The sequence below is a fragment of the Pseudomonas sp. LAMO17WK12:I10 genome, assembly GCF_900215185.1.
Taxonomy (GTDB): Bacteria; Pseudomonadota; Gammaproteobacteria; order Pseudomonadales; family Pseudomonadaceae; genus Aquipseudomonas; species Aquipseudomonas chlororaphis.
In genome coordinates this window covers 1-57,671 of record NZ_OBDX01000036.1, presented here as the reverse complement: position 1 = coordinate 57,671, position 57,671 = coordinate 1, and the positions used below count along the sequence as shown (strand labels likewise).

Genomic DNA, 57,671 nt, shown 5'->3' with positions numbered 1-57,671 from the left:
CCCCTACTGGCCGGCGAATCCGCCGCCGCGGACCTCGCGGGACTGAGCCTGATGTGCAAGGATGGCGCGCGGCGTACCGTCGCGCACCTCGACGCCCACTCGGGCGTCCTGCTTATCAACACCGAAGGCGCCACGTCGCCGGCGGTGTATCAACAACTGGTCGGTGAAACGGCAGACTCGGTCCTCCAGCGGCAGCAGCAATGGCGCCAAGCGTCCATTGCCTGACAGGCGCCCGGGGTGACCGCCAAGGATTTTTATGACAGCCCTCAACACCCACACCTCAGAGCAACAGATCAGCCCCGGCCGCCTGGAACAGATGGCCACGCGCATTGCCTTTTTCATCGCCGGTTTCGGCATCGCCGCCTGGGCGCCGCTGGTGCCCTACGCCAAGGCCCGGGCCGGGCTCGATGAAGGCACCCTGGGCCTGTTGCTGCTGTGCCTGGGCGTGGGTTCGATCCTGGCGATGCCGATCGCCGGAATCCTGGCCGGGCGCTTCGGCTGCCGGCGGGTGATGGCCGCCGGCAGCCTGCTGATCTGCCTGGCCCTGCCGTTGCTGGCTACGGTGAGCACGGTGCCGCTGCTGATCGCTGGGCTGTTCCTGTTCGGCGCCGGGCTGGGCACGGTGGACTCCACGGTGAACCTGCAGGCGGTGATCGTCGAACGGGCCAGTGGCCGCCCGATGATGTCGGGCTTCCATGGCCTGTTCAGCCTCGGCGGCATTGTCGGCGCGGCCGGGGTCAGCGCCATGCTTGGCCTCGGCCTGTCGCCGCTGGGCGCGACCCTGGTGGTGGTGGCCTTGCTGGTCGTCGCCCTGCTCAAGGCGGCGCCGCACATGTTGCCGTACGGCAGCCGGAGTTCGGGCCCGGCCTTTGCCGTGCCCCACGGCGTGGTGCTGTTCATTGGCTGCCTGTGCTTCGTGGTGTTCCTCGCCGAAGGCGCGGTGCTGGACTGGAGCGCGGTGTTCCTCAGCGCCGAACGCCAGGTGGATGCCGCCTATGCCGGCCTGGGTTACGCGGCCTTCGCCCTGACCATGACCGTCGGCCGACTGACCGGCGATGCCATCGTGCACAAGCTGGGGGCCACGCGGGTGATCGTCATGGGCGGCTCGGTGGCCGCCGCCGGCCTGCTGCTGGCGACCCTGGCACCGGCCTGGGAAGCCGCGCTGGTGGGTTACGCGCTGGTAGGCGTCGGCTGCTCGAACATCGTGCCGGTGCTGTACACCGCGGTGGGCAAACAGACCGTCATGCCCGAAGCCATCGCCGTGCCGGCCATCACCACCCTGGGTTACGCCGGCATCCTCGCCGGCCCGGCGCTGATCGGCTTTATCGCCCACGGCAGCAGCCTGAGCATCGCCTTCGGCCTGATCGCGGTGATGCTGATCGGCGTGGCGGCCAGCGGCAAAGTGTTGAAGGTTTGAGCCCTTTCGCGGGCCATCGTTTTCGAGATCCCAGGAAGGCCCTGCGGGCCTTTGCGCAGCCTGCGGCAGCGGCTACACAAGCATCGGGGCTGACCGGAATATCGAGGACGTCACCGCTCCCTGTAGCCGCTGCCGAGCCCGCGAGGCTGCGATAGACCCGCAGGGTCTCCAGCGCCCGCAAGATCCCCACGAGCGTGCCGCTCGATCGCAGCCTGCGGCAGCGGCTACAGGGGTTTGCGCCGGGCATAAAACGCGGGTAAGCCTCGCTTCTGTAGGAGCGAGGCTTACCCGCGATGGGCGCGACGCGGTCGGTCAGAAGCCGACGCTGGCCTGGACGAAGAAGGTCCGTGGCGCGCCGACATAGAGGCCGGAGTTGTTGTCGCTGGAGCGGGTGAAGTACTGCTTGTCGAAGAGGTTCTTCACCCCGGCGCCGAGCTTGAGGTTCGACAGCTGGGAACCGAAGTCATAACCGCCACGCACGTTCCAGGTGACGTAGCCCGGCATATCGCCGTATTGGCCGTCGGCGCTGCCTTCGGTGATGTAGTTGTCGTTGAAGCTGCCGTCGGCGTTGACCATGCTGCCCGGCGAGCGCTGCTTGGACTGGGCGAAGGCATCGATGTTGTAGGTCCAGCGGTTGATGTCGTAACGCAGGCCGAGCGTCGCCACCTGGCGCGAGTAGAACGGCAGGTCGCGATCCTTGAACGCCGAGCTGCCGCCTTCATAGGTCGCACGGGTGTAGGTGAAACCGGCATTGGCGGTCAGGCCGTCGAGGCGCCGGTCCAGCGCGGCCAGGTCGTAGTGCACCGACGCCTCGATCCCCTGGTGCTTGGTGGCGCCGAGGTTGGTCCAGCCGACATCGTTGCTGATGTATTGCAGCTCGTCCGAGAAGTCGATGTAGAACGCCGTCAGCTCACCGCCCCACACCTCATCGTTGTAGCGCGTACCGATCTCGTAGGTCTTGGCCTTCTCCGGGTTCAGGCCGTTGGCGGTCTGGTCGCCCACCCCGCCCTGGCCCAGCTGGAAGTACTGCAGGCTGCCGAACGACGTCTCGTAGTTGGCGAACAGCTTCCACGCATCGGAGAGGTGGTACATCACGCTCAGCGCCGGCAGCGGCTCGTTGCTGTTGATCTCGCGGCGCTTCTCCTGCACCGGCACGCCATTGGTGCCGGCCACCGGGCGGTCGTGCCATTCGGTGCGGATGTTCTCGAAGCGGATCCCCGGGGTGATGGTCCAGTTGCCGACGTCGATCTTGTCGTCGATGTAGAAGGCCGTGGCCTCGGTGCCGCCGGTGCGGTCCTGGTACACATGGCCGTCGGAGCCCGGGCGCACCACCGGCTGGTTGTTGACCAGGGCCAGGCGGCTGGCCTCTTCGTGCATGCCTTCTTTCAGGTAGCGCATGCCGACGCTGGCTTCCTGGGTGGTCGGGCCGAGGTCGAACACATGGGACACCCGCGGCTCGATGCCGAAGGTGTAGTAGGTGCGCGGATAGGACACCAGGGTCTTCTGGTCGCGGGCGGCGATGGTGCTGCCACGGAAGCTGTCGGAGTAGTAGGTCAGCACTTCGAACTGGGTGCGGTCGTCGATCTGGCGCAGGTACTTGAACGACACATCCTTGCGGCGGCCGCTGAAGTTGTCCCAGTCGCGGTCCGACTGGTACGGGTCGGCGTCGTACTGCTTCTGCGTCAGGCCGCCGGGCATGTCCGCCTTGGCGTCGTAGTAGTGGAAGTTGAGGCTGAAATCGTCCTGGTCGGTGGGCGCCCAATGGGTCTTGAGGATCACGTCGTCGATGTCGTTGCCGTTGTTGCTGGCGCGATAACCGTTGCCGTTGACCCCGGAGTACAGCAGCGCGGCGCCGATGCCGTTGTCCGCAGTGCCGCCGAGAAAGGCCGTGTCGATGTGCTTCCAGCCGCCGCGCTGGGAGGTTTCCAGGGTGCTGCCGATTTCCCCGGTGGCTTTTTCCGGGATGGCCCGGGTCACGAAGTTGATCACCCCGCCGACGTTCTGCGGCCCATAACGCACGGAACCGGCACCGCGCACCACGTCGATGCTGTCGAGGTTGCCCGAGGAGATCGGCGCCATCGACAACTGGGGCTGGCCATAAGGCGCGAAGGCCGCCGGCACGCCGTCGATCAACACCGTGGAGCGCGGCGACAGGCGCGACGTCAGGCCGCGCACGCCGACGTTGAGGGAAATATCGCTGCCGCCGGTGCCGTTGGCATCCTGCACCTGCACGCCGGGGACCCGACGCAGCACATCGCCGACGTTCATCGCGCCCTGCTCGACCATGGCTTCACGTCGGATCACCGTCCGCGCGCCGGGGTGGTTCTGCACCACCGCCGCGTTGGCGTCGCCCAGCCAGTCACCCACCACGCTGATGCTGGTGGCGCCCAGTTCCAGAGGGCCGTCACCCGCCGCCGACGGCGCCGGGCTGAGGGTCACCGAGCCGCCGTCGATCTGGTATTGCAGGCCGCTGCCCTGCAGCAACTGACGCAGCGCCTGCTCCGGCGACAGCTTGCCGTCCACCGCCGGGGCCTGCTTGCCGGCCACCAGCTCAGGGCTGAAAAACACCTGCAGCGAGGTTTGCAGCCCCAACTGGCTCAGGGCCTGGCCCAACGGCTGGGCCTGGATGTGGATAGCGCTCGACGCCTGTTCGGCATGGGCCTGGGGCAGCGCGGCACTGACCGCCAGGGCCAGGGCCAGCGGCAGCCAGCGGGTGGAAGGCGAGCAAGGATTGTTGTTATTCAGGTCGAGGCGTTTCAAGTTCGAGCAGTCCTGTTGATCGCAAGAAGATGCGTCTGTTAATACAAACCAGTTGCAGTTGGACAAGAAGACGAAGAACTCGAAAAAAACCTGAATCTATCGCGCAATTATTTCCTGGCTACCGTCGGCGTGGGTCTTCACCGCCACCGGGAGGATGCTCGGCAAGGCCTTGAGCAGCGCGTCGGTGTCGTCGGCCTTGAACACGCTGGTCAGGCGCAACCTGCCCACCGCCTCGCTGCCGACCCGCAGCGGCTGCTCGCGATAACGCGACACCTCGGCGGCCACCTCGTTGAGGCTGGCGTTGTTGAACACCAGCTTGCCACTGCGCCAGGCGGTCAGCGCCTGGGGATCCACCGCGTAGGCCGCGGCCACTTGACCCCGGGCATCGACCGCGGTGCCCAGGCCCGCGGTCAGGTTGACGAAGTCGCTGTCGGCGGCGTCGCGCCCCTGCACCCGCCCCTGCACTCGCACCGTGCCCTGCTCCACCGCGACCCGGGTCTGGGCAGCATCGCGGCGCACATCGAAGCGCGTGCCGGTGACCGTGACCTTGCCGGGCCCGGCCGCCACCACAAAGGGCCGGCTGCTGTCGTGCTCGACACTGAACATTGCCTCGCCTTCGCTCAACTCGACGCTGCGCAGGCCTTGTTCATAACGCACCCGCAAGCGGCTGCGGCTGTTCAGGTCGACCTGGGAACCATCGGGCAAGGCCACATGGCGGCGCTCGCCCGGGGCCGTGGCGAACTCGGCGCTGTACCCGGCAGGCTGGTTCAGGCCGCTGAACAACCCCAGGCCCACGGCCACCGCCAGCACACTGGCCGCCACTGCATATCGCAGCAGCGGCCGGCGCTTGACGGTCAGGTTCGGGGTTGCGCATAGCGCCTGCAAACGCGCCTTGGGCACCCGATCGGTGGCCGCCCATAGGCTTTGCAGCAGCTGGAATTCATCCCGATGCGCCTCGTGCTGCGCCAGCCAGGCGTCGAAACGCTGCCGCTCCTCGGCGCTGACCGCCGGTTCTTGCAGGCGCACAAACCACAGCGCCGCCTCATCGCGAACCGTCGCCTGCCCGCACGCGCACTCACCAATCTGCGTCATGGAACATCCTGTTGGGCTGGGGGTGAAAAAGGCATGGCATTCATCAGCGCGGCCCGTCCACGCGCTCGCGCAGATGCCGCAGGGTGCGGATCATATACTTTTCCACCATGTTTTTTGACAGCCCCAGGCGCTCGGCAATCTCGGCCTGGGTCAGGCCTTCGAGCTTCTGCCAGACGAACACCTTGCGGCAGTTCAACGGCAACTCGCCAAGGGCCCGTTCGATGGAGTCAGCCAGCTGGATCGCATGCATGAAATGCTCCGGGTCGCCGCCGGGCGACGCAACTGGATACACCGCCTCCATGGCGCCGCGCCGGTCCTCGCGGCGATAGGCATCCACCGCGATATTGCGCGCCGTCTGGTGCAGATACGCCCGCGGCTGCTGCACCGCCGCCGCATCCGACTCCAGCACCCGGACAAAGGTGTCATGAGCCAGGTCTTCCGCCTGCGAACGGTTCTTCAGCCGACGCGTCCAGGTGCCGATCAACTCTTCGTAGTGCTCGAAAAAGCCTGGTCGGCGTGACGGCTTGGGGGTCATTGCAGTGTGCTGAGGGTGGGGAAGCGTGAATAGTAATGCTTCTTATTAAAGGCGGCAATTGATTCAGCAGACCACCCATCCCTGGGGTCGGCATGGAAGACGATAAGGTCAATCAACGCCTGGAGTGCGTGGGCGGCAGGGATAATCCAGCCACGGGGCTGAACACCAGATTGATCGACGAAGCCCGATAGGGAAATGGGAGGGATCAGGGGGCATAAAAAAGCCGCTCCCGAACGAGAGCGGCAAAAGCCCGCGACAAGCATCACGGGCCCTGTTACCGGTCAAGCTTGCGCGGTCATGTCCAGTTGGCCGCCAGCACAGGTTGCAAGGCCTGTTGCTCGGCCGCGCCGAAGGTCATGGTCGCCGGTGCTGCCGGCGCGAACGCCGCCATGGCCTGGACCAGGTTTTCCACATCGTTGCCCAGCAACCGGTGACGGTCGCCGGTCATGATGTCCCGTGGACGCTCGGGGGTCGCGGCGTACCAGTTGTGCAGCGTGACCTCCTGCTGGCTGCCGATCACCGAGATCTGCAGGTCCTGCCCTTCGTGCTGGAACCACAGGCGCTCGGGGCTGATGTCCTGGCCGAACACCAGCTGGCCCATGCTGCCGCTGAACTCGAGGTCGTTGACCCCGTGCCCGACTTCCACGGTGGGCATGCTGCCGCTGACCAGCACCTTGTTGTTGCCATCGCCCAGCTTCACCGTGGCGAAGGAGCCGCTGTCGGTGATGCTGTTGTTGCCATGGCCGACCGTGAGCTTGTTGATGTCGCCGGCGATCACGTTGTTGCCGTTGCCCAGGGTGATCTCGGCGCGGCTGCCCGTCACGTTGACCTTGTTATCACCGTTGCCGGCCACCAGCTTGGCGCTCGACGCCTCGACGTTGATGGTCTTGCTTTCGTCGCCCAGGCTGACGTTGGCGAAGAAGCCCTTGACCGTCATGGTGTTGGGATCGCTGGCCACGGGCGCGGGATCGACGCTCGGCAACGGGCTCAGCGTGAGCGGGTCGCGCGACGAGCTGGTCACCGGGTCCACGGTGGTGGGCGTTGGACGCGAACGGATTCTGTCGCGGATCGAAGCGTACGAGAAATCCTCGGTGTCAGTCACCGATGGCAGCGGATCATCGAACTTGAACCGCGGGTCCGACGCCGTCGGGAAATCGGGCACAGTAACCCGCGGACGACTCACAATATCCAGGTCGCGATGGCTGGTATCGACCACCGGGATATCGGGAATCACGATCGGCCGCGGGCTCGGCACATCCACCGGCGTGCGTCCCCCTTGATCGCGTCCGACCGGGCCGATATCCGGCAGCTTTGAAGGCTGCAGCGAACCGATGCCGCGCTCGGCGAGAATCTGCTCGATGGTCTTGTGCTCGGGAACCGTCGGCCCCTGGTTGCCGCCACGCTCGGCCAGGATCTGCTCGACAGTCTTGTGTTCCGGCACTTTCGGGTTCAGGTCGATACCCCGTTCGGCGAGGATCTGCTCGATCGTCTTGTGCTCCGGCAGGGTGATGTCCGGGATCGTCACCGAAGGTTGCAGCACCGGATCGACCACTGGAACGCTGACGGTCGGATGCAGATCGACAGGCGGCAGCGGCGGCACCACGACAGGCTTGTCGACACCAGGACGCTCGACAATCGGCGTCAGCGTACCCGGTACAGTCACCGTCGGCTGTTCCACCGGAGCCACCACCGGGCCGACTGGCGTCACCACGTCCGGTGCATGCTCGGCGAAGATGAAGTCCGAGGCGCTGACCTGCGCCACATCCAGCGCATCCAGGTACAGCAGGTTGACGTTCGAGTCGGCGCCCTGGGCGCCGGTACGCGTCACATATACCCCGTGAATCTGCGTCAGGCCGTTGAGGGTCGCGCGATTCTTGTGCTCGAGGGTCAACTGGCTGAAATCGGTCACCCCGGTCTGGCGCAGGTCGATCTTGTCGATGCCATGGCGGAAGCCGCGCAAGGCGTTGTTGTAGTCCTTGACGCCCGACTGGGCCGCCACCACGAACACATCCGAAGTCGCGCTGTCATGGCTGTAGATAGTGCCGCTCAACGAAGCGACCATCTTGCCCTGGGCGTCGCTGCTGTACATCACGCCCTTGCCGCCGCCGTTGAGCAGCACGGTGCCCAGGCCTTCCTGCGGCTGGACCGCCGAGGCGTCGCTGTTGACGTAGGCCGTCGGGGCGACAAAGGTGTCCTGGAACTTGAAGTTCGCCGCGCCGATCCCGGCCAGCGACTGGTTCTTCAGGACAATGCTCTGGCCCTTGGCCAGGTCGATCTTGACGTCCGCACCTTGCTGGCTGAGCACCAGGTCGGTGAACTTCTTCCCGGCAAAACCCACCAGGTCGATGATCTCGCCACGGGCAGCCTCGAAGTGGTTGATGACATCACTACCGCCATCGCGGCGATGGACCACAAAGAAGTCCTTGCCCGCGCCCCCCGTCAGGCTGTTGTTGCCACGGCCGCCGTCGAGCAAGGCATCGGCATTGCCAGCCACCAGCACATCGTTGCCGTCGCCGGTGACGATGTTCTGAATGCTCGGCGGATTTTTCACCGTCAACGCCGCGCCGCCGAGGCTGGCGACACCGGTCAGCAGGTTGATCGAGCTATCCCCCGACACCGCCGCCGCGTTGAGGGTATTGCGCCCGCCCGCGACACCGTTGACCGCGTCGTCCAGGACGCCACGGTTGGCATGCCCGACCACCGACTTGAGGTATTCGTCGGTGTAGAAATAGGTGTCGTCCGGGGCGCTCTTGCTGCCGTACAAGCGCAGCGACCAGGCATTGAGCGTGACCGGCAGGCCGGAAGCCGAATCGCTCACCTGCAAGGTCCAGTTGCCCGCCGAGCGCTCGCCGAAGTCATGGGTCGTCATAAAGGTGTATTTGAACGATCCCGACTGCGTGCTGCCAAGGTCCGTGGCGCTCGCCCCCGGCATGCCGTCCGGCACCTTGCCCTGGCGGTTGAGCAGGACGCTCTGGGTACCGTCGGGCGAGATCAGCTTGAGCGTCAGGTCGCCAAGGCGGCCCACCTGGGCGTCGAAATCGATCTCGACGTGTTCCACATTGAGGCCGGCATTCATGGCGATGGACGAGCTCAGCGTGCCGCCCGCCGCCAGGTTCTTGCCCAGGGCGCCGCTGGAGGCGCTGTAGACATACTCGTTGGCGCCGGTGCTCTGGGTCATCCAGGCTTCGGCCAAGCGCACCGCGGCCCGCGCGTCGACTTCGCCGAAGCCGTAGTCGTTGCTGGTGTGCATGCCGCCGCCGTTCCAGTGGTGGGCGGCGTTGTCGCTCCACTGTGTGGACGGGTCGTTGATCTGGCGCGCCGAGAGCGCAAGGATCTGCTGCACGTCGCGGTAGCCCAGGTTCGGGTTGGCCTCGAGCATCAGCGCGACGATGCCGGAGACGATCGGCGCGGCAAAGCTGGTGCCCTGCATGCTGGTGTAGTCGTTGCCGAAGGTCGAGCCACGGTCGGTTTCCAGCATATGGCTGGTGGACACCACGTTGCTGCCCGGCGCCGACACCAGCAGGCTGGCGCCCGGGTTGGAGAACGGCGAGGAACCGATCTGCAGGGTCGACAAGTCGCCCTGGGCGTTGATCGCGCCGACTTCCACCGAGAAGCGGTTGTTGTTGGTCAAGGAGCCCTGGGCATTGCCACCGGTCGCGCGGCTGTTGCCGCCGGCCGCGACAATGATCGTGCCCAGGCCGCCACGACCGTTACTCGCGGCGTACTGGGCATTCATGCTCAGCGCCGTGGCGGTGTTGACGAAGCCGTCCTGGAAGCTGCTGAGGGCGAAATCATTGGTGAAGCCCCAGCTGTTGTTGGCAATGTCGAAGCTGACCATGTGCCCTAGCCCGGCGAGGTCGGCGCCGCTGTTGGCCAGGTAGTAGCCGCCCAGCGTCGCGCCGTAGGCCACCCCGACCCCGCCCGTGCCATTCTTGGCCGCGACCATCACCCCCGCCACCATGGTCGCGTGGTTGGACACCAGGCCCGGTAAGCTGCCGTTGCTCTGCTGGGTCTGCAGCCAGGCCTGATCGACGTTGGCGGCCAGGTCCGGGTGGGCGATGTCGAAGATCTCGGGCGCGGTGGCGAACTGGCCGCCCGGCTCGAACTGGCCAATGCGCACGCCCTTGCCGGTGTAGTCCTGCCAGACCGGCAGCACGTTGGTATCGCTGAGGTACCACTCCTGGGCCGCCAAGGGGTCCAGCGGCACTTCCGGGGTCAGCAAGGTCACCCCGGCGCGCATCGGCGCGGTCTGCCCGCTGCTCAGGTCCACCACCGAAGCCGACAGGTTGCCGGCGGCATCGACCACGCCGTACTTGAAGCTGAGCAGGCCGGTGTAGTGGGCATCCGGAGTGAAGAGCACGTCGCCCTGGGCCGTGAGGCTGACAGAGCCGCCAACCGCGTCGCCGACGTTAGCGATGCGCAGCGCGCCCTGGCTGTTGAGGTGTTGATCGTTGGCCAGCAGGCTCTGCGCGGCAATCAGGTGAGGCTGGGTCCGGTTGAAGGCCTTGCCGTCCTGGTCGAGGCTCAGCACATCGGCCACCGGCATGGCGTTGGGCGTTTGCAGATCGACCGCCGAGATATCCGAGAAATTCAGCTTCTGGATGTTTTTCAGGGTCACCGTACCGTCGCGCCCGGCGACCTTGTCGGCCACCTCATAGCCGCTGGCGGTGCGGGTGATGCGGTAGTCGCCATGGTTGCCGTGCAGGGTCACCAGGTTGATCCCGCCGTCGCCGTCGATGGTCGCGTTGCCGTGGCCGACTTCGATCACGTCATTGCCCGCGCCGCCGAAAATCCGGTCGGCGCCGCCACCGGCGTGAATGATGCTGCCGCCTTCGGCGGCGTAGATCACGTCGCCCTGGGGCCCGGCGTAGATCACCGCCTTGCCGCTGCCGCCGATGATGGTGTTATGGCCGCTGCCGCCGACCAGCACGTCGCTGCCCGCCCCGCCCACCAGGGTCGAATTACCGGAACCGCCCTTGATGAAGGCGCTGCCGCTGCCGCCGCTGATCAGCGTGTCGTCGCCGCTGCCGCCCTGGGCAATGGTCAGGCCGGCCTGGGCCATGTTCAGCACCACGCCCTTGTCGCCGACGACGATCGCCGTGTCGTGGCCGCCGTTGCCGTGGAGGTTCTTCATGTCGTCCGAGGCGCTGACCACAAACACGTCGTCACCCTTGCCGCCGACATAGGTGTTGCTGCCGCCGCCACCCACCAGCCAGCCACCGGCCGGCGCGGCGATCAGTGTGTCGTTGCCGCTGCCGCCGTACAGGTTGCCCACGCCCAGTTGCGCGGCGTCCAGGGTTTCACCGGTGGTGCTCTGGCTGGCATAGGCAGTGGTGGTGATGCCGTTGCTGGTCGAGGTCACCTTGGTGCCCGCGCCCTGGGCGCTCAGGGTGTTGCTAACCGGGTCACCGAGGAAATCCACCGCCAGCGCTTCCTGGCTCTTGCCATTGATGGTGAACGAACCGGTGGCGAGCACCCGGTTGCCGTCCCGCACTTCGGTTTGAGTGGACGCCGCGGCCCGCACGTTGATCTGGGTGATGCCCAGCTCGGCCAGGGTCTTGAGTTCGCCGCCATCGACTTTCGCGTCATGGGTGCCATCGACCCAGACCCGCAGCTTGCTCCAGATCGGATCGCGCTGATCGATCACACCGTCCTTGTTCGCGTCCTCGCTGGCCAGGGCGGCAAAACCGTCCTTGAACTTCGCCTCGCCCGCCGCGCCGTTCACGCCGGCCTTGCCGCCGTAGTACTCGGAGAACATCTGGCTGACGTCCTTGATCTGGCCGCTGCCATCGTCGATCACCAGCATGCCGGTGCTGCGATCGGCCCAGCCGCTGCGCTTGAGCGTGCCGCTGTGGTCGGTGTCGAACAGCACGCCGTCGCGGATGTCGGTCATGTGCACGCCGTTGCCGGTCAGGTCCAGCAGCAGCGGGTCGACGTAGGTGTTGAAGGTGGTCATGGCCGACAGGCCGTTCAGGGTCACGGCATTGCGCAGGCTGAAGTCCGGCTTGGTGCTGTCCGGGGCCTGGTAGAAATTCGACAGGTAGGTGTTGGGCCGGGCATTGGGGTCGAGCTGCATCTCACCGGGACGAATACCGCCCGAGGCCAGGCTGGACATCTGGGTCGAGGTGAAGTCGGTTTTGTTGAGAATGCCGCCGACGGCAAAAATGCTGTTTGTCGCCGAGTTTTGAATGAAGCCGTTGGCGACGTCCTGCTGGGCTTTGCTTTCGCCCTGGATGTGTTGTTGGGGTTGGGGGGAAGGGTTGATGTCGATGTTGATCAGGCTGGAGGTCTGAGGAGCGGTAACGACATCACCCACACCAAGCCACAAACATTGCTGGCCGTCTTTCGCTTCATAATATTCACCGTGACGGGTCAAGTCGTCACGAATGATCTGGGCGCCATACGTATGCAGAAGATTGTTGACCGGCTTTATGTTATCCGCCGGAAAAAGAGCGCCCTCGAAACCTTCACCATTAAAACCAATGGACTTCAGCGAGGCATATACGAAATCCACGCAGCTATTGGTTAGAAGCCTATAACGCGTGTTATCAAATCCGCCGGACGCGGGATTCTCCGAGAAAGCCAGCAAACTTTTATATTGAGCCTCGGTCAATGCCACGCTAACTTCATAGACCGTTTCCTTGTAGCCCGCATTGTCATGCCGGCCTACTTGCCCTGGCCCGCGCATCTCATCGAACTTTGATTCAAAGCCATAGCTGGCGCTTTCGCCTACCCCATCGCTCAAGGCATACCACATATGCCCCCCTGTCGATGAGTGGCTATCGCCTGCCTTGTGATCCGCTTTATCCTGCTGATAGACGTATTCCGCGCCTGCCTTTGCGACTTTATAAGTCACACTGTACTTCTTCTCCAACTTCCAGCTCCTTAAAAAAGCTCACCACAATGCTTCAATGCTTTGGATCGTAATAAGAAAACTCTACAAACCCCTCGATACCCCGGAACGCTTCCAGGTCACCGAGTGTACTGACTTCAACCGAGTAACTCCCAGGTGAAAGTTCCAACGTCTTGATCAGCCTTACCGCGGTATTCAAACGCCTCCCCTCATAGTCAAACGTCTGCCCCCATTGGACACCTACTGTTATCAAGCTTTTTTCAAAGAATACCTGGCCGTCTTTCAAGACCCGAAGATGGATGGGGATAGCCACTCCATCAACGCCATAGTTCCCCCAGACTTCAATCTGTTTGAGTATCTCGGGCAGAGTGTCTTTTTTGGTAAACAGCAAGGCGAATCTGTAGTCACCGGTCTTCCTGACCAAAAACTCCGCACTGGCGGACTGTTCCGCCCGAGAGATATCCAGGGGCTTTACTATCGATACAGGCGCAGAACAGGCGGTCAGCAAAAAACATACAGCACCTAAAACTCCGTTACGCAAAACACTGATCAGTCCATGCATGACCTACTCTCCCCGAAAGTTCTAATAAACTTGCCCACCCTTGTTCCCAACAAATTCAACTACCACTTGAACCTTCCCGTCATCCCATTTCCAGCAAGTACCTGGAGAGGCAAGCACAAGAACAATGCAATAACAAAAGCCCACAACCAGGGCCAGTGCACTACAACTCCGAAGCAGCTGCCATATACCAAGGCAGATCACCAGCAAATATGGCTTAAGAACAAGAGGCATCTTTTCCTGGAAGGCGATACACCGGGAACTTCACTTCAACCGTCCTAGCGCTCGCGCAGGCTCTCATCCACATGCTGTTGCAAGGGACTCAGGAAGTAGTCGATCACCCGGCGCTGATCGGTCTTCACTTCCGCGGTGATCGACATGCCCGGCGACAGCGCCACGCGTTGGCCATTGACCATCAGGTGATCGGACTTCAGGCGAATGCGGCTGCTGTAGATCGGCCCGCGCTTCTCATCTTCGATGGCGTCGTTCGAGACATTCAGCACCTCGCCGTCGACGGTGCCGTATTTGGTGAAGGTGAAGGTTTCCACTTTCACCGTGACCGGCTGGCCGGCGCGGACGAAGCCCACGTCTTTGTTTTCCAGCATCGCTTCGACTTCGACCGGTTGGTCGGCGGGCACTATGACCATCAGCGGCTGGGCCGGGGTGACCACGCCACCGACGGTGTGGATCGCCAGTTGTTGCACGGTGCCGTCCACCGGGGCCTTGAGGCTGGTCAGGGTTTCCTGGTAACGGGCCTTGGCCAGTTCCTGGACCAGGCTCGCGGCTTTCTGATTGGCTTCCTGTTGCAGGTCGAGCATGGCCCGGCGGTTCTGCGCCACCACGCCTTCGCGCCGGCGCCGCGCCTCGGCCTGGGCGGCGCTGGACTGCAAGACACTGGCCTGCTGCACGCTCAGCTGGCGCAGCAGGTCGAGGCGCGCCTGCTCCTTTTCCAGGTACTCGTGGCGTGCCACGTACTGTTGCTCCAGCAGCCGCCGGTAGTCCTCGGCCAATTGCGTGGCGATCGGCACGGTTTGCCGCAGGCTGGCCACCTGGGCCTGGGACGACTGGATTTCGGCGCTGCGCTGGAGGATTTCCGCGTCCACCAGCTCCAGGTTGCTGCGGTACTCCTGGTACTGCCCCTGCAACCAGCGCTGGGCGCTCTGCACCTGCTCCGGGTTGGCGTTGGCGCCGGCGTTGGCAAGCGGGCCGAGCAGCGACGCCGGCGGCTGTTGCTGGTTGATCGCATCGAGCATGGCCGCGCCACGGGCGCTGTCGACGCGGGCCGCCAGCAGCTCGCTCTGGATCCGCCTGACGTCGGCATCCGCCGCCGTCGGGTCGAGCTCCACCAGCAGTTCGCCGACTTTCACCGCCTGGCCGTCACTGACGTGGATCGCCCTGACCACCGCCGTTTCGCTGGACTGAATCAGCTTGGTCTTGCCATTGGGCACGATCTTGCCCGGCGCCACCGCCACCACTTCGATCTTGCCGATAAAGGCCCACAGCAGGGCCAGCACGGCAAAACCGAGGATGCTCCAGATAAAGATCCGCGGCGCCGGGTGCACGGGGGTGTCCTGCAACTCCAGGGCGGCGGGCAAAAACTGCGCCTCATGGGGCAGGCGCTGCACGCTGTCCATGCTTTTGCGCTGGCGCCAGGCGTGCTGCCAGGCGTCGCGGTAGCGCTGCAATAACGAAGGAGTGGCGCTCATGGGCAATCGGTCCTTGAATCCGGATGGCATCCAGCCCCGCCCCTGCGGCGAGGGCGGCGGCCGAACAAATAACCTGTGAATCGGGCGCTGTTCAGCCCTGCTGCATGCGGTGCAGGCGCGAATAGTGGCCGGCCTGGTGCGCCAGCAGTTCGGCATGGTTGCCCTGCTCGACGATCTGCCCGCGGTCGACCACCAGGATGCGATTGGCGTCGCGGACCGCCGACAACCGGTGAGCGATGATGATCACCGTGCGCCCGGCGCAGATGCTTTGCATGTTCTGCTGGATGATCCGTTCGGACTCGTAGTCCAGCGCGCTGGTGGCCTCGTCGAAAATCAGGATCCGCGGGTTGCCGATCAAGGCCCGGGCGATGGCGATGCGTTGCCGCTGGCCGCCGGACAGCGAGGTGCCATGCTCCCCGACCATGGTGTCGTAACCTTCGGGCAACTCCAGGATGAACTCGTGGGCCCCGGCCATGCTGGCGGCATGCATCACCGTTTCCAGCGGCGCGCCCGGATCGCTCAGGGCGATGTTTTCGCGGATGCTGCGGTTGAACAGCATGTTGTCCTGCAACACCACGCCGATCTGCCGGCGCAGCGAGGACACGTCCGCCAGCGCCAGGTCCATGCCATCCACCAGCACCCGTCCACGCTCGGGCACGTACAGGCGCTGGAGCAGGCGCGTCAGCGTGCTTTTGCCCGAGCCGGAACGCCCCACCACGCCAATCACCTCGCCGGCGGCGATCTGCAGGTTGATCCCGCGCAGGATCTCCGAGCCGTCGGCGCGATAACGGAAATGCACCTGGTCGAATTCGATCTGCCCCCTGAGGGGCGGCAAGGCGCTGCGGGTCGCCTGGGAAAGCTCGGTGCGGGTATTGAGGATATCGCCCAGGCGCTGCACCGAAACACCGGTCTGCTGGAAGCTGGTCCACAACTGCGCCAAGCGCATGATCGGGCCGCTGACCCGGCCGGCCAGCATGTTGAAGGCGATCAGTTCGCCCACCGAAAGCTGCCCGTCGATCACCAGCCGCGCGCCCAGCCAGAGGGTCGCCACAGTAACCAGCTTGCCGATCAGCGACACGCTCTCGTTGGCGATGGTGGACAAAGTCTGGGTCTTGAACCCGGCCGCGACATAAGCCGCCATCTGGTTGTCCCACTTGCGAATCGCCTGGGGCTCGACGGCCATGGATTTTACCGTGTCGATGCCGTTCACCGTCTCCACCAGGAACGCCTGGTTCTCCGCGCCGCGAGTGAAACTGTCCTGCAAGCGGGCGCGCAGCAACGGCGTGACAAACAGCGAGACCAGCACGTACAGCGGCAGCGACAACAGCACCACCAGGGTCAGCCAGCCGCTGTAGTAGAACATCACCAGGATGAACACCAGCGAGAACAGCACATCCAGCAACAAGGTAATGGCGTTGCCGGTCAGGAAGCTGCGGATGTTCTCCAGCTCACGCACCCTGGCCACCGAATCGCCGACCCGGCGCGCCTGGAAATACGCCAGCGGCAGGTTGATCAGATGGCGGAACAAGCGCGAGCCCAGCTCCACATCGATACGGCTGGCGGTATGGGCGAACACGTAGCTGCGCAAGCCGCTCAAGGCCGACTCGAACAGCATGATGCCGAGCAACCCGGCGGCGATGACATCCAGGGTGGTCAGCCCGTGGTGCACCAGCACCTTGTCCATCACCACCTGGAAAAACAACGGCGTCACCAGGGCAAACAGCTGCAGGGCAAAGGACACCAGCAGCACCTCGCCCAGCAGCTTGCGGTATTTGACGATGGCGGGAATGAACCAGGTGAAATCGAACCGCGAGGTTTCCCCCGGCAACCCGGCTTCGGAACGCAGCAGCACTAGCTCGCCGGTCCAGCGCGCGGCCAGGGCCTCGAAAGAGATGACCTCAGGCCGATCCGCACGCGGGTCCTGGATCAGCGCCTGGCCCTGGTCCAGCTTGGCAATGATGAAAAACCTGCCGTCGCCATCGGCCGCGATCGCCGGCAATGGCGTGCGCTCCAGGCGCGCGATGGAGGTGCTGACCGACTTGGCCCTGAGCCCCAGCTTGCGGGCGGCGAGCAGCAGTTCGCGCTGGGTGAACGGCTGGTTCTCTGGAGCGAATTCATGGGCCAGTTGCTCGGCGGACGCCGCCACCGAATGAAACCGGGCCAGCATCACCAGACAGACCAGGCCGGTGTCTGGCGTGGGCGACTCGGCGCCCCTTCCTTGTTCGCTCATAAGCTTCCATGCATGCCGCGTTGCGGCCGTAAAGTCCTAATATTTCAAGATGTTATATCAAACATGAAACAATTAGTATCAATACGACATCATTGATTGAGATTTATTTCATTCAGCTGTATGAGTCGCCCGTCAGAGCGCCTTGCGCTCCTGCGGTGGCAGGAAATCCCGATCAGCGTCGTAGTCTTTCGTCAGGTACATCGCCAGATCGCTCAGGTCCTTCGGGCTCAGGGTGCCCGCCGCCTGCTTGAGCTTGAGGGTGTCGATGATGTAGTCGTAGCGCGCGTTGTTGTACTCACGCACCGCGTTGTACAGCTGACGCTGGGCATTGAGCACATCCGCGGTGTTGCGCGAGCCCAGGTCCCGCCCTACCTGGTTGGCCTTGACCGAGGCCTGGCCGGAACGAATCGTCTGCCGCCGGGCAATGACCTGCTCGATATCGGAATTCACCGCGCGATAGAAATTGCGCGTGTTCTGCACCACTTCACGGCGACGGTCCTCGCGCTCGTCTTCACTCTGGGCCAGCCGCTCGGTCGCCTCGCGCACCTGCGAGCGGGTCATGCCGCCGGAGTACAACGGAATATTCAGCTCCAGGCCGATGCTGCTTTGCGTGACATTGCCCCGATAGCCATCGCGCCCGAAATCGGTGGGGTTGCTGTAGCCGAAGCTGTCGTTTTCACCTTTGCGCCAGGACGCCACCGCATCGACGGTCGGCGCATAACCGGCCTTGCGTTGGCGGTTGGTTTGTTCGGCGGCAATCACCGCGTAACTGCTGGCCTGCAACGCCAGGTTCTGGCGCACCGCGCGGCTGACCCATTCGTTGGCATCGTTGGGCACCGGCAGCTCCACCGGCAGCTGATGCTGAATGCCCTCGATCGTCGAATAGTCCTGGCGGGTCAGGCGGGACAAGGCCTCGAAGGCATCGTCGACCTTGCGCTCGGCGAGTTTGCGATTGGCCCCGGCGTTGTCATGGGCGGCCTGGGCGTCGAGCACATCGGTGATGCTCGAGGCACCATTTTCCAGGCGGGCCTGGGCCTGTTGCTGCTGGCGCTTGAGCGCCGCTTCCTCGGCCTTGGAGGCGGCGAGCAGGTCCAGGGCGCGCAAGGTTTCGAAATAGGCCTGGGCCGTGATCAGCACCAGCCCCTGCTCCTTCGCGCCCAATTCAAGCTCGGCCTGGGCGGTGCTGGCATGGGCGGCTTCCAGTTGAAACCAGCGATCGGCACGAAACAGCGGCTGGTTGAGATTGGCCTGGAATACCCTGGTGCTGCGCGTGCGGGTCAGGCCAGGCTCATCGCGCTCCAGACGCACCGACTCCACGGTGCTGCCGGCATTGAGTGTGGGGAGCAAACCGGCCCGGGCCTGGGGGATGCTTTCACGCTGGGCCTGGTACTCGTGGCGGGCCGCGGACAGCTGGGCGTCATGCTCGACGGCCTGGCGGTAAACCTGCAGCAGCTCGGCGCGCTGGGCACCGGGATCGGCGAAAGCCGGCATCGTCGCCATTGCCAGGATGAGCAACGGCGAGAAAAAACGGGGGGAGTGAGTCATAACAATCCATGTCGCATTCGGGTAAAACGGTTCAGCCAGGCTGATCAGGGCGCGCATCCTACGCCGTGACCTGGGCTGTCACAAGCAACAATTATGGCTACTAGCCATCATTTTCTCAGGAATCTGCTCAGATAAAACCGAATTACTCCCTGGCTTAGGCCTACAAAAAACCAGAATCGTCTTATTTATCGACCCACCATAAACCCCGCATGCTTCGCCCCCGCCAATCTGCACAGCACCTGAGCGCCACCTGCTTGTCCAGTCTCTGACAAAGCCCGTTGCCGGCTCAAACCTGCCCTGACCGCTGTCGCGCATGTCGCGCGCCACGCCACTCACCCACAGGACCCCAGCTGCCATGACTTTTACCCTCAACGGCCGCCACCTTTTATTGGATCAGTTGCCGCCGAACACCCCATTGCTGTATGCCCTGCGCAACGACTTCGGCCTCAATGGCCCCAAGTACGGCTGCGGCCTGGGCCAATGCGGCGCCTGCACGGTGCTGGTGGACGGCATCGCCGCCCGCTCCTGCACCCTGCCGCTGTCCAGCGTGCAAGGCAAACACGTCACCACCCTGGAAGGCCTGGCGCAGGAAGATCGCCCGCACCCGGTGCAACAGGCGTTCATCGATGAGCAGGCCGCGCAATGCGGCTACTGCAGCAACGGCATGATCATGACCCTGGTGGCGCTGTTCGAGCGCGAACCCGAGGCCGACGAGCAACGAATCAAGAACGAGCTGGCCTACAACCTCTGCCGCTGCGGCGCGCACTTCGAGATCCTGCAGGCCGCGGCACGAGCCCGCCAGCTGCTGGCAGAGCGGGGGCGCCCATGAACGACCTGCCGTTGACCCGTCGCCGCCTGCTCCAGGCCGGCGGCCTGATCATGATCAGCACCCTGCTGCCCAAACCCTTGCTGGCCACAGCCGAGATTCTTAACGCGGGCGCATTGCCAGCGGACCCGACGCCGGACCACGTCGACAGTTTTATCGCCCTGGACGCCGACGGCCACGTCACCGCGTTCTGCGGTCATGTCGATCTCGGCACCGGGGTACGCACCGCGCTGGCACAGATCGTCGCCGACGAACTGGATGTCGATTTCGAACAGGTGCGGATGATTCTCGGCGACACCGCCAGAACCCCGGACCAGGGCCCGACCATCGCCAGCGCGACCCTCCAGGTCAGCGCCCTGCCCCTGCGCCAGGCCGCCGCCCAGTTGCGCCAGTGGCTGCTGGAAGGCGCGGCGGAAATCCTCGACCAGCCGATTGCCGGGTTGCGGGTCGAGCGCGGACAGATCTACGTCAGCGCTCGCCCTACACGACACCTGAGCTACGCCGAACTGGCCCGCGGGCAGGACCTGCACCTGCCCCTGGACCCACGCGTCGAACTCAAGGCGGTCGGCGCCGGTCGTTATGTCGGCCAGTCCACCCCGCGTGTGGACATCCCGGCCAAGGTCACCGGCCAGCTGACCTATGTCCACGACCTGCGCCTGGACGGCATGCTCCACGGCCGCGTGGTACGCCCGCCCTACCCCGGCGCCGACGCCAGCGCGCCATTGGGCCACGCGCTGATCGCGGTGGACGCGGCGTCCATCGCGCACTTGCCGGGCATCGTCAAACTGGTGGTGATCGGTGACTTTGTCGGCATCGTCACCGAGCGCGAGGAGCAGGCCATCGACGCCATGCGCCAGCTCAAGGTCCAGTGGAAACCCTGGGACGCGCTGCCCGACCTGCGGCCGGACATCCTGCGTGAAACGCTCCTGGCCCACCCCAAGCAGGACCGCGTGCTGCGTGACGATCCCGGCATCGACAGCAGCCTGGGCAAGCTCAATAGCCCGCTCAATGTCGACTATGTCTGGCCCTATCACCTGCATGCCTCCATCGGCCCGTCCTGCGCGGTGGCGATGGTTGACGCCGAGCGCGCCGAGGTCTGGACCGGCAGCCAGAACCCCCATGACCTGCGCAAGGACATCGCCCTGTTGCTGGGACGCGCGCCGCAACAGGTACAGATCAACCGCATGGAGGCCTCGGGTTGCTACGGACGCAACTGCGCCGACGACGTGGCCGCCGATGCCGCCCTGCTCTCCCAGGCGGTCGGGCGCCCGGTGCGGGTGCAACTGATGCGCGAACAGGAAGCCGGCTGGGAACCCAAGGGCACCGCGCAACTGATGCAGGTCCGCGGTGGCCTCGACGGCAAACGCGAAGTGGCCGCCTACGAATTGAAAACCTGCTACCCCTCGAACAACGCCCGCACCCTGGCGCTGTTGCTCACCGGCACCGTCGCCAACCGTCCCGACATCCAGCAGATGGGCGACCGCACGGCGATCCCGCAATACCGCTTCCCACAGATGCGCATCGTCTGCCAGGACGCCGCGCCGATCGTCCGCGCCTCGTGGATGCGCGGGGTCTCCGCGCTGCCCAATGTCTTCGCTCATGAATCCTGGATCGACGAGCTGGCCTACATTGCCCAGGAGGACCCGATCGCCTTCCGCCTGCGCTACCTGGACGACCCGCGCGCCTTGGCGCTGATCGCGGCGCTGAAAAAACAGGCCGGCTGGCAGGACGGCAGCGCCCACCGCCACCCCGCGCCGGCCTCGCAGGAATGGGTCAAGGGCCGGGGTTTTGCCTATGCCCGTTATTTCCACAGCAAGTTCCCCGGCTTCGGCGCCGCCTGGGCCGCGTGGGTCTGCGACCTGAGCGTCAACCGGCGCACCGGGCAGATTCGCCTGGACAAGATCTTCGTCAGCCACGACTGCGGGCGCATGGTCAACCCGGCCGGCGTGCGTCACCAGGTGCACGGCAATATCGTCCAGTCGTGCAGCCGAGTGCTCAAGGAATACGTCAGCTTCGACCGCTCCGGCAGCACCTCCCTGGAATGGGGCGGCTATCCGATCCTGCGCTTCGACGAATTGCCCGAGGTGGATGTGCAACTGCTGGACCGCCCGGAAGAACCGTCCATGGGCGCCGGCGAATCGGCCTCGGTACCCAGCGCGGCGGCCATCGCCAACGCGATTTTCGACGCGGTCGGCGTGCGCCTGCGGCAAGTGCCCTTTACCCCGGAGCGGGTGTTGCAAGCCTTGCAGCGAGCCCCCGGCACTGACCGCCCTGGCCAGGAGGCCCGCCCATGAGCAAACTCAAGAGCATCGCCGGCTGGAGCCTGATCACCCTGAGCCTGGCCGCCACCGCGGGCGCCTTTCTCAGCTGGCAGCCGGCCATCGCGCCGCTGGACAATCACGACACCCAGTACTTCAGCCATGAGCAAGTCGCCAGGGGCGAGCAACTGGCGGCCGTGGGCGATTGCGCGGTCTGCCATACCGCGCCGGGCGGGGCACGCAACGCGGGCGGCCTGGCCATGCGCATCCCGTTCGGCACCCTGTACAGCACCAATATCACCCCCGATCCCGAGACGGGGATCGGCAGCTGGTCCTATCCGGCCTTCGAGCGCGCCATGCGCCACGGCATCGACCGCAGCGGGCGTTACCTGTACCCGGCGTTCCCCTACACCGCCTTCACCAAGACCCGCGACGAAGACCTCAAGGCGCTCTACGCCTACCTGATGAGCCAGCCGCCGGTCCGCCACCAGCCACCGCAGACCGACCTGCGTTTCCCCTTCAATATCCGCCCGGGCATCCTCGCCTGGAACTGGCTCTACCTCAGGCCCGGCGCCATGGCCGACGATCCCGGGCGCAGCGCCCAGTGGAACCGTGGCGCCTACCTGAGCGAGGGCCTGGGGCATTGCAGCGCCTGCCACTCGCCCCGCGACCCGCTGTTTGGCGAACGCGGCGGCCAGCGCCACCTGAGCGGCGGCGTTGCCGAAGACTGGAGCGCCCATGCCCTGGTCGGCGGCAATGCCCCGCTGGCCTGGACCGAACAGGACCTGCTGGACTTCCTGCGCCACGGCTACAGCCCGCGCCATGGCGTCGCCGCCGGCCCGATGGCGCCGGTGATCCACGAAGGCCTGGCGCAACTGCCGGAAACCGACCTGCGGGCCATCGCCCATTACCTGTCCAGCCTCCAGCCGGCCAGCACCCCGCAAGCCAGCGCCGCCACCCTGAACCACCAGGCCGAGCAACGCACCGAGCCCCTAGGCTCCCCCGGTGCCCGGCTGTTCTCGGGGGCCTGCATGGCCTGCCACGCCCAGGAAAAAGGCCCGACCCTGACCGGCGTGCGCCCTTCCCTGGCCCTCAACAGCAACCTCTACGCCGACAGCCCCGACAACGCGATCCGCGTGATCCTCGAAGGCATCGCCCAACCGGCCAACCCGGAACTGGGCTACATGCCCGCCTTCCGCCACAGCCTCGACGACCAGCAGATCGCCGACCTGCTGCGCTTCCTGCGCCAGGACCTGGCGGGCCAGGCGCCCTGGAAAGACGTGAAACAACGCGTCAGCCACATACGCGCCAGCCTGCCTCCGGGCTGACCCGCTCCCGGCCATGAAAAAGCCCCGCATGAGCGGGGCTTTTTTATCGTTTCTGTTTGGTGCTCAACCAGGTAAGTCATCCCGTCTTGAAGCCCGGCAAACCATGCGCCGCACGCCATGCTTTTACCTCGTTCAACACTGCCTCAGGACTGTCCTCGATGCCGTTTTGATCCGGGTAGTAAATGAGTCCATAACCCGCCGGATGCCCTGTGACCGTCTCAAAATGACTGGCCAGCGTACTCAAATACTTTTCGAGCTGAGCCCCTTCAAGGTCGTTGGTTTCACTGAAGAACTCATTGATCAACTGCAGGAACTCACTTTCGGTAAAGTCCTCAATTCGCTGCTTGTCCAAAAACATGGCAGTAACCGCCTATTTTCTTGAGTGAAGTTTGATGTGATTTCTGGGGGTGTTGACTCGAAGGTTGTCCGAATCATAAAGGCTGCCACCGTCAGTGAGCCGTTCAAGATGATGTATTTCAAACACCTTTCTTCCGCCAACAGCCTCGTCCGGCATGACAAATGGCGATGCCCCTCTCTTTAACGCCCGTCTGTTTGCCTTACTGAATTGACCCAATAGTTCAGGGTCTTTTCCAACAGCTGTCCAGAAAGCTTTTCTGAAGGAATCGAAACTCTTGAACTCCTGGCCTTTCAGGTGCTCTGCAATCCGAGTCGGAATCGGCACCCCTACCCCCGAATTCGCACCGATCAACCAAACACCCTGTATGTCCTCACCCTCACCGGAAGCGGTTCCGGAAGTCTTCCGGACATTCATCACAATATAGAGCGGCTGTACCCCTGAACCTGGCGGGAACACCAGAATGAAGTCCTGGTACTCCGGCGGATAGAGCGGACTGACGATGATAGTATCCGCCTGCTCGGTGGGGGGATAAATCCAGATAGGGGGCGCTTGCGGTGCAGCCTCTAACGGTGGGATACCCGAGGTGCTGGAAGGATCGACCGCCGGTGTCCAGATCAGGGTGACGCCATCGCCGAGGTCGGCCACCTGCTGCTGGTCCCGGATCTGAAACCGAACCACGGGGATCATTTCCCAATCGCGGCGTTTCTCGGTGTTGTAGCCATAGCCCTTGAGCGTGCCGTCGGCTTGCTCTTCGATATGCAGTCGAACCCGGGTCCGACCTGCATTGAGCGATTTGAGCTGTTCCTCCGTATACAGGGCGCTGTCGCCCAGGCTCGACGGTGCGAGCATGGCGATAACACCGAGCAGGCTTCCCGCGACCACGCCAGAAGTAACAGCACCGCCTCCAACAGCAGAGCGGCAAAGACCGCCACACGATACTCCAGCAGACGCCAGTGCATTTGCACCGAGCATGAAGCTGCCTGATGCCGCCGGGATGTTCCCGCTGATCTTCCTCAGACTGAGGTTTCCCGCCGCATCGGTTTCACGCCCACCCAACAACGCAAACTCGCCGTACTCCTTGACGGCCTCAGTGGGGATGAAGGAGCTGGCGTAGTTGATAACCCCGTCAGCCAGCTTGCAGGGTTTGGTAAAGGAGCATCCTGCAGTCGGCGGTTGGGTTTCTGCTTTCGCCGGCAGATCCTTGTACTCCGCCCAGCGCTGGGCCCCCAGATCGACCGGTTCGATCCCCTTGTTGCGATGGCCCTTCGGGCTATTGGCGACGTAGCCACTCATCCATGTTGCTCCCCATTCCCCAAGAAAACCTCACACCGGCTATGCCTGGTGCGAGGCCTCCTAACTTGGCGAATCGGGTGGCTCCTGGAAACTTGGAGAACTCTGAGATTGACGTTGACCGGTCTGAATGACCTGTAGTCCGGATTCCAGTCAGGGCCTGCGAACCAGCAGCAGTGATGGCGCCCGCTGCCTGTCGGCAAGCAGGCGTCCCTCCCCCGTTACTTGTGAAACGTCTGCCCCAACGCCTCCAACCGGATCGCGATCGGTGGCAGGCGCTGGCTGCTCAGGGCCAGGTTGCCCATGTCGTCGGCGGTGTTCTGGGCGATGGCCTGGACCGAGTGCAGGCGGCCGACGATGTCGAGGCTGGCGCTGGATTGTTCGCGGGTGGTGCTGACGATGCGGCCGTTGAGTTGGTCGATATGCGAAATATCGGCGCCGACGGCCTGGAACATCGCGGAGGCCTGGCGGCTGTCTTCGACGCAGCGCTGGGCGCCTTCGTGGCTGTCGTGCATGGCTTCGGCGGCCTCGCGGCTGCCCTGTTGCAGGGCTTCGATGATGGTCTTGATTTCCTGGGTGGACAGCGCGGTGCGCTGGGCCAGGTTGCGCACCTCATCGGCGACCACGGCAAAACCACGGCCCTGCTCGCCTGCGCGGGCGGCCTCGATGGCGGCGTTGAGGGCCAGCAGGTTGGTCTGGGCGGCGATGCTGCCGATCACCTCCAGCACGTTGCCGATCTGCTGCGCCTGCCCCGCCAGGCGTTGCACGGTTTCGTTGGTGCCGTTGATGCGTGACGCCAACTGGGTGATTTCCGCCTGGGCGCGATCGACGCTTTGCTGGCCGCGGCTGATTTGCGCGCTGGCCTGGCCGGCGCGCTCGACCGCCTGCTCGACATGCACGGCGATGTCGCCCATGGCATCGCCCATACGCTGCATGGAGCCGGTCATCTGGGTGATTTCCGTCAACTGGTGCTGGGCGCCCTGCTCCAGGGTCTGGCTGGTTTTCGCCAGGTCCTGGCCCAGTTCGCGCAGGCCATGGGTGTCGCGCACCACGCCATCCACCAGGGCGGTGATCTGCTGCATGAAGTGGTCGAAACGCTGGGCCAGCGACACATGCGCCTTGGCGCTTTCGCCCTGATGAACCTCGACGGTCAGCTGGGACGTGGCGGCGAGCATCTTGTCCAGCATGTCCTGGCTCTCCACCGCGTCGGCATGGCTGTGCACCGCCAGGTACAGCAGGATCACCGTCTCCACCACCACATAGAAGGCGTGCACCGCCACCATGCCGAAACCGCCGTGATGGGCCATGACGTAGACAGGAAAGCCCTGGTGCTGCAGCACATGGAACAGCACGTGATGCAGGGCGATGGTCACCGCCGCCAGCAGAATCGGCAGCCAGTCGCGATAGAAGGTCAGCACCGCCAACAGCACAAAAATGCCGAAGTGCGCTTCGATCAAACCCTTGGCCTGGTTGATGTGCAGCGCCGCCATGAACATGAAGCCGATGGCGATGCAGCAGCGTATCAGGCGCGTGCCGCTGATGGCGCGGTACAGCAGGCTCAGGACCAGGGTGGTGCCACCGCCCACCAGCAGCGCCTGGGTGAAGGTGTCGTGCCAGAACGCCAGGCCCAGCGCATAGGCGAACATCAGCCAGATCAGGCCCATCATGATGCGGTCGGCTTTGCGGTAATGCTCGAGAAAACGTGGGGGGAAAGCCATGCACTCTTACTCCATGTACGGGGCGGGAAGAAAAACGGCAGAGGGCAAAACAGGATGACCGCCTTCGGCGAGCGGTTCAGTCAGCAACGATAGTGGCAAATAGCCCAATTCGCCTTTCAACTATCGACCGGGCCAAGGCTTTCTTGACGCCGGGCCGCGGGGAGTCGGGCCGCGGGAGGGCAAAGTCGGGAGATTGGCGGGAATGCCATGAAGAATGAAATGGACGGAGGAAGAGCGACAGCGGTGAGACGGATCCCGCCGACGCGCCACCCCGCAGGGCGACGCGCAGCGGTCCGGTGGTGGTCAGAAGGTCACGCTGGCGCTCAGGCGCGCGGTGCGTGGCTCGCCGACGTTGACCTGCAGCTGGCTGCCGGTGGACGACGGGTAGTACTGCTTGTCGAACAGGTTGTCGACGTTGAACTGCAAACTGGTCTTGTAGCCGAACAGCGGCGACTCCCAGCGCACGAAGGCATCGGCCACGGTGTAGCTGCTGAGCCAGAAATCGTTGGCGTTGTTGGCCGCGCGCTCGCCGACATAACGGGCGCCGCCGCCCGCGTGCCAGGCGCCAAATTCTGCGGGCACGTTGAGGTGATGGCTCAGGTACAGGCTGGCGGTGTGCTTGGGGGCGTTGGCCAGGCGGTGACCTTCATTGCTCGGGTCGTCGAGGATCTCGGTGTGGTTATAGGCGTAGGTGCCGATCAGGTCCCAACGCTCGGCGATGCGCCCGGTGACGTCCAGCTCCACGCCCTGGGAGCCGACCTTGCCGGCGGCTTCCGAAAGGCTCACGCCATTGACCGTGGTGGTGGTCACCACGTTCTTCTTCTCGATGTCGTACAGCGCCAGGTTGATGTTCAGGCCCGGCAGCGGATCGTACTTGGCCCCCACCTCGTAGCTGCGGCCCTCTTCCGGATCGAAGGTCTTACCAGCGTCGTCAACATCGGTGTTGGGCTTGAACGAACGGCTGTAGTTGCCGTACAGCGACAGGCTGTCGGTGGCCTTGAACACCAGGCCGAGGAACGGCACGAAGGTGTCGCCGTTACTGTCGCGGTTGACCTTGTAGCTCTTGCCCAGGCCTTGGTCGCTGTACTGGTCGTAATGCTGCTGGCGACCGCCGAATACCAGGATCCACCGGTCGTCCAGGTGCCAGTTGTCCTTGAAGTACAGCGAGCTCGAGGTCAGCTGGTTGCGCAGGTTGCTCTGGGTGGCGCTGACCAGGCTCGGCTCGGCCAGGTTGCCGTAGACCGGCGCGGTGATATTGAAACCACCCTGGGCGGTGTTGCGGTAGGTCTTGCCGCGGTACTGGTCGGAGTGCTCGCTGTCGACGCCCACCAGCAGGTCATGGCGCTGGCCGAACAGCTCCTGCTGGCCGATGAAATCCCAGCTGGCGTAGCGGGTTTCGTCGTCGTAGTGGGCGCCGTTGGCGGCCCGGCGCAGGGTGTTGCCGGTCAGGCTGCTGGGCTGGGCGATCGACAGGCTGTAGCGGTCGTTGTTCCAGCCGTAGGTGACGCGGGTTTTCCAGGCGTCGCTCAGCTGGTACTCGAAGCGCGCGCTGGCCACTTCGCGAATGCCCACGCTTTTCGCCCAGCGTTCGTCCAGGCGCTTGTCGTAGTCGATGTCCGCCGGGTGCCCGTTGGTGAACACGGTGCCGCGGTCGAAGGGGCTGGAGTAGTCGTTGTATTCGTAGTTCAGGGTCAGGCTGGCGCGCTCGCCGGTCCAGGTCAGCGACGGCGCCACCAGGGTGTGCTCGTTGACTCCGTAATTGCGCCAGTAGTCCTCATGGCCACGCTCGGCGATCAGGCGGTAGGCCAGGCCGGTATCGCCCAGCGGCCCGGTGGTGTCCAGGGCCATGCTGCCGCCGCCCTCGCTGTAGGCCGAGCCGCTGAGGGTGGTGCTCTGGGAATACTGCGGCTGCTTGCTGATGATGTTCACCAGGCCGCCGGGTTCCAGGGCACCGTAGAGCATCGACGCCGGGCCCTTGAGCACTTCGACCCGCTCGGTGGTGGCGCTGAAGTTCTGCCCCAGGTTGGAACGCACGCCATCGCGCAGGATCGAGCCGTCGTCGTTGGTGCCGAAACCGCGCTTGACCAGCGAGTCCCGGGAACCGCCCAGGGTGTTGCCCTGGCTGACGCCGCTGACGAACTTCATCGCGTCGCTCAGCGAGTGCACCTGATAGTCGGCCAGGGTCTGCTGGGTCACCACGTTGATCGACTGTGCCTCGTCCTTGATCGGCACATTGCTTTTGCTCGCCGTGCTGGCTTGCGAGGTGGTGTAGCCGGTGTCCTGGCTGAGGCGATCGGCCTGGATATCGGTGGCCGGCAGTTCGACCGCCTCCTGCGCCCACAGCGGGCTGGCGACCAGACAGCAGGACAGTGTCGGCAACAGGCGTTTGATCAGGGTGTTACGGCGGGCACGCGGACAGGATGACTTCAAGGTGTGCACTCAAGGAAGGGAGGACATGAATAGCAATGATTATCATTGTAATCAGCGCCCGATTCTCAGTAAATCCCCTTCCTCACGGCAGTTGGCGCTTTTTTAATCCTTCTCCCGAGCAATGGCGGGACTGATGGCCGGTCGATCTGTTACTGCGCCACGGCCTGGGTCAGGTGATCGATCAGGGCCCGCGCCGCCGCCGACAGCTGGCGGTGCGGCGGGTAGATCACCGAGAAAGGCCGCGAACGGCCGCCCGCCTGCGGCAGCACTTCCACCAGGCGGCCGCTGGCGATCCGCTCGCGGACGATGAACTCGTAGGTCTGGCAAATGCCCATGCCGTGTTCGGCCAGGGACACGATGCCCAGCACATCGTCGGCCACCTGGATATTCGCCTGGGGCGTCCACTCCAGGTCCCGCCCCTGCTCGCGCAGCAGCCAGGCACCGACCCGGCCGCTGCTGGGCATGATGAACGGCAGGCAGGCATGGGCCGCCAGGTCCTCCAGGCGCCGTGGCGTGCCGGCGCGGCGCAGGTAGTCGGGAGAGGCCACCAGGCACAGCGGCGCGTCCTCCAGCTTGCGCCCGACCAGGCCGCTGTCGGGCAGAGGCCCGAGGCGGATCGCCAGGTCGTAACCTTCGGCCACCAGGTCGACATTGCGGTTGCTGATGCTCAGCTCGATGCGCACCTGCGGGTAGTGCCGGGCAAAGCCGCCGAGCAGCGCCGGCAACCGGTAATGGCCATAGGTGGTCGGCACGCTCAGGCGCACCCGCCCGTTCAGCTCGCCGTCCTGGCCCTGGATGCTGCGCTCCGCGCCGTCGATCAGCTCGAACGCCGCCCGCGACTGTTCCAGGTACAACAGGCCGGCTTCGGTCAGGCTCAGGCGCCTGGTGGTACGCCGTAGCAACTGCACGCCCAGGCGCGCCTCCAGCCGGGAAATCGCCCGGCTGACCACTGAAGGCGTGGTGCCCAAGGCCACCGCGCCGGCGCTCAACGAGCCCTTTTCCACCACGCTGACGAACACCTCGACGTCAGCCAGATAATCGAATCGACGGCTCACCTTTATCTCCAGGGAACAAGTGATTTCCAGTGGCGCGAGTTTATCGCTCGCGGAGGCATGAATACAGTGAATCACCCGTCGGCCACCGCCGACTCCCTGACCTCATACTTTGGAAACCGCCATGCGCCCACTCAGCACCCTCGCTCTTGCCATGAGCATCACCGCCGCCACCTTCAACGCCCAGGCCGGAAACGTCCTGGTGGTGCTCTCGGACGCCGACCACCTCGACCTCAAGGACGGCAAGGTGTTTGCCACCGGCTTCTACCTCAACGAACTGATGCAGCCGGTCAAACAACTGCTCGACGCCGGCCACTCGGTGACCTTCGCCACCCCGCAGGGCAAGGCGCCAACCCTGGACCGCTCCTCCACCGACAAGATGTATTTCAACAACGATGTCGCCGCACTGCAGGCGCACCAGGCGCTGCTCGACCAGTTGAAAATCACCTCCCCCGGCGAATCGCCGGTAATCAGCCTGGCCCGGGTCGAGCAGATCGGCTACGAGCATTTCGATGCGCTGTACGTGCCCGGCGGCCACGCGCCGATGCAGGACCTGCTGCACAGCCCCGAGCTGGGCCGGCTGCTGAGCAATTTCCATCAGAACAACAAGACCACCGCCCTGGTCTGCCACGGCCCGATCGCCCTGCTGTCGACCCTGCCCCAGGCGCAGGACTTCACCCGGCAGCTGGCCAGCGGCGGCAAGGCCAGCGCCCCGGGCTGGATCTACGCCGGCTACCAGTTCACGGTGATCAGCAACCAGGAAGAGGAATTGGCCAAGGGCCTGCTGGGCGGCGGCGCCATGCGCTTCTACCCGCAAACCGCCCTGGAACAGGCCGGCGGCCTGTACCGCAGCAACCGCTCGCCATGGAGCGAGAACGTGGTGATCGACCGCGAGCTGGTGACCGGGCAGAACCCGGGCTCGGCCCAGGGCGTGGCCAAGGTGTTGCTGGAACGCTTGCAGGCACGCGCCGGCAAAGGCGCGTAAAGGCGCGTAAAGGCCGGTGGATCCGACGAGCTGGCATACCGCCAGCCGTCTGCCAGCGCGCTGGTTGTCTACGCTCAAATGGCTAGCCCGAAAGGAATCCCGTACTCGCCAGGAGGTGCCCATGAGCAAGACGCCAGATGCCGTTGCCACTGCCCGCCGAAGCAACATGGCCAAAGCCCTGCAACGCTGGAACCAGCAGGCCGGGGCTCGCAGCGAATCGCAGTCGCGCATCCGCGAACTGGGCCCGGGCGCCGGCGACTCACCGCAACAACTGGCCAAGTGGATCGCCCGCGAGAACGCCCGCGCCCTGTTGACCCGGGCCGGGCTGGAACGGCGGATCGGCACCTGGGACCCAACCTTCTACGCCCCCAGCGAGACCGCCCGCCAGGCGGCAAGGCCGGTGGCGCGGCTGGTCAATGCGCCACGCCCGGGCACGGTGGTCGAGGGTTTCGCCACCGGTTTCCTGGTCTCGCCCAGCCTGTTGCTGACCAACCAGCATGTGTTCCCCCGGTATGTGGATGCCGTGGACTGCGCCGCCAACTTTCTCTACGAAAGGCAGGAGCGCGGCATCAACGAAGGCACCTACTTCAACCTGCAGCCGGATCTATTCTACTTCGCCGACGAGGCGCTGGACTTCTGCCTGGTGGCCATCTCCACGCAGGGCTCACGCGGCGAGGCGCTGTCGGACTACGGCTGCATCCGCCTGATCGAAGCCACCGGCAAGACCCTGCGTGGCCGGCCGATGAACATCATCCAGCACCCCGATGGCGGCCCGCGCCAGTACGCCACCACCCACAACCGGCTGCTGGACATTCTCGACCAGGGTTTTTTGCACTACGAAACCGACACCGCCGAAGGCGCTTCCGGCTCCCCGGTGTTCAGCGACAACTGGGAGCTGATCGCCCTGCATCACTGCGGCATCCCCAGGACCGACGAAGCCGGCAACATTCTCAAGACCGACCACAGTATCTGGAATGCCGAAGGGGACGAGGAAAGCACGGTGGACTGGGTGGCCAACGAGGGCACCCGGGTCAGCAGCATCGTCGGCGCGCTCAAGGCCCTGCAACTGGGCGGCAGGCCGGCCGAGCTGCTGGCCCAGCTCATGGAGCAGACCGCCGACCCGCTGGCTACGCTCAGCGTCAACGAAGCGCTGCCTGTTACGCCGCCCCGCCCAGGCCTGCCCGAGAGGTCGCAGAACATCTTTCATATCTCCGGCCCCACCACCATCAACATCCTCAGTCACGCCGCGGACAGCCCAACGAGCGTCGCGCCCACCCTCGGCGCGGCGCCTGCCGAGCCGGTGCCGGCCGAACCGGCTCCAACGGTCGAGGCCCTGGAAAAGACCCTGACCTTCGACCTCGACTACGAGGCCCGTCCCGGCTACGATCCGGATTTTCTCGGGGTGCCGGTGCCGCCGCCCTTCGTCGAAGGCGACCTGTTGGCCCAGCTCTACCGCGTCGGCGACTACCGCGAACATGCAGTCGTGGCGCGCAATGTGCCGGCCATGAGGCTCTCCAACCTGGACGACGACGCCCCGCTGGAACTGCCCTATCACCGCTATTCGCTGGTGATGAACAAGCAGTACCGCATGCCGATGTGGACGGCCTCCAATGCCGACTACCGGCCCGAGGTCCGCGGCGATGCGCGGGGCCGCCGCGGCTTCGGCGGCGAAAGCTGGCGCCTCGACCGCCGGGTGCCGAGCCGCTACCAGCTGACCAACAGCGACATCTACGCGCCGGCCGGCAACTTCGATCGCGGCCATATCGTGCGCCGCGAAGACAACTGCTGGGGCCAGCCGGGGATCGACACCGAGTACGCCAACGCCGACACCTACCACTGGACCAACTGCACACCGCAGCACGAGCTGTTCAACCAGGAATCGCCCGACGGCGCCCTGTACCGCAATCGCAAAGGCATCTGGGGTTACTTCGAGGGCGAGCTGGCCGAACAGATCGAAGCCGGGGGCGGCCAGGCCATCATCTTCGCCGGCCCGGTGCTGGGGGATTCCTGCGTCGAGCAGGACTTCGGCAAGGGCCCGGTGTATTACCCGACCCGTTTCTGGAAAATCGTCATCGTGCCCAAGGACGAATCGCGCACCCCGGAACTGTTGGCCTATGGCTTCCTGTTCGATCAGAGCGAGGTGATCAAGGAGTTCGGCCTTAACGTCCAGGAGGCCGCCCTGGACCTGGCCAAGGCCTTCCACAAACAGCAGGCGACGCTGGCGGACATCTGCCAGATGGCGGGCATTTCCCTGGCCCCCTCGATCATGGCCGCCGACCAGCACAAGCCGGGCTGAGCGTGCGGCTCAAGGGCTGAGCGACCGAGCGGCCTCAGCCCTGCCCCAGGCGCTCGCGAACCAGGGCCTGGGCGTTGCGGGTCATCTGGTCGAGGTGGCGGTCACGCTGTTTTTCGGCATCGAGCATCGCCCGCTTGCCATGCTTTTGCAGCAGGTAGCTGTGAATCTGCCGCACCTCCAGCGAACGATAGATCGGCGCCGTGTCCAGCAGGCCCATCAAGCCGTCGGTGGGGTGATCGCGGGTGTTCATCAGCACCTGCGGGCCGCGCACGCCCAGCACCTGGAAGCCCAGCGCTTCGAACCAGGCCACCTTGCCCACCGCGCAGGTCAGTTCGGCATGGGGGTAGCGCTCGCGCATCCGCGCCAGCAGCGCCCGCGCGATCCCCTGCCGGCGATGGCTGGCACGCACCGCCATATAGGCCACGCCGCACGCCTCGGGATCGTCCTTGACCGGCAGGTACAGCACAAAACCCAGCACCTGCTGCGGGTCGTCCTCGTCAGTGGCCACCAGCAGTTCCACGGCGATGCCCCGGGCGCCGTCCAGGGCCTGCAGATACAGATGCACCTCAAAGCCGATGGCGTACTGGTAGATGTTGTACAGCAGGTTGCTGGGCGGGATCGCCACGGCGCTGATGTCGGTCAGGTAGTCGACCACCATTTGCAGGATCTGGCTGTTGACGGCTTCCGGACACGGGGTCTGGAAGTGGCTGATGATGGGCATTGCGCGGTGGGCTCCAAAGGTTGCGGCACGCCTGGGACAGCAGGCGTCGGCGGCGGGCCGGCATGATACTCCGCCCGCGTATTTGACGCAGTTCCTGTAGGCGCGAGCTTGCGCCTACAGATGGCCTGGGCAAACCGGGCTAACGGGCGCTGTCGCCTCGCGGCTTGTAGAACAGGAACTTGCCGGTCTCGGCGGTCTTGCGGTATTGCCTGGCCCAACCGGGCCGCACGCGCCGGTCATGGAAATACAGGGCGCCATGGGTGCGGTCCGCGAGCTGCTGGTTGAGCGCCTTGCGCGCGATTTCCTTGGCCGCGATATAGGGCTCATCTTCCTTCACCTGATCCGCACGCCCGTCGCACCACCAGGAAAACTGACAGGCATGTTGCTCCGAACCCTGCTTGACCACCGCGCACACCGTATCGGGAAACCCCTCATGGCCGAGCCGGTTGAGCACCACGCTGGCCACAGCTTCCATGTCGGCGGCGGTCCCGCCCTTGGCTTCCCAGTAGATGGACCGCGCCAGGCAGGTGATGGCATCGTCCAGCGGCGCGGCGCCCGCCGGGTCCACCGCCTGGGCCTCGGGAGGGGTAATGGTTTCGCTGCGTGGCGCTGGCTGCTGGTCCGCGGCTTTCTGTTCCAGGACCTGGGCCTTGTCCTGCGCCACTTCGGGGTCCGCTGTTTCACCCGCGGCCATCGCCAGCCCCCCGCACAGGAGGATCAGAAAACCGCCGGCAATCGCTGTCGGACGCATGCTCGCACCTTCGCCAAAAGCCCGATCCGGGCACGGGAAAGCCGCCACCCGCCTGCCGGCTGCGGCGACTGGACTTGAGTGTAGTTCGCCGCCGTCCGCCCGTAACCGGCGCCACGCCGGCAACGGCAAGGACGGATAACGGCGCCGGTTTTCGGCAAAAAGACCTTGCGCCGAGCGGGGCAAAATCGCGCATCATGGGCGCAATTCGCTCAAGGGAGATCTCCATGCGCTGCCTATCCTCCGTTCTGCCGCTGACCCTGCTGTCGCTGAGCATGGCGTTCGCCACCGCCGCCGTGGCGAGCGACGAGACGCAACTGGTGACATCGATCAACAGCTACCGCAGCCAGGTCCAGCGCTGCGCCGGCCAGGTGTCCCAGGAACTGCCGCCGCTGGCCGCCGACCCGCGCCTGGTGCTGCCGGCCAACAGCATCGGCAACCTGCAGCAGGCCCTGGCCAGCAGTGCCTACCCGATGGTCAATGTCCAGGCCATCAGCCTGTCCGGACCGCGCAATGCCCAGGCGGCCATGAAGGCGGTGCAGGAAAGTTTCTGCCAGGTGGTGCTGGACCCGCAGTTCGTCGATATCGGTGTCAGCCGCACTGGCCAGGAATGGCGCATCGTCCTCGCCCGGCCGCTGCTGACCGCGCGCCTCGGCGACTGGCAGGCCGAGGGCCAGAAACTCCTGGAAACCCTCAACAGCGCCCGCGCGCAACCGCGCCAGTGCGGCAACCAGATCTTCGCCGCCGCCACCCCGCTGGCCTGGAACGCCACCCTGGCCAGCGCGGCCCAGGACCATACCCGGGACATGGCCAATCACAACTTCTTCGACCATAAGGACCGCGACGGTCGCACCCCCGGCGACCGCGCCGAACTGGCGGGTTATACCGGCCAACAGATCGGCGAGAACATCGCCGCCGGCCAGGACAGCGTGCGCAAGGTGGTCGATGGCTGGCTGGCCAGCCCGGGCCATTGCGCCAACCTGATGAACCCGCAGTATCGCGAGCTGGGCGCGTCCTATGCGGTCGATCCGAAAAGCGATGCCGGCATCTACTGGACCGCGATGTTCGGCACGCCTTGACGGCCTGACCGACCTTGCCCCAGGGCGCCATCAGCGGCGCCCTGCCCCCTCATCGGCCAACCCCGCGACGCCCCCGCCGGGGAACTAAACTGACTCATCTACCAACCGGCAATCGCTTGCTCCGGGCGCCCCCGGAACCCGCGCGCAGCCTCGCCTGCCGCCACGGGTTCGACGCCCAGGCCCGATGGCCAGCCTCACCTGCCTGAACGGTAGGCACGCACCCGTCCCCCGCGGAAGGCGTACGTGCATCAGCTCTTCAGAACACGGGCCGGCCCTGCCAGGCCCACTCATTCGGCAGCACCGGGACATGGCCTCCCCGCGCACGCCGCGTATCTCCATCCGGCCACTGCCGGGCCGTCGGCGGCAGTGACCCTCACAGCGGAGGACAAGGCCATGGACGAAGCCAAGCTCAACGATTTTATGGGCAAACTAGTGTCAGACATGGGCGGCGCGGCGATGCTCGCCAATATGATTCTCGGCGAAGAACTGGGCCTGTACCGGGCCATGGCCGACAGTCGCTTGGTCAGCCCCGAGGCGCTGGCCGCCAAGACCGGCTGCAACGCACGGCTGCTGCGCGAATGGCTGAGCGCCCATGCCGCGTCCGGCTACATGGAACACCAGGGCGGCCAGTTCCGCCTGCCGGAAGAACAGGCCCAGGCACTGGCCATCGAGGATTCGCCGGTGTACGTGGCCGGTGGCGCCGTAGTGGTCTCCGCGCTGTTCCACGACAAGGACAAACTGCTGGCGGCGATGCGCGGCGACGGCGCCCTGGCCTGGGGCGATCATCACCCCTGCATGTTCAGCGGCACCGAGCGCTTCTTCCGCCCCGGCTATCGGGCGCACCTGGTGGCCGAGTGGCTGCCGGCCCTGGACGGCGTGGTGGAAAAACTGCAGGCCGGGGCCAAGGTGGCGGATGTCGGCTGCGGGCATGGCGCCTCGACAGTGATCATGGCCCAGGCCTATCCCGCCTCGCAGTTTTTCGGCTTCGACTACCACCAGCCCTCAGTCACTACTGCGACGCAACGGGCCGAGGAAGCCGGGGTGACCGGCCGCGTGCAGTTCTCCCAGGCCAGCGCCAAGACCTACCCCGGCAACGACTACGACCTGATCTGCTTCTTCGACTGCCTGCACGACATGGGCGACCCGGTGGGCGCCGCGCAACATGCCTTCCAGGCGCTGAAAGACGACGGCAGCGTGCTGCTGGTCGAGCCGTTCGCCAACGATCAACTGGACCAGAACATCACCCCGGTCGGCCGGCTGTTCTATGCCGCCTCGACCTTTATCTGCACGCCCAACTCGCTGTCCCAGGAAGTCGGCCTGGGGCTCGGTGCCCAGGCCGGCGAAGCGCGCCTGCGCCAGGTCTTCAGCGAAGCCGGCTTCAGCCAGTTCCGCCGGGCCGCAGAGACGCCGTTCAACCTGATTCTCGAGGCACGTAAATAAAGGAGGATCGTGCGAGTAACAGGGTCATGCCGGCGTAGTGCCCTGGAAACGCAAAACGGCACCCGGGAAACCCCGGATGCCGTGCTTTTGTACAGCTATGGATAACGCCTTACGCCGCCGGCAGATCCACCAGCACCACCGCCTGTTGCCCTACGCACAACAGCCGCCCGCCATGATGGGCCACGTACTCCCGGGCTTCGTCCGGCGACGAGAACCAGCAGTTGAGATGACCCGCCTGGCGGTAGACCAGTTCAAAATGCTGCAACTGCTCGGGCGCCAGTTCGTCGAGGACCTGGCGGTAGGTCTCCCAATGGGCAAAACCGGCCTCACTGGCCAGGGTGCGCAACAGGTGTTTGCGCTGCACCTTGTCTCGCTGTCGATACAACTCGGGCAACGACAAGCCAGGCAAACTGTTGCTCGCCAGCAAGCGCCGCAGGATCGGCAAGGCGCTGGCCAGCGAACCGCTGGTTGCAGTGCGATGCAAGCGCTTGGCTTCGCGCAGTACCAGGCTGGCGGCCTGACTGGCGGGTGAACGGGGAACGGATTTGTTGATAGGCATACCAACTCCAAGAGAATCGGCCTGCTCGCTATTGGCCCGGAGGGGGTATGCAAGCGTAGTGCTTGCGGGAATTGAAGGTGCTTGCGCTTTCGCGAGGTGGGCGCCCAGGAAGCCCGGTCGCCATACTAACCAATCCATCCCGGGCTGCCCATCCCCGCTTCAGGTCTTCCAGCCCTGCTGTTTCTCCAGCAGGAAATCGAGCATCCGCAAGCCCTGCGCCGAGCCTTATACTGTCGCCCTTCCAGACCCGGAGCAGACCACCTGGACGTCGTTCTCGAATGCCCGCTCACCGAACAGATCCTTGCCTCTTTCCCCACGGTGATCGGCCAGGACCTGCCCGGCTAGCGCAATCATATATACCGCGTGCTGAGCTTCTACACCGCGCTCAATCCGCAGGACCGGCCGCTGTCCTGCGCGGTGCAGATCGCCGCGGCCTTTCATGACCTGGGTATCTGGACCCACGGCACCCTCGACTACCTGGCGCCGTCGAGGATGCTGGCGCGGGCTTCGGCACGGCAGTTGCTGCGTACGCCGCTGCGGCCACTGCCGATGTTTCGCTGGTGACGCCTCAGGCATTGAGCAGCATGGTGAATCCGCCATAAATCATGCGCTGGCCATCGAACGGCATCGGGCAGACATCGGGCTTGAGCCGCGGGTCTTCCATGGCTTTTTGCATGCCCGCGTCGCGGATTTCACGGGACGGCCAGATGATCCAGCTGAACACCACCGTCTCGTCCGCCTTGAGCTTGACCGCCATGGGGAACGAGGTCAGCTTGCCCTCGGGCACGTCGTCGCCCCAGCAATCGACCACGCTCAAGGCGCCGAACTCCTTGAACACCTTCGCCGCGACCTGCGCATGCTGCTTGAAGGCCTCGCGGTTGGCGGTGGGTACCGCCAGTACACAACCATCGACATAAGACATGATCCTGCTCCTGCTGATTGGGGTTGAACATCGGATCCCGACCTTGCTGTCGGTCACTCTGTGAACTGGTCGATCCGTATCGCCGACAATCGACAAGTCGGCGCGAAAAAACCTGAATCGACCGACCGCCGGGCTTCATGGCTCCGGCTGCCAACCGGTTTGCGGGGCGCTCAGGCCCGGCGTGGCAGGCGGATGCACAGTGCCCGGTACCGTCTCGAGCGGGGGCTCCGGTACCGCGCTTTGGCCCAGCTCGCCCTCGATATGCCCGGCCAGGTAATACACCCCGGCCATTACCCCGTTGCCGGTGTTGTTCAACAGCTTGAACCAGGCCTGGTCGAACGCCTTGCCCAGGCTCTGGCGAATCTGCGCCTCGGTCTCGGCCCGGTCGCTCTCATGGGCTATCGCGCGAAATCCCGCGGCGCCCAGGGAGATCACCGCACCGGCGACCTTGCCGGCCACCGCCGACGCGGCGCCGGCAATGCCACGGCCGGCCATCTGCGCTTCGAATTTTTCGCTGGCCTGTTTGGCCACCGAGACAATCCCGGCCTCGGACGACACCTCGCCGGTGCCCGCCGGCGCGCTATGGATCTGCTGGTACAGGGCCGAGTAGGCCGGCAGCGTAGTCAGGGGCTTGGCATGCAACACCTGATACAACGACGCATCGCGCGCCGGCGGCGGCCCCAGGCGAATCGCCTGGACGCCATTGAGCCGTTGATCGAGCTGCCTGGCCGGCAACCGATAACGCTGGGCGATCACCTGCACCTGCTTGTCCAGCAGCTCGATATAGAACTCCGTGGCCTGGTTGAGAATCGCATCCGGGTCGATCTCCATCGCCACCGGTGCCAGCACCTGTTCCTGATACTGCTCCTTGAGGTACTCCGCCAGCCGCGTCGCCGCCGCATCCTTCTCGTCGCCGGCGGTGAGGCTGTACCAACTGACTTTCATGGCCATCCATTCCTGGGTCCAGTAACTGCTGAACCAGGGGATGAAGGTTTCCTCGGTGACGGCATAGACCCGCACCCGCCAGTGCTCCATGGAGCCGCGGGCAAACACCTTGGCCTGGATCACCGCCTGCTGCGAAGCCTCGGCGATTTCCCGGTCCACCTGGCGCCAGGTGCTGGCCGGCACCACCACCGGCGCCACCGCCTCGCGGACACGCTGAGTCGCGGCGCATCCGGCCAGCACCAGCAGCATCACGACGATCAGCGCACGCAGGTACAAGATGGCAACCCTCGCACAGCGTCGACCACGGCCACCCGCTCACGACGGGGCAGGCTTCAACCGGATACCACACGACCATGCCTGGATTGAGTATAGGTGCTGGGGTTTGCGCCCCAGGCTCAAGAAAGGGTTCGCGACAGCGTATCCGACCAGCCGCTCGCTCGCGGCGCCGCGGTGTCTGCACGCTATCTGCAACCACCACGCTCACTGCGGGAGCGAGCTTGCTCATGATGGCGGCCTGCCAGCCACCGCGCAGCGTCCACATCGCCGGCAAGCCTGGCATCTACGGATTCGGCTCAACCGCGGTCAGCGGTGATTGGCATGACTGAACCACCGGTGCCGGCACCTGGGCGCCCGCACCGGTCACGGGCCCTGCTACAGGGACGGCGCGCTGGCCTGGCTGACCGGATGCGCCTTGGCGGGCCGCGGGTAGACGAAACACATCGCCAGCGCCGCCACCGCCCCCGGAATGGCAAAGGCCATGAAGTTATAGTGCAGCGGCAGCTCGATGCTCACCAAGGCACCGCCCAGCAGCGGCCCGACAATGGCCCCGCCGCGGCCGATGCCCGAGGCCCAGCCAATGCCGGTGGAGCGGATCGTCACCGGATAGAACTGGGCGACGCAGGCGAAGGCCAGGATCTGCGTGCCGATGGTGGTGGCCCCGGCAATCGCGATCAGGGCGTACAGCCACCCGTGCGGGCTCTTGAAGCCAAGCAGGCTGATGGACAGCGCGGCCACGATAAAAAACGCCACCAGGACCTTTTGCAGCTGCAGGCGATCGCCAATCCAGCCGCCGCCCACGGCGCCGAAAATCGCCCCGAGGTTCAGCACCAGCAGGAACATCAGGCTCGAGCCCAGGCTGTAGCCGGCATTGGCCATCAGTTTGGGCAGCCAGGAGTTGAGCGCGTAGACCATCAGCAGGCAGCAGAAGAACACCACCCAGAGCATCAAGGTGCTCAGCGCCCGGCCTTCGCGGAACAGCTGCACCACCGGCGTGCCGGTGGTCTTGAGGTTGGCCTTGACGAACGAGTCGCCGGGTTGCGCGACGAAGCCCGGCTCGACCCATTGCAGCACCTGGCGCGCTTCGTCGTCCCGGCCCTGGCGCAGCAGGAAGCCCAGGGATTCGGGCAGGAACCTGAGAATCAGCGGCAGCAGCAACAACGGAATCGCCGCCACATAGAACACCGCCTGCCAGCCGAAATTCGGCAGCAGCACGATGCCCAGGCCGGCGGACAGCGTGCCGCCCACCGAGTAGCCGCTGAGCATGATCGCCACCAGGGTGCTGCGGATTTTCTTCGGCGCGTATTCGTTCATCAGCGCCACCACGTTGGGCATCACCCCGCCGATGCCGAGGCCGGCGATAAAGCGGCAGATGCCGAACTGGGTGGGCGTGGTGGTGAAGCCGTTGAGCAGGGTGAAACCGCTGAACAGCACCACGCAGATGGCGATGACTTTCTTGCAGCCGATGCGCTCCGACAGCGTGCCGAAAAACAGCGCGCCGAACATCATGCCGAACAGCGCATAACTGCCCAGCGCCCCGGCCTGCAGCGGGCTCAGGCCCCACTCCTGCATCAGCACCGGCAGCACCACGCCGTAGATCACCAGGTCGTAGCCGTCGAAGATGATGATCAGCGCGCACCAGAACAGCACGCGCCAGTGAAAGGCATTGAAGCGTGCCCCGTCGATCAATTGATTGCTGTCTATGTTTCGCATGGCATCTGACTCTTGTTGTTTTTTTGAGAGTGCACAGCCCGACAGTTCGTCGGGTCGTCGGCGATTCAGCCCTGGTCGCCACCGCCTACCGGCATGACCAGGCCGGTGATGTAGGACGCCTCGTCGGAGGCCAGGAACAGGATTGCCGCGGCCTGCTCGTCGAGGGTGCCGTAGCGTTTCATCAGGGTGCTGTCGACGGTCTGGTCGACGATCTGCCGGTACCAGACCTGTTCCTCGGCGCTCTGCTCGGCGCTGTTGCGCGGAATGCGCCGCGGCGGCGCTTCGGTGCCGCCGGGGGCGGTGGCATTGACCCGCACCCCGCGCCCGGCGGTCTCGAACGCCAGGCAGGCGGTCAGGGCATTCACCCCGCCCTTGGCCGCGCCATAGGGCACGCGGTTGATGCTGCGGGTGGCGATGGACGACACGTTGACGATGGCGCCGCTGCCCTGCTCCAGCATGTACGGCAACGCCGCGTGGCAGCACCACAAGGTGGGGAACAGCGAGCGGCGCACTTCGGCTTCGATCTGCTGCTCTGCATAGTGCTCGAACGGCTTGGCCCAGATGGTGCCGCCGACGTTGTTGACCAGCACGTCGATGCGCCCGAAACGCTGGACGGCGGCAGCCATCACCCGACTGCATTCGGCGTACTGCTCAAGGTCGGCGGTCAGCGCCAGCACCTCGAACCTGGGGGCCAGCTCGGCCTGCAACGCGAACACCAGCTCGGAGCGATCCACCAGCACCAGCCGCGCCCCCTCCTCGGCCAAGCGCTCGGCGACCCGCCGGCCAATGCCCTGCGCCGCCCCGGTGACCAGGGCGACTTTTTCCTCGAATCTGCTCATCTCAAAACCTCATGCCAGTAAACCCGATACGCCATCTGTAGGAGCGAGCTTGCTCGCGATCAGCCGCCAGGCTGAAAGCTCGGCTATGCACGCACTATCGCTATCGCGGGCACAGAGTCAGGGTGGAAATCAGGCCGCGCTGGCGGCAAATTTTTCGTAGTAGAAATTGACCGGGGCGATGCCCTGGTCGCGGATGAACTGGCTGACCGCCTCGACCATCGGCGGCGGGCCGCACAGGTACACATCCACATCGCCGTCGTTCAGGTGCCTGGGCTCGATGTGCTGGGTCACGTAGCCCTTGAGCGGGTGGCGGCTCTCGGGGTTTGCCACGCAGGCGCTGAAGCTGAAGTTGGGAATGCGCGCGGCGAAGGCTTCCAGGCGATCCATTTCCACCAGGTCGAAATCGTTGGTCACCCCGTAGATCAGGTGCAGCGGATGCTCGCTGCCCTGCTCGGCGATCTTCTCCAGCATCGCGGTGAACGGCGCCAGCCCGGTGCCACCGGCCAGCAGCAACAGCGGCCGGCGAATATCGCGCAGGTAGAAGCTGCCCAGGGGCCCGGCCAGGCTCATGGGGTCGCCGGCTTTCGCCAGTCCGGTGAGGAAGCTGCTCATCAGGCCGCCCGGCACGTTGCGGATCAGGAAGCTGACCTCGCCGTCGCGCTGCAGCGAGCTGAAGGAATAGGCCCGGGTCTGCTCGCTGCCGGGCACGCCGAGGTTGACGTATTGCCCCGGCAGAAACGCCAGCTTGCTCAGGGCCTCGCCCTTGATCGACAGGGCGATGGTGCTGTCGGACAGCTGGCGCACCGCGCTGATGGTGGCGTCGAAGGTGGCCTGGGCCGTGCGGCAAACCTGCGACGAAGCCGGCACCCGCACCACGCAGTCGCTCAAGGCGCGCATCTGGCAGGTCAGCACGAAGCCCTGCTCGGCTTCAGCCGCGGTCAGCGCGTCGTCGATGTATTCCTCGCCCAGGTCGTAGCGCCCGGCTTCGGCGAAACACTTGCAGGTGCCGCATGCGCCGTCGCGACAGTCCAGGGGGATGTTGATGCCCTGGCGGTAGGCGGCATCGGCTACGGTTTCGCCGGCGTTGGCGGCGACGAAGCGGGTCACCCCGTCTTCGAAATTGAGTGCGATGTGATGAGTCATGGCGGTCGCCTCAGAGGTGGTAGACATCGACGACCTGACGAACGTAATCGTTCTTCAGGATGACTTTCTTGGCCAGGATCCGCGGGGTCTCGCCGCGCATATCGAGGGTGTAGAAGCTGGTGCCGAAGTAGCTGTCGACGGTCTTGTAGCGAAAGCTCAGGGTGTGCCAGTTGCAGCGCACCTTGCACAGGCCGTCGGCCTGCTCCAGCAGCTCGATGTTGCTCAGGTTGTGCGAGGTGCGGGTGTCGGGAATGCTCGCGCTGGAGCGCTCGGTCTTGATCCGGAACACCCGGTCTTCCAGGCCGCAGCGGCTGCCGTACCAGATCAGCGAGATCTCCCGCTGCGGGTCTTCGGTGAGTTCGTCGTTGTCGTCCCAGGACGGCATCCAGAAGGTCGCGTCGGCGGCGTAGAGCTCCAGCCAGCTGTCCCAGTCCTTGTCGTCCAGGTAGCGCGCTTCGCGGTAGAGAAAATCGCGCACGGTGTCATGGGAAATGCTCATCACACAGCCTCCACGGCAATGGCTCGCGCGGCTTCGGCGGCCACCGCCGCGAGCATGGTTTGCTGCCAGTACTTGTGCTGCATCACGAACAGGCCTTCGTCTTCGGTGCGCACGCCGCTGAGGATCGGTTGCAGGTCGATTTCCCGGGCCGCGTCGTCCGCGCCCTCGACCCAGTGTTCGGCGCCGCGGGACATGTCGTTCCAGGCGCTGTTGCAGCCCTGATAGCCCATCTGGCAGGAACGGAATTCCTCCAGGTCGTCCGGGGTGGCCATGCCGCTGACGTTGAAGAAGTCCTCGTACTGGCGGATGCGCATCGCCCGGGCTTCGTCGCTTTCGCCCCTGGGCGCGATGCAGTAGATGGTGATCTCGGTGCGGTCCACCGAGATCGGCCGGGCGATGCGGATCTGCGAGCTGAATTGGTCCATCAGGTAGACGTTGGGGTACAGGCACAGGTTGCGCGAGTTCTCGATCATCCAGTCGGCGCGGGCCTGGCCGAAGTCGCGGGCCAGCTCGTCGCGGCGCTCGTACAGGGGGCGGTCCTCGGGGTTGGACCAGCGGGTCCAGAGCAGCATGTGGCCCTTGTCGAAGGAATAGAAACCGCCGCCCTGCTTGGCCCAGCTGCCGGCGCTCATGGTCTTGATCTCTTCCCCGGCTTCGCGCTGCTTGCGCTGGCTCTGGGTGGCCGCGTAGTTCCAGTGCACGGAGCTTACGTGGTAGCCGTCGGCGCCGTTTTCCGCGGTGAGCTTCCAGTTGCCTTCGTAGATGTAGCTCGAGGAACCGCGCAGCACTTCCAGGCCGTCGGCGGACTGGTCGACGATCATGTCGATGATCTTCGCCGACTCGCCCAGGTGCTCCACCAGGGGCAGCACGTCGGGGTTGAGGCTGCCGAACAGGAAGCCGCGATAGGACTCGAAGCGCGCGACCCTGGTCAGGTCGTGGGAGCCTTCGCAGTTGAAGCTCGGCGGGTAGCCCGCGGCGGCCGGGTCCTTGACCTTGAGCAGCTTGCCGGAGTTGTTGAAGGTCCAGCCGTGGAACGGGCAGGTGTAGGACGACTTGTTGCCGGTCTTGTGCCGGCAGAGCATGGCGCCGCGGTGGCTGCAGGCATTGAGGAAGGCATTGAGTTCGCCGTCCTTGTTGCGCGCGATGAACACCGACTGCCGGCCCATGATGGTGGTGTAGTAGTCGTTGTTGTTGGGGATCTGGCTCTCGTGGGCGAGGTACAGCCAGTTGCCCTCGAAGATGTGCTGCATTTCCAGGTCGAACAGCCGGGGGTCGGTGAACATCTCCCGCTTGCAGCGGTAGACGCCCCGGTCACGGTCTTCTTCAAGCAGGGAGTGAAGGTATTCGGGTCGCAGGGTCATGGCCGCCGCCTCCATTGTTTTTATTCAGGCAAGGCTCATGCTAGGGCGGGGTACGCGGGGGCAATATCCGTTGCGTGCAGACCACTATCCGTTTTCTGCAGAGTTTTGTAGGGCAAGTCCTACAACCGTAGCCGCTGCCGAGCCCGCGAGGCTGCAACCGGGTTGGGCGGCATTCCGACGTAGCGGCCGCCATTCGGGCCTCGCCGGTTTATCCAGGACGATCGTGGTTTTAGGTTTTGCGACTGCTGCGCAGTCGATCGCAGCCTCGCGAGCTCGGCAGCGGCTACATGAGGAATCAGGAATGACGCGGCGGGCACGGCCGCTCCTACAGAGGCATGGGCGGATCAATGCCGGCGCCTGAGGGTGTCGGACGGCAGTTCGCCGAACTGTTTGCGGTAGCTTTCGGAAAAGCGTCCCAGGTGCAGGAAACCGAAGTCCATGGCCACTTCGGTGATGTTGCGCACGTTGCAGCCGGGGTCGCGCAGGCAGGCGTGGATCCGCTCGAGTTTCTTCTGGCGGATGTAGCGCATGGGCGTGGTGCGGGCGTTGCGCTCGAACAGCGCATACAGCGAACGCAGGCTCATCTGCGCCTGCTGCGCCAGCTCCTCGCAGCCGATGTCCTGCTTGAGGTTGCGCTCGATGTAATCGGCGATGGCCTCGAAGGTCGCCGACGACGAACCCAGGCCCACCCGCCGGATATTGGTCTTCATCAGGCTGAGCATCTTGCTCGCGACGATCTGCGCGTAATGCTCCTGCACCCGGGGGATGCATTCGGCGGCTTCGGCTTCGCGGCAGACCACGCCCAGCAGGTTGATAAAGCCTTCCAGCTCATCCAGCTGGTAGCGGTTGCCCACAAAACGCACGCCCTGCCCCGGATACAGCCAGCGCTGCTCATCGCACACCGATTCCAGCAGGCGGGTGGGCACCTTGATGATGAATTTCTCGCAATCGTCGGAATAGGTCAGGTCCACCGGATCGTCGGGGTTGATCAGCAGCAGCTCGCCGGGGGCGAAGTAATGCTCCTGGCGATGACCGCGCCACAGGCAGTGGCCACGCAGCAGCACTTGCAGGTGGTAGATGGTTTCCAGCGCCGGCGAGGTGACGCGCACGCTGCCGCCGTAGCTGATCGAGCACAGGTCGAGGCTGGCGAACTGCCGATGATTGAGGCTGGCCTGGAGACTGCCGGCCTTGGGCAAACGGATGCAGTGGCTGCCCACATGCTGGTTGACATAGCCGGACACAGCGTAGGGATCGGCCTGGGCGAATACCCGGCTGCGCTCACTCAACAGATGGGTTTCCATAAGCGGGTCACTCCCCGTTTTTATTATTGGGATTGTTAATGTCGGGCGGTGATCGTTCGCCACCGCTGACACGTCACGCAAGACTTCGACCACGGCTCACAACGGCAAAAACCACGGGATCACTCACGTTATCCCGTGGCCCCGAATCGGGATCTGCCGCGCTGTCAGTCCTCCAGCGCTCGCACCCGTTCCAGGCGTTGCTGCTCCTCGGGCTGGGCCGACGACTGCAGGGTGAAGTCGAAGTCGATCTCGGCGAAACGCCCGCTGACCCCATGCTGCGCCGCACGCTGCTGATCGTCGCTGAAGGTGATCTTGGCGATCAGCTCGTCGCGGGTGGCGTAGGCGAAATCGTCGTGCAGGTATTCGTCGCCATCGAGGTTGATCTGGGTGGTCAGGTGACGGTGGTCATCGGCCGAGACGAAGAAGTGGATATGCGCCGGACGCTGGCCGTGGCGGCCCAGCTGGTCGAGCAACTGCTGGGTCGGACCGTCCGGTGGGCAGCCGTAGCCCGAAGGCACGATGCTGCGGAAACGGTAGCGACCTTCGGCATCGGTGACGATGCGCCGACGCAGGTTGAACTCCGACTGGGTGGTGTCGAAGTAGGAATAGGTGCCGCCGGTGTTGGCGTGCCAGACGTCGACAATGGCTCCGGCCAGCGGTTCGCCGGCGGTGTTGCGCACCTGGCCCTGCATGAACAGCACCACGCCCGGATCGACGCCATCGTCGAGGCGCGCTTCACCCTGGCTCAGCGGCGCGCCGGCCACGTACAGCGGGCCTTCGATGGTGCGTGGGGTGCCGCCGGTCTTGCCGGCCTGTTCGTCGGCGGCGTCCATCAGCAGGTCCAGGTAGTGCTCCAGGCCCAGGCCGGCCACCAGCAGCCCGGCTTCCTGGCGCGCGCCGAGCACGTTGAGGTAGTTGACCGCCTTCCAGAATTCTTCCGGGGTCACGTCGAGGTCTTCGATGATGTTCACCGTGTCACGCAGGATGCGGTACACCAGGGCCTTGGTGCGTGGGTTGCCCTGGTCGTTGAGCTGGCCGCTGACTTCTTCGAGAAATTTCTGGGCGCTGGCAGTGTGGGAAATTCGGACGTTCATGGTTATTCCTCATCTTGTATTTATTAGAGTGTGGCGCGGGCTCAGCGGTCGTCCGCATGAATGGACGAAGGATGCCTGCACAGCGCGTTCACTTCGATAGCCATGTACGGGTACAGCGGCAGTTGCATCAGCAGGTCGTGCAGTTCCTGCACGCTGTCGACATCGAACACGCTGTAGTTGGCATACAGGCCGGCGATGCGCCACAGGTGCCGCCACTTGCCCTGCTCCTGCAGGCGCTGGGCCAGGGCCTTTTCGTCGGCCTTGAGCTGGGCGGCGCGCTCGGGGTTCATGTCGACCGGCAGGTTCACGGTCATTTTGACGTGGAACAGCATGGTGCTCTCCTTAAGACGTGATGAATGGCAGTTCAGGCTGGGTCGCGGCGGAAGAACGCCAGGCGCTCCTCGTCCAGGCTCAGGCCGAGGCCCGGCGCCCGGGATACGTGCAACTGGAAATCGCGGTACAGCGGCGGCTCGGCGAGGATGTCCTCGGTCAGCAGCAGCGGACCGAACAGTTCGGTGTCCCAGCTCAAGGTATTGAGTGTCAGGAAGGCATGGGCCGACGCCAGGGTGCCGATGCCGCCTTCGAGCATGGTGCCGCCGTACAGGCCGATGCCCGCCGCCTCGGCGATCGCCGCGGTGCGCAGTACCGCGCGCGGGCCGCCGTTCTTGGCAATCTTCAGGGCGAACACCGAAGCCGCGCCTTCGCGGGCCAGGTTGAAGGCGTCTTCCACGCACTCGATGGATTCGTCGGCCATGATCGGCGCCGGGCTGATGGCATTCAGGCGCACCATGCCGGCGCGGTTGTTGCGCGAGATCGGCTGTTCGATCAGGTCGATACCGTTGCCGCCCAGCACCCGGCAGGCACGCACCGCCACCGCTTCGTCCCAGGCCTGGTTGACGTCGACCCGCACGCTGGCGCGGTCGCCCAGGGCCTTCTTGATCGCGATCACATGGGCCAGGTCGCGGTCCACCTCGCCGGCGCCGATCTTCAGCTTGAAGATGCGGTGGCGGCGCAGGTCGAGCATCTTTTCCGCTTCGGCGATGTCCTTGGCGGTGTCGCCGCTGGCCAGGGTCCAGGCCACCGGCAAGGCGTCGCGCACCCGGCCGCCGAGCAGTTCGCTGACCGGCAGCCCCAGGCGTTTGCCCTGGGCGTCGAGCAAGGCGCTTTCGATACCGGATTTGGCGAAGGTGTTGCCGCGGATGCTGCGCTCCAGGCGCTGCATGGCGGCATTGATATTGGCGCCATCCTGGCCGAGCAGCAGCGGCGTAAAGAAGCGGTCGATATTGGTCTTGATGCTGTCCGGGCTTTCATTGCCATAGGCCAGGCCGCCGATGGTGGTGGCTTCGCCCAGGCCTTCGATGCCGTCGGCGCAACGCAGGCGGATCAGCACCAGGGTCTGGTTCTGCATGGTGTGCATCGCCAGCTTGTGCGGGCGGATGGTTGGCAGATCGACGATGATCGTTTCGATCGATTCAATGGCACTTGAAAGCATTTCCATACCCATCAGGTTCTTGACGTTATGGAGCCGATTCTCGTACGGCTTTTTCCGGGGTTCCAATATAGAATTGGTCTGGCTCGATACCTTGAAGGTATCCAACCTTTGCCCGCGGAGGCCTTATGGAACTGCGTCATCTGCGTTACTTCCAGGTGCTGGGCCAGACCCTCAACTTCACCAAGGCCGCCGAGCGCCTGCACATCGCCCAGCCGCCCCTGAGCCGGCAGATCCAGCAACTGGAAGAAGAACTCGGGGTGTTGTTGCTGGAGCGCGGCCGGCCGTTGCGCCTGACCGAAGCCGGGCGCTTTTTCTATGAGCATTCCAGCGTGCTGCTGGAGCAACTGGCCAAGGTCTGCGACAACACCCGGCGCATCGGCCACGGCGAAAAGACCTGGCTCGGCATCGGCTTTGCCCCCTCGACCCTGTACGGCCTGCTGCCGGAACTGATCCGCCGCCTGCGCAGCCACGAGACCCTGGCCCTGGAACTGGGGCTATCGGAAATGACCACCCTGCAGCAGGTGGAAGCGCTCAAGGCCGGGCGCATCGATATCGGCTTCGGGCGGATCCGCATCGACGACCCGGCCATCGTGCAGAAGGTGCAGACCGAGGATCGCCTGGTGGCCGCCCTGCCCGCCGGCCATCCGCTGATCGGCCAGCCGGTGAGCCTCGCGCAACTGGCCGACGAGCCTTTCGTGCTCTACCCCGGCAACCCGCGCCCGAGCTACGCCGACCACGTGATCGCGCTGTTCAACACCCACGGCCTGAACATCCGCGTCGTGCAGTGGACCAACGAACTGCAGACCGCCATCGGCCTGGTGGGCGCCGGCATCGGCATCACCCTGGTGCCAGCCTCGGTGCAATTACTGCACCGCGACGATATCGGCTTCAGCCCGCTGCTGGAAGCCAACGCCACCTCGCCGATCATCATCAGCCGCCGGGTCGGCGATGTGTCGGCGGGGCTCAGCCACTGCTTGCGGATGATCGACGAACTGCGCGCCGAACACCCCGAGGCCTGACCCCTCGCGCGAAGCCGACTCGCGGTGGTGGCGCACTCGAGTTATCGGACCGATACCAATGAGAACCGGTTGTTACTGAGGTATGGCTGGAAGTTGTTTTAAGTCAGGGTGACGAGCGCGATATTGGATATCGCGCTCAGTCTGAGAGAACCGGATCAGTGATAATCCCCTTCACTTGGAAATGTACGGGTCCTGCGTCTTGATAAAATCGTCGAACGCCTTGGAGTTATAGATATCGAGGCAGGCATAAAATACGACTTTCTTATCCCTATACTTGCTACTGGCTTGGGTTTTCTCATACATGGAAAATACAAAATCCGTCGTTGCGTCGTACGGGTTATGCAATGTCTCCAGGGTATCTTCATTCTGAAGAATGGTATGCATACCACTTCCCATGAAGGAATAGGCGCCAATAGCCGACTCAATATCGCTCTTCACATCGGACTCATCCTTAAACTGATTAACGATGCAATAGCCAAGACCATAATTCTTCAACGACTGCCGGGCCGCCGCAACATGAGCCCCAGCGTAAGCGACGCTACCCATATTGCCTGTGGTCAAAAGCAATACCGCTAAAATCCGTTTCATCCTTTCAGTTCCCAACAGTTGGTCTTAACCAGTGATGCCGTATGAAAATAAAATCATGTGCAGTCCAAAGTAACAGCCGCCTCATAAATTATTAATTCCGGCTAAAAATCGATCAGGATAATCCGAAGACCATCAGAGACATCGCCTTAACTGATATCTGCTACCAGCAACCTCTTGGTATAACGCTGTACCACCAATACCCAAACGGCGGACTCACCGCAAAGACCATACGCTTTGCATAGGAGCCGATGGAACCTGAGCCGGGTCCGATACGCCTTAACAGCCAGCAAAAAACCTGGAATATCGCTTCAAAAATAAGGACTCCCCCCATGATCGACTTCAACAACAAAGGCTTCTTCAAGCTCAAGCAAAACGACGAATACGCCGAGCGGGTCAGCGACCTGTTGCTGGAAGGCGAACAGGTGATCGACGCCTATAAGGCCATGCGCGACGGCGTGGTGTTTACCAACAAGCGCATTATCGCGGTCAACGTACAGGGCATCACCGGCAGCAAAAAGGATTTTACCTCCCTGCCCTACAAAAACATCGTCGCTTACTCGGTGGAAACCTCCGGGACCTTCGACCTGGACTCCGAGCTGGAGATCTACTTTTCATCGCTGGGCCAGGTGAAGTTCGAGTTCACCGGCAAGACTTCGATGGTCGAAATCTCGAAGCACATTTCCAGGCATCTGCTGGGCTAACACGCTCCGTTATCAATCGGCGCTCAAGCCCCACAACACCTCCAGCACATGCTGGGTCGAGCGTTCCACGTCGCCGTCCCGATGGGCAATGCCCAGCTGGCGCCACAACGGCGGCTGCAACGGGCGCATGGCGATCCGAGTGTCGGGCAGCGGCGTGGCGGCTTCGTGGGGCAGCAAGGTGGCGCCATAACCGGCGGCCACCAGGCTCTTGATGGCGTCGTTGTAGTTGAGCTGGATGCGCGCCGTGGGCTGCTGGCCGCCCAGGGCGAACCACTCCGAAGTCAGGCGCGATAACCGGGTGCTGTGGTCGTTGAGGATCAGCGGCTGGGCGGCCAGCCATTGCGGCGTCACCGGGTCGGGGCATTGCCAGCGGGACGGCAGGAAAGCCATGACCGGGTCCTTGCGCCAGGGCTCGATACGCAAGCCCTTGACCGGGGTTTGCGGCAGGGCCACCAGGCCGATATCCAGCGAACCCTCGGCGAGCTTCTTCAAACTCTCCTGGGAGGTCAGCACCGCCACCTGCAGGTCGATGCCCGGATGGCGCTGGCCAAGGGTTTCCAGGGCCTGGGGCAGCAATTGGGCAATGGCGCCGGTGGATGCCCCGAGGCGCACCCGCCCGGCCAGGCCCAGCACCTGGCGCTGCACATCCTCCAGCGCCTGCTCCGCATCGGCCAACAGCCGCCGCGCCCGTTCCACTAGGGTTTCGCCAATGGCCGAGGGTTGTACCCGGCCGCGGGTGCGCGACAACAGCGAACCGCCCACCCGCGCCTCCAGGTCGGCGATATGCAGGCTGACCGTGGGCGGCGCCAGGTTCAGCGCGCGGGCCGCTTCGGCAAAGGACCCCAGGTCGACAATCGCCACCAGGGTGCGCAACCGGTCGAGGCTGATCTCACGCATGGCCTGCTCCAGATTCAGAAAAGCTGAAGCTTAGCGTTATTAAATTCAACTTTCTCTATTTCAGCTGCGGCCGGAAGATTTGCCCAACTCTTCCTTCTTGCGAGCACACAGCATGAGCACACCCCTCGTATTTATCGACGGCGACCAGGGCACCACCGGGTTGCAGATCCACCAGCGCCTGCAGGGCCGCAGCGACCTGCACCTGCTGACCCTCGCCGCCGACCAGCGCAAAGACCCGCAACGCCGCGCCGAAGCTATCAACGCCTGTGACATCGCCCTGCTCTGCCTACCCGACGATGCCGCCCGCGACGCCGTCGCCAGTATTCGCAACCCGGCCGTGCGAGTCATCGACGCCAGCTCCGCGCACCGTACCCATCCCACCTGGACCTACGGCTTCGCGCAGATGCACCCGCAACAGGCACAGCGCATCGCCACCTCCAAACGGGTGAGCAACCCCGGCTGCTACCCCACCGGCGCCATCGGCCTGCTGCGTCCCCTGCTGCAAGCCGGACTGCTGCCGAAGGACTACCCGATCAGCATCAACGCGATCTCCGGTTACTCCGGCGGCGGCCGCGCCGCGGTCGAAGCCCACGAAGGGCCGAATGCTTCCCAAGCCGCCCCTTTCCAGATCTACGGCCTGGGCCTGGCCCACAAGCATGTGCCGGAAATCCAGCAACACAGTGGCCTGAGCGAACGGCCGCTGTTCGTCCCGGCCTACGGTGCCTTTCGCCAGGGCATTGTGCTGACCATTCCTCTACAACTGCGCCTGCTCGCGCCCGGCGTGGATGCCCCGCGCATCCATGCCTGCCTGGAGCAGCATTACGCCGGAAGCGGTTGTGTGCAGGTGATGTCGCTTCGGCAGGCACAAGAACTCACGGGCCTTGATCCGCGGGCGCTGAACGATACCGACGCTATGCGCTTGATGGTGTTCGAGGGTGAGGGGCAGGTATTGTTGGCGGCGGTGTTCGACAACCTGGGCAAAGGCGCGGCGGGGGCGGCGGTGGAGAATCTGGATTTGATGCTGGCCACGCTGGGCTGAAGGGACTGCCTGCGCGTTGCAACGGGCCAGATACAGAATGGCTGGGTGCATTTGCCAGTTGAGAGAAAGCCCCACCCGACCGGGCAGGGCTTTCAACGTGCTGACGACCCTCCTGAGGCCCCGCCGAAAGGGCTATCGAACCCAGCGTCGCGCAGGCCTCCCGGCGCGACGCTCAAGCCTTCGCCTTGGTCATTTGTCGTCCCTCTTCGTCGCCGACGGCGAAGGGTATTCGCGGCTCTCTTCGGCGTTGGGCGCTTCAGGCAGGCTTCCCGGCGTGAACATATGGGTCTGCAAGTCGCTGGCATCGATGCCGGCGACGCCGTGTACCCCACGGGTCAGGCTGACAGCCTGCTCACACTGTTTATGGGTGTTGAGCCGACCGCTCAAGGTCACCATGCCTGCATGGGTTTTGACATGGATAGGCAAACCACGGGTCGATTCGGCAAAGGTCAGGGCCGACCTCACCTTGGTGGTGACCCATGCATCGTGAACGGCCATTTCCAGGCCATGGGAGTAATGCTGGAAGGAATGAAGTTTCATGGCGGGTCCCTCTCGTGTCATCAGTTGGGCGTCCCGTCCCATTGGTTGGACTGCCCTCTGCCGGGCGGGTGAGCTTGCTGGGTAACCGATGGGCGCAGCGGTACTCGCCGGGCAGATGGGGTGCTTGTTAATTATAGTTCGGCGGCTGGCGGGGCTTGGTGCGCGGGGGTTCTGGTCGTCCGATGGCCCTTTCGTGAATGGCGGTTTTCGGCCAAAGCAGACGCTCGCAACGGGCTGGCACTGTTCAGCGGATGGCCTCTCCTGAATGACCGGCGTTTATTTAGCCTCAATTTTTCCAAACAACCTAAGCCTGATCGGTGCAAAATAAGCCAACTTATCCGAAAGACCGGGGAGGCAGCCCGAGAAACTATGAATGGGACTATCTAATGAAAAGTTTACAAAAGCCCTGCCCTACCTTCATATGGATTATTAGTAAAAACTGTTAGATGCACATCACGCATAGCTTCCAGAGGTGGGTGTTGATTCTCAATTATTACGATCTGGCTGCCACTACTATGATGACGGATCAAGTACTCATAGAATTTTTCTTTTAAATTACTTCCTTTCAGAAGTAACTCATCATCACCTTCAGGCGCGAAATAGGCCAGAAGCGGAGAGTCGAGCACTAGGAAACCAGGGTGGGGCAACGAGTTCTCTTGCGCATACTCAAGCAATCCTAGACTAACCGCTGCATGTGTGATGGACCGCAACCCTTTGCCGCGGCTGCCCCTGGGTTTACCATCGATAATAAAATCGCTGGAAGTCTTGTCAAACACAACCCTACACTCACCCGGAAAATTCCACTCATTCAGAATTGAGGAAATCTTGTCTGATAAAGAGTTGCCAATCGTGTCAGGAATGCTGACAACGGCCGTTGTCTTGCCACCAGCTGAAGATCCCTCTTTTTCTAGCGATAATTTACGCTGAATCAAATGCTCGATACGCTCAAAGCCATTTATCTTCTTTGATACATCTTGCCGCAACTCAACCAAAGCTTCAAAGTCGATCTTTTCCTCATCTTTGCGTGGGGAAAGCACCTCCTTTAAGGAGGCCTCGATCTCAGCATATTCCTTCTGCTGGCCTAGGTAGCCTTTTGAAAGTTCCTCGCTTTCAATTTGTAGCTCCTCAATGGTTCCAACTAGATCGATCCTGAGCTTTTCAATTTTGGCAATCTCGGCGGAGGCTGCCAGCACGGCCGAGCGAATATCCGCCTCATCGTCATCTTCAAGATGCTGATTACAAGGTGCGGCACCGCACATAGGGCAGTCCACTTCATCTACATAGACAAGCATTGAGCCGCTTTCTTCAATGGCCTCTAAGCGCGCAAGGTCGACATCATAATGGTCACGCAAGAGGTCAAACCTTGTGAAAAGGTCAGCGATTTCGTCAATGCGCTCAGAAACCAACTGCCGCTGAAACACGTTATTTTGACGTCGCTCCAAGAGTTCGGAAATTAATTCCTCATTGAGGGCAATTGATTTCCGATGCCGCTCTAATCTAATACCGATCTTTTCAAGCTGAGCCTCAAGTTCTTCGCGACTACTATCACCCACGTCAGCAGTCAACTCGGAAATCAAATCATCAAGCAAAGAAATCTTGCCTGAGTTGTCGATAACTTTCACTACCGGGGTGTTGATTGCCGAGTCATCCATTCCCGTCACAAGCAATTTAACGGTAGCTAAGTCAGAAGTTTTCGTGGTGAATTGACCACTCCAAAATGGTGAACCTTTAGTAGCAATCTCTTCTTCTTGTACAATAACCAGCCTTGCTATGTTTCGGAATCCCAGGCTCTGCAAAGTGGATTTCGCGCTGCTTTTGAGAACCTTCTTGCCGAGCAGCCCAAGCTTGTCGAGCAAGAATCCCGACAGGTTATCCGTGATACCGTGAGAGTGAGTAGCCTTTAATACCGCTGATTCATCTTGACCGCCCTCGATCAGCTTGAAGCCTCCACCATTTAGTGCTCGCTCCAAACTCCACTCTTCGCCAGAGCCGGACTCTAATGACAAAGTGATCCTATCATACCCTTCCAACTCATCAATTTTTCTGAGTTCAGAGCCACCTAGCATGTAATCGATTGTCTCAGCCAGATAAGATTTACCAGTATCTGACGCACCACATATTACGTTCACACCATCAAAAAAATCTACATGTCGCTCATCAGTAGGACCAGAAAACTGAACACATCGTAACTGGAAACTGAACTCACTCATTATTCAGAGCCCCTCTGCTCAAAAGCCTGAAACTCACTGGTCCATCTAAAGATCCGATGAGTAACTTTTCGAACTTCATCCGTAGGTGTATTTCCATACGTCTCATACGCCCACCTGGCCCTGTCTAATAACCTAAGCGAATAATTTGATGTGAGTGAGGATATGAAAGGCTGAGCGGAATCGGTAGCGATATAGCTGAACCCTTCATATGACGCGATCCGACTTAACAGGCCCCGCCTTACCATCAGCTTCAACCCTGACTCTATCAATCCTCTGCGCACAAGAAGTTCGCCTGCCCGTAATGGCAATGGTGCATGTAGGCTACTAGGCCCCCTCGCATCTTCAGAGTGCACTACCAAATAGTCCATCTCTACTAAACGCTGGAGGTCCATTGCCATCGGAAATGCTGCAGTTAGGATAGCTAGAGAACGTACCCCAGTCTCTAGAGGGCCATTGAAAGGACTATTGACTGTTGGCTCAGTCATGTTCAGGCACCCACGTTAACCGATCATCATTTGCCAACTGATGGCATATACCCTGACGATCCTGGGTTTTGAATGCTGAGGCTAAGGGATTTGCTGAAGCAGCAACAGTTGAAGAATGGGTAATAGTGGCCTTCATTCGTGCAAATCCGTCTGCATGGTCATCCTCACAAACATCCACGACCGCATAAAATATTTCATCCTGCAGGGCCGCAAAGGTTCCTTCAGGTACGGTATCTCTAGCAAAATTCCTTAGAGACTCGGCATGATAAAACCGCTCTCTCTGCCGGAGATAGTCTCTCTTTAGTGTGCCATGAGACTCAAGGTCAGTCTCATCGGTTATTGTCTTACTCAGATAATTCCCATAAGCATCAAATATTTGCCGAATATAGCGACTTTCACTACCAGTCGGTACTACCGGAGGTTTTAATGAGTCGGGCCTGAATGGAAGCCCACCACCAAACCTCACGGCATGAAACTGGGTACGGCTATGCCCATCTATTAGTTCGACAACAGATTTCGACGAAAATCTGGAGAAATCGAATGACTGAATCGCCCCGGATTCTCTAGACACCTTGCAAGCTCATTGCGTAACGCTTTTCAAACTCTACCGGTGACAGCTGATTGTTGAAACTATGACGGCGTTTTGCGTTGTAGAACATCTCGATGTAGTCGAACACATCGCTACGAGCATCTTGCCGCGTGGTGTAGATTCTCCGCTTGATACGCTCCCGCTTTAGAAGCTGGAAAAAGCTCTCGGCTACGGCGTTGTCATGACAGTTGCCTCGGCGACTCATGCTGGCAACCAAATTATTCGCCTTCAAA

The 57,671-nt window shown here is 63.5% G+C and carries 46 protein-coding genes (1 of these 46 running past the window's edge); 13 read left to right on the top strand and 33 right to left on the bottom strand.

Annotated features, from left to right (window positions below):
* On the top strand, positions 1-225 hold the 3' portion of the coding sequence (locus CRO75_RS28465; RefSeq protein ID WP_097139712.1) for a hypothetical protein. It extends 36 nt beyond the left edge of the window; 225 of the gene's 261 nt are visible here — the last part of the coding sequence; the start codon falls outside the window, past its left edge; the stop codon is at positions 223-225.
* 31 nt (positions 226-256) lie between these two features.
* Entirely contained in the window at positions 257-1,417 is a 1,161-nt protein-coding gene (locus tag CRO75_RS28460) for an MFS transporter (RefSeq protein WP_062825260.1), read from the top strand.
* 312 nt (positions 1,418-1,729) lie between these two features.
* Here CRO75_RS28460 and CRO75_RS28455 read toward each other — a convergent pair whose 3' ends face one another.
* The 8 genes from CRO75_RS28455 to CRO75_RS28420 form a co-directional block, all read right to left on the bottom strand.
* Positions 1,730-4,177, bottom strand: coding sequence for a TonB-dependent receptor (locus CRO75_RS28455; RefSeq protein WP_177409798.1), 2,448 nt, complete (start codon positions 4,175-4,177; stop codon positions 1,730-1,732).
* Positions 4,178-4,273: 96 nt separating this feature from the next.
* Positions 4,274-5,269, bottom strand: a complete 996-nt coding sequence (locus CRO75_RS28450; protein WP_097139710.1) for a FecR family protein — start codon at positions 5,267-5,269, stop codon at positions 4,274-4,276.
* A gap of 43 nt (positions 5,270-5,312) precedes the next feature.
* The gene (locus tag CRO75_RS28445; protein ID WP_097139707.1) at positions 5,313-5,804 is read right to left on the bottom strand and encodes a sigma-70 family RNA polymerase sigma factor; all 492 of its coding nucleotides are present in this window, start codon (positions 5,802-5,804) and stop codon (positions 5,313-5,315) included.
* A 295-nt stretch (positions 5,805-6,099) separates the two neighbouring features.
* The gene (locus CRO75_RS28440; protein WP_239990657.1) at positions 6,100-12,120 is read right to left on the bottom strand and encodes a S8 family serine peptidase; all 6,021 of its coding nucleotides are present in this window, start codon (positions 12,118-12,120) and stop codon (positions 6,100-6,102) included.
* Positions 12,121-12,712: 592 nt separating this feature from the next.
* The gene (locus CRO75_RS28435; protein WP_097139703.1) at positions 12,713-13,219 is read right to left on the bottom strand and encodes a DUF5625 family protein; all 507 of its coding nucleotides are present in this window, start codon (positions 13,217-13,219) and stop codon (positions 12,713-12,715) included.
* Positions 13,220-13,494: 275 nt separating this feature from the next.
* Positions 13,495-14,922 carry an HlyD family type I secretion periplasmic adaptor subunit gene (locus tag CRO75_RS28430; protein ID WP_097139701.1) on the bottom strand — a complete coding sequence of 476 codons (1,428 nt, stop codon included), beginning with the start codon at positions 14,920-14,922 and terminating at the stop codon, positions 13,495-13,497.
* A 91-nt stretch (positions 14,923-15,013) separates the two neighbouring features.
* Positions 15,014-17,152, bottom strand: coding sequence for a type I secretion system permease/ATPase (locus CRO75_RS28425; protein ID WP_097139699.1), 2,139 nt, complete (start codon positions 17,150-17,152; stop codon positions 15,014-15,016).
* 132 nt (positions 17,153-17,284) lie between these two features.
* Positions 17,285-18,697 (bottom strand): TolC family outer membrane protein, encoded by a 1,413-nt coding sequence (locus CRO75_RS28420; protein WP_097139697.1) that lies wholly within the window; start codon positions 18,695-18,697, stop codon positions 17,285-17,287.
* A gap of 355 nt (positions 18,698-19,052) precedes the next feature.
* Here CRO75_RS28420 and CRO75_RS28415 point away from each other — a divergent pair, with 355 nt between their 5' ends.
* The 3 genes from CRO75_RS28415 to CRO75_RS28405 are packed head-to-tail and all read left to right on the top strand — an operon-like array spanning position 19,053 to position 23,109.
* Entirely contained in the window at positions 19,053-19,526 is a 474-nt protein-coding gene (locus CRO75_RS28415; RefSeq protein ID WP_097139695.1) for a (2Fe-2S)-binding protein, read from the top strand.
* On the top strand, positions 19,523-21,817 hold the full coding sequence (locus CRO75_RS28410) for a molybdopterin cofactor-binding domain-containing protein (RefSeq protein ID WP_097139693.1): 2,295 nt from the start codon (positions 19,523-19,525) through the stop codon (positions 21,815-21,817). The genes CRO75_RS28415 and CRO75_RS28410 overlap by 4 nt, the downstream gene beginning before the upstream one ends.
* The gene (locus tag CRO75_RS28405; RefSeq protein ID WP_097139691.1) at positions 21,814-23,109 is read left to right on the top strand and encodes a cytochrome c; all 1,296 of its coding nucleotides are present in this window, start codon (positions 21,814-21,816) and stop codon (positions 23,107-23,109) included. The genes CRO75_RS28410 and CRO75_RS28405 overlap by 4 nt, the downstream gene beginning before the upstream one ends.
* 76 nt (positions 23,110-23,185) lie before the next feature.
* Here CRO75_RS28405 and CRO75_RS28400 read toward each other — a convergent pair whose 3' ends face one another.
* The 5 genes from CRO75_RS28400 to CRO75_RS28380 form a co-directional block, all read right to left on the bottom strand.
* Positions 23,186-23,467: a bacteriocin immunity protein gene (locus CRO75_RS28400; protein WP_097139689.1), complete on the bottom strand. Its 282-nt coding sequence runs from the start codon at positions 23,465-23,467 to the stop codon at positions 23,186-23,188.
* A gap of 12 nt (positions 23,468-23,479) precedes the next feature.
* The gene (locus tag CRO75_RS28395) at positions 23,480-24,760 is read right to left on the bottom strand and encodes an S-type pyocin domain-containing protein (RefSeq protein ID WP_097139687.1); all 1,281 of its coding nucleotides are present in this window, start codon (positions 24,758-24,760) and stop codon (positions 23,480-23,482) included.
* A gap of 218 nt (positions 24,761-24,978) precedes the next feature.
* Positions 24,979-26,475, bottom strand: a complete 1,497-nt coding sequence (locus CRO75_RS33565; RefSeq protein WP_097139685.1) for a methyl-accepting chemotaxis protein — start codon at positions 26,473-26,475, stop codon at positions 24,979-24,981.
* 303 nt (positions 26,476-26,778) lie between these two features.
* Positions 26,779-28,905 carry a TonB-dependent siderophore receptor gene (locus CRO75_RS28385; protein WP_097139683.1) on the bottom strand — a complete coding sequence of 709 codons (2,127 nt, stop codon included), beginning with the start codon at positions 28,903-28,905 and terminating at the stop codon, positions 26,779-26,781.
* A 149-nt stretch (positions 28,906-29,054) separates the two neighbouring features.
* On the bottom strand, positions 29,055-29,960 hold the full coding sequence (locus CRO75_RS28380; RefSeq protein ID WP_097139681.1) for a LysR family transcriptional regulator: 906 nt from the start codon (positions 29,958-29,960) through the stop codon (positions 29,055-29,057).
* A gap of 121 nt (positions 29,961-30,081) precedes the next feature.
* Between CRO75_RS28380 and CRO75_RS28375 the strand changes: the two genes are divergently transcribed.
* Positions 30,082-30,942 carry a type 1 glutamine amidotransferase domain-containing protein gene (locus CRO75_RS28375; protein WP_097139679.1) on the top strand — a complete coding sequence of 287 codons (861 nt, stop codon included), beginning with the start codon at positions 30,082-30,084 and terminating at the stop codon, positions 30,940-30,942.
* Positions 30,943-31,063: 121 nt separating this feature from the next.
* On the top strand, positions 31,064-33,238 hold the full coding sequence (locus CRO75_RS28370; protein ID WP_097139677.1) for a DNA/RNA non-specific endonuclease: 2,175 nt from the start codon (positions 31,064-31,066) through the stop codon (positions 33,236-33,238).
* Positions 33,239-33,272: 34 nt separating this feature from the next.
* Here CRO75_RS28370 and CRO75_RS28365 read toward each other — a convergent pair whose 3' ends face one another.
* Positions 33,273-33,959, bottom strand: coding sequence for a GNAT family N-acetyltransferase (locus CRO75_RS28365; RefSeq protein WP_097139675.1), 687 nt, complete (start codon positions 33,957-33,959; stop codon positions 33,273-33,275).
* A 139-nt stretch (positions 33,960-34,098) separates the two neighbouring features.
* Positions 34,099-34,710 carry a cell wall hydrolase gene (locus CRO75_RS28360; protein ID WP_097139674.1) on the bottom strand — a complete coding sequence of 204 codons (612 nt, stop codon included), beginning with the start codon at positions 34,708-34,710 and terminating at the stop codon, positions 34,099-34,101.
* Between the two features lie 224 nt (positions 34,711-34,934).
* On the opposite strand from CRO75_RS28360, the gene CRO75_RS28355 reads away from it, so the two are divergent.
* Both CRO75_RS28355 and CRO75_RS28350 read left to right on the top strand, forming a co-directional pair.
* Positions 34,935-35,786: a CAP domain-containing protein gene (locus tag CRO75_RS28355; RefSeq protein ID WP_097139672.1), complete on the top strand. Its 852-nt coding sequence runs from the start codon at positions 34,935-34,937 to the stop codon at positions 35,784-35,786.
* Positions 35,787-36,179: 393 nt separating this feature from the next.
* Complete coding sequence (locus CRO75_RS28350; RefSeq protein WP_097139670.1) at positions 36,180-37,226, top strand: class I SAM-dependent methyltransferase; 1,047 nt, start codon at positions 36,180-36,182, stop codon at positions 37,224-37,226.
* Between the two features lie 109 nt (positions 37,227-37,335).
* Here CRO75_RS28350 and CRO75_RS28345 read toward each other — a convergent pair whose 3' ends face one another.
* Positions 37,336-37,785: a hypothetical protein gene (locus tag CRO75_RS28345; RefSeq protein WP_097139668.1), complete on the bottom strand. Its 450-nt coding sequence runs from the start codon at positions 37,783-37,785 to the stop codon at positions 37,336-37,338.
* A gap of 363 nt (positions 37,786-38,148) precedes the next feature.
* Between CRO75_RS28345 and CRO75_RS28340 the strand changes: the two genes are divergently transcribed.
* A complete protein-coding gene (locus CRO75_RS28340; protein ID WP_239990656.1) occupies positions 38,149-38,349 on the top strand; it encodes a hypothetical protein in 201 nt (66 codons plus the stop codon).
* 4 nt (positions 38,350-38,353) lie between these two features.
* Here the strand turns inward: CRO75_RS28340 and CRO75_RS28335 are convergent, their stop codons facing one another.
* The 11 genes from CRO75_RS28335 to CRO75_RS28285 form a co-directional block, all read right to left on the bottom strand.
* Entirely contained in the window at positions 38,354-38,707 is a 354-nt protein-coding gene (locus CRO75_RS28335) for a DUF1428 domain-containing protein (protein WP_085533968.1), read from the bottom strand.
* A 135-nt stretch (positions 38,708-38,842) separates the two neighbouring features.
* Positions 38,843-39,928 carry a hypothetical protein gene (locus CRO75_RS28330; RefSeq protein WP_097139666.1) on the bottom strand — a complete coding sequence of 362 codons (1,086 nt, stop codon included), beginning with the start codon at positions 39,926-39,928 and terminating at the stop codon, positions 38,843-38,845.
* Between the two features lie 375 nt (positions 39,929-40,303).
* On the bottom strand, positions 40,304-41,641 hold the full coding sequence (locus CRO75_RS28325; RefSeq protein WP_097139664.1) for an aromatic acid/H+ symport family MFS transporter: 1,338 nt from the start codon (positions 41,639-41,641) through the stop codon (positions 40,304-40,306).
* Between the two features lie 65 nt (positions 41,642-41,706).
* Complete coding sequence (locus CRO75_RS28320) at positions 41,707-42,480, bottom strand: 1,6-dihydroxycyclohexa-2,4-diene-1-carboxylate dehydrogenase (protein ID WP_097139663.1); 774 nt, start codon at positions 42,478-42,480, stop codon at positions 41,707-41,709.
* Between the two features lie 129 nt (positions 42,481-42,609).
* A complete protein-coding gene (gene benC / locus CRO75_RS28315) occupies positions 42,610-43,623 on the bottom strand; it encodes a benzoate 1,2-dioxygenase electron transfer component BenC (protein WP_085533961.1) in 1,014 nt (337 codons plus the stop codon).
* Positions 43,624-43,633: 10 nt separating this feature from the next.
* A complete protein-coding gene (gene benB / locus CRO75_RS28310) occupies positions 43,634-44,122 on the bottom strand; it encodes a benzoate 1,2-dioxygenase small subunit (RefSeq protein WP_097139661.1) in 489 nt (162 codons plus the stop codon).
* Positions 44,122-45,483, bottom strand: a complete 1,362-nt coding sequence (gene benA, locus CRO75_RS28305) for a benzoate 1,2-dioxygenase large subunit (RefSeq protein WP_097139659.1) — start codon at positions 45,481-45,483, stop codon at positions 44,122-44,124. The genes benB and benA overlap by 1 nt, the downstream gene beginning before the upstream one ends.
* A gap of 344 nt (positions 45,484-45,827) precedes the next feature.
* The gene (locus CRO75_RS28300; protein ID WP_097139657.1) at positions 45,828-46,784 is read right to left on the bottom strand and encodes an AraC family transcriptional regulator; all 957 of its coding nucleotides are present in this window, start codon (positions 46,782-46,784) and stop codon (positions 45,828-45,830) included.
* Between the two features lie 164 nt (positions 46,785-46,948).
* The gene (gene catA / locus CRO75_RS28295; RefSeq protein ID WP_097139656.1) at positions 46,949-47,878 is read right to left on the bottom strand and encodes a catechol 1,2-dioxygenase; all 930 of its coding nucleotides are present in this window, start codon (positions 47,876-47,878) and stop codon (positions 46,949-46,951) included.
* A gap of 41 nt (positions 47,879-47,919) precedes the next feature.
* Entirely contained in the window at positions 47,920-48,210 is a 291-nt protein-coding gene (catC, locus tag CRO75_RS28290; protein WP_009044734.1) for a muconolactone Delta-isomerase, read from the bottom strand.
* A gap of 32 nt (positions 48,211-48,242) precedes the next feature.
* Complete coding sequence (locus CRO75_RS28285; protein ID WP_177409799.1) at positions 48,243-49,370, bottom strand: muconate cycloisomerase family protein; 1,128 nt, start codon at positions 49,368-49,370, stop codon at positions 48,243-48,245.
* 125 nt (positions 49,371-49,495) lie between these two features.
* On the opposite strand from CRO75_RS28285, the gene CRO75_RS28280 reads away from it, so the two are divergent.
* A complete protein-coding gene (locus CRO75_RS28280) occupies positions 49,496-50,389 on the top strand; it encodes a LysR family transcriptional regulator (protein WP_092421704.1) in 894 nt (297 codons plus the stop codon).
* Between the two features lie 171 nt (positions 50,390-50,560).
* On the opposite strand, the gene CRO75_RS28275 is transcribed toward CRO75_RS28280, so the two are convergent.
* A complete protein-coding gene (locus CRO75_RS28275) occupies positions 50,561-50,977 on the bottom strand; it encodes a hypothetical protein (RefSeq protein WP_097139651.1) in 417 nt (138 codons plus the stop codon).
* 329 nt (positions 50,978-51,306) lie between these two features.
* Between CRO75_RS28275 and CRO75_RS28270 the strand changes: the two genes are divergently transcribed.
* On the top strand, positions 51,307-51,678 hold the full coding sequence (locus tag CRO75_RS28270) for a PH domain-containing protein (protein ID WP_009044741.1): 372 nt from the start codon (positions 51,307-51,309) through the stop codon (positions 51,676-51,678).
* Between the two features lie 12 nt (positions 51,679-51,690).
* Here CRO75_RS28270 and CRO75_RS28265 read toward each other — a convergent pair whose 3' ends face one another.
* The gene (locus CRO75_RS28265; RefSeq protein ID WP_097139649.1) at positions 51,691-52,575 is read right to left on the bottom strand and encodes a LysR family transcriptional regulator; all 885 of its coding nucleotides are present in this window, start codon (positions 52,573-52,575) and stop codon (positions 51,691-51,693) included.
* 112 nt (positions 52,576-52,687) lie between these two features.
* Here CRO75_RS28265 and argC point away from each other — a divergent pair, with 112 nt between their 5' ends.
* Complete coding sequence (gene argC / locus CRO75_RS28260) at positions 52,688-53,614, top strand: N-acetyl-gamma-glutamyl-phosphate reductase (RefSeq protein ID WP_097139646.1); 927 nt, start codon at positions 52,688-52,690, stop codon at positions 53,612-53,614.
* 189 nt (positions 53,615-53,803) lie between these two features.
* Here argC and CRO75_RS28255 read toward each other — a convergent pair whose 3' ends face one another.
* From CRO75_RS28255 to CRO75_RS28240, 4 genes are all read right to left on the bottom strand, one after another.
* The gene (locus tag CRO75_RS28255; protein WP_053261967.1) at positions 53,804-54,154 is read right to left on the bottom strand and encodes a BON domain-containing protein; all 351 of its coding nucleotides are present in this window, start codon (positions 54,152-54,154) and stop codon (positions 53,804-53,806) included.
* Positions 54,155-54,549: 395 nt separating this feature from the next.
* Positions 54,550-56,364 (bottom strand): hypothetical protein, encoded by a 1,815-nt coding sequence (locus CRO75_RS28250; RefSeq protein WP_143504109.1) that lies wholly within the window; start codon positions 56,362-56,364, stop codon positions 54,550-54,552.
* 477 nt (positions 56,365-56,841) lie between these two features.
* Positions 56,842-57,420 (bottom strand): ABC-three component system protein, encoded by a 579-nt coding sequence (locus tag CRO75_RS33070; RefSeq protein ID WP_177409797.1) that lies wholly within the window; start codon positions 57,418-57,420, stop codon positions 56,842-56,844.
* The coding region (locus tag CRO75_RS28240) for an IS3 family transposase (RefSeq protein ID WP_143504106.1) at positions 57,413-57,671 on the bottom strand (259 nt) is incomplete at its 5' end. The genes CRO75_RS28240 and CRO75_RS33070, both read right to left, overlap by 8 nt.

Bases quoted from the DNA above. Each gene is read 5' to 3' on its own strand.
- CRO75_RS28460 (WP_062825260.1), top strand. From the start codon at position 257: ATGACAGCCCTCAACACCCACACCTCAGAGCAACAGATCAGCCCCGGC.
- CRO75_RS28450 (WP_097139710.1), bottom strand. From the start codon at position 5,269: ATGACGCAGATTGGTGAGTGCGCGTGCGGGCAGGCGACGGTTCGCGAT.
- CRO75_RS28445 (WP_097139707.1), bottom strand. From the start codon at position 5,804: ATGACCCCCAAGCCGTCACGCCGACCAGGCTTTTTCGAGCACTACGAA.
- CRO75_RS28435 (WP_097139703.1), bottom strand. From the start codon at position 13,219: ATGCATGGACTGATCAGTGTTTTGCGTAACGGAGTTTTAGGTGCTGTA.
- CRO75_RS28430 (WP_097139701.1), bottom strand. From the start codon at position 14,922: ATGAGCGCCACTCCTTCGTTATTGCAGCGCTACCGCGACGCCTGGCAG.
- CRO75_RS28425 (WP_097139699.1), bottom strand. From the start codon at position 17,152: ATGAGCGAACAAGGAAGGGGCGCCGAGTCGCCCACGCCAGACACCGGC.
- CRO75_RS28420 (WP_097139697.1), bottom strand. From the start codon at position 18,697: ATGACTCACTCCCCCCGTTTTTTCTCGCCGTTGCTCATCCTGGCAATG.
- CRO75_RS28415 (WP_097139695.1), top strand. From the start codon at position 19,053: ATGACTTTTACCCTCAACGGCCGCCACCTTTTATTGGATCAGTTGCCG.
- CRO75_RS28410 (WP_097139693.1), top strand. From the start codon at position 19,523: ATGAACGACCTGCCGTTGACCCGTCGCCGCCTGCTCCAGGCCGGCGGC.
- CRO75_RS28405 (WP_097139691.1), top strand. From the start codon at position 21,814: ATGAGCAAACTCAAGAGCATCGCCGGCTGGAGCCTGATCACCCTGAGC.
- CRO75_RS28400 (WP_097139689.1), bottom strand. From the start codon at position 23,467: ATGTTTTTGGACAAGCAGCGAATTGAGGACTTTACCGAAAGTGAGTTC.
- CRO75_RS28395 (WP_097139687.1), bottom strand. From the start codon at position 24,760: ATGAGTGGCTACGTCGCCAATAGCCCGAAGGGCCATCGCAACAAGGGG.
- CRO75_RS33565 (WP_097139685.1), bottom strand. From the start codon at position 26,475: ATGGCTTTCCCCCCACGTTTTCTCGAGCATTACCGCAAAGCCGACCGC.
- CRO75_RS28375 (WP_097139679.1), top strand. From the start codon at position 30,082: ATGCGCCCACTCAGCACCCTCGCTCTTGCCATGAGCATCACCGCCGCC.
- CRO75_RS28370 (WP_097139677.1), top strand. From the start codon at position 31,064: ATGAGCAAGACGCCAGATGCCGTTGCCACTGCCCGCCGAAGCAACATG.
- CRO75_RS28365 (WP_097139675.1), bottom strand. From the start codon at position 33,959: ATGCCCATCATCAGCCACTTCCAGACCCCGTGTCCGGAAGCCGTCAAC.
- CRO75_RS28360 (WP_097139674.1), bottom strand. From the start codon at position 34,710: ATGCGTCCGACAGCGATTGCCGGCGGTTTTCTGATCCTCCTGTGCGGG.
- CRO75_RS28355 (WP_097139672.1), top strand. From the start codon at position 34,935: ATGCGCTGCCTATCCTCCGTTCTGCCGCTGACCCTGCTGTCGCTGAGC.
- CRO75_RS28350 (WP_097139670.1), top strand. From the start codon at position 36,180: ATGGACGAAGCCAAGCTCAACGATTTTATGGGCAAACTAGTGTCAGAC.
- CRO75_RS28345 (WP_097139668.1), bottom strand. From the start codon at position 37,785: ATGCCTATCAACAAATCCGTTCCCCGTTCACCCGCCAGTCAGGCCGCC.
- CRO75_RS28335 (WP_085533968.1), bottom strand. From the start codon at position 38,707: ATGTCTTATGTCGATGGTTGTGTACTGGCGGTACCCACCGCCAACCGC.
- CRO75_RS28325 (WP_097139664.1), bottom strand. From the start codon at position 41,641: ATGCGAAACATAGACAGCAATCAATTGATCGACGGGGCACGCTTCAAT.
- CRO75_RS28320 (WP_097139663.1), bottom strand. From the start codon at position 42,480: ATGAGCAGATTCGAGGAAAAAGTCGCCCTGGTCACCGGGGCGGCGCAG.
- benC (WP_085533961.1), bottom strand. From the start codon at position 43,623: ATGACTCATCACATCGCACTCAATTTCGAAGACGGGGTGACCCGCTTC.
- benB (WP_097139661.1), bottom strand. From the start codon at position 44,122: ATGAGCATTTCCCATGACACCGTGCGCGATTTTCTCTACCGCGAAGCG.
- benA (WP_097139659.1), bottom strand. From the start codon at position 45,483: ATGACCCTGCGACCCGAATACCTTCACTCCCTGCTTGAAGAAGACCGT.
- CRO75_RS28300 (WP_097139657.1), bottom strand. From the start codon at position 46,784: ATGGAAACCCATCTGTTGAGTGAGCGCAGCCGGGTATTCGCCCAGGCC.
- catA (WP_097139656.1), bottom strand. From the start codon at position 47,878: ATGAACGTCCGAATTTCCCACACTGCCAGCGCCCAGAAATTTCTCGAA.
- catC (WP_009044734.1), bottom strand. From the start codon at position 48,210: ATGCTGTTCCACGTCAAAATGACCGTGAACCTGCCGGTCGACATGAAC.
- CRO75_RS28285 (WP_177409799.1), bottom strand. From the start codon at position 49,370: ATGCTTTCAAGTGCCATTGAATCGATCGAAACGATCATCGTCGATCTG.
- CRO75_RS28280 (WP_092421704.1), top strand. From the start codon at position 49,496: ATGGAACTGCGTCATCTGCGTTACTTCCAGGTGCTGGGCCAGACCCTC.
- CRO75_RS28275 (WP_097139651.1), bottom strand. From the start codon at position 50,977: ATGAAACGGATTTTAGCGGTATTGCTTTTGACCACAGGCAATATGGGT.
- CRO75_RS28270 (WP_009044741.1), top strand. From the start codon at position 51,307: ATGATCGACTTCAACAACAAAGGCTTCTTCAAGCTCAAGCAAAACGAC.
- CRO75_RS28265 (WP_097139649.1), bottom strand. From the start codon at position 52,575: ATGCGTGAGATCAGCCTCGACCGGTTGCGCACCCTGGTGGCGATTGTC.
- argC (WP_097139646.1), top strand. From the start codon at position 52,688: ATGAGCACACCCCTCGTATTTATCGACGGCGACCAGGGCACCACCGGG.
- CRO75_RS28255 (WP_053261967.1), bottom strand. From the start codon at position 54,154: ATGAAACTTCATTCCTTCCAGCATTACTCCCATGGCCTGGAAATGGCC.
- CRO75_RS28250 (WP_143504109.1), bottom strand. From the start codon at position 56,364: ATGAGTGAGTTCAGTTTCCAGTTACGATGTGTTCAGTTTTCTGGTCCT.